Source organism: Serratia sp. EC4, assembly GCF_059652115.1.
Map to the genome: position 1 here is coordinate 114,796 of NZ_JBNIDE010000006.1, position 57,246 is coordinate 172,041.

Here is a 57,246-nt window from a genome sequence, read left to right on the forward strand (position 1 = left end):
GACGAGCTGCATCTCACCCCCAGCGCCGTCAGCAAGCACATCAAAACGCTGGAGCAGCACTTCGGCTGCCGGCTGTTCCAGCGCAACGGCCCGCGTATCGAGGTCACGCCGCAGGGGAAAATCTTCGCCGCCGAGCTGCAGCAAGGGTTTGGCCGCATCGAGCAAGCCTGCGAGCTGTTCAGAAGCCACCGCGATCTGCTGCGGCTGAAGGCGCCCTCCACCCTGACCCTGCGCTGGCTGCTGGACTGCCTGAGCCGGTTCCGGCAAACGGCGCAGGCGTTCGAGGTGCAGGCAGCCAGCGTCTGGATGGACATCGACAGCGTGGATTTTTTCAGCGAACCCTACGACTGCGCCATCCTGCTCGGCAACGGCCATTTTGGCGCCAACACCGCCGCCGCCAGGCTGTTCGACGAATGGCTGATCCCAATTTGCGCCCCCGCGCTGCTCGCCGACGGCCAGCGGGATCTCGCCGCCTGCCCGCTGATCCACCCGTCGCCCGATCGGCGCGACTGGCGGCGCTGGCTGCAAAAAAGCGGCATCGCGGCCCCGATCGATCTCACGCGCGGCCAGGTATTTGATTCGCTGGAACAGGGCAACGCGGCGGCCATCGCCGGGCACGGCGTCTCGATCGGCGATCTGGCGCTGAGCCTGCGGACGATTGAGGAGGGATTATTGGCGCTGCCTTGTGACGTCGCCGTGCGCACCGGCGACGGTTACTATCTGGTTTGGCCGGAAGAATCGGCAAAACGGCCGCTGATCGAACGTTTACAGGCGTTTCTCACCGCCCAGACGCCCGACGTCAGCCGGGCCGCCGTCAGATTTATCGGGTAGGGGAATTCGGCCTATCGCTCTTCGCGGGTATGCCAAATACGCAGAACATAAATCGTTGCCGGCTGCACCTGGTAACGTATCTCATAACGGCCGACCAGAATACGCCTCACTTCCTGCGGTAAAAACTCATCCAGTCTTTCACCCAGGCGAGGATTATCGAGCAACGCTTTAGGCGCGGCGACCAAGGCCTTCACCGAATTCGCTGCCGCAGTGCGGTTAGCCAAGGCAAGAAACTCAAACAAACGCGCCAAATCCGATAGCGCCTTACTCGTCCATTTTAATTCCATCAGCGCGGTACCGGCAGCGGCTCGTCACTGTCCAGGCTGGCAGCCCAGGCTTCTACCGACTCATGATCGATAACGTTTTGCTGTTCGACATCGGCCAGCGCCGCCAGCGTTAATCGACGGCGTTCTTCCTCTTGCTCAAGCCAGGCAGCGAGGGCTTGCTTCACTATCCATCCCCGTGAACGTTCAAGTTTGGCGGCCATTTCATCCACCTTTTCAGCCAAAGGCAGCGGCACATGAGCGGTGATGACTTTCGTATTCATCGTCTTGCTCCTCAGTACAATCAACATCAATCAAAGTGATTAAAGCTGATTATACCGCCATCAGAGAACAAAAAACACGCAATCAGTTGCCGAACAACCCGCCGTCGCGCAGCAGATGCTCGTTGCCCTTGCGACGGGTAAAGCCGCTGCGATCGAAGAACTCCAGCACCTGGATCGCCAGCTTGCGCCCGACGCCGAGCCGATCGCGGAAATCGGCGGCGTTGGCGCCGCCGCGCTCCGCATCCAGCTCGCGGATCAGCGCCGCGAACTGATCGATGCGTCGGCTGAGGTAGTAACGATCCACCACCACCGCCGTCACATGGCCCAACTGGGCCGCCTTGCGCAGCAGCGCGCGCACCCGGCTCTCTTCCTCTCCCAGTTCGCTCGCCAAATCGCGCACCCACCACGGCTCGTCGCCGAACAGCGGTTCGATGCGCGCCCACAGCGGCGCCTCTTCGGCGCTGAACGCCAGGCCGTGTTCCGGCAGGTGCAGCCAGCCGCGCGTATTGCGCAGCGCGCCGGCCTTCAGCAACCGATCGATCATCATAAACACCAACGCCTCCGGCTGCTGAGGCAGAGCCATGCGCCGCAGGCGGGCGCGCCCTAAGCCCAACTGATCGGCGTGCTGTTGGTGATAGTCCGTCAGCACCTGCAGCAGGCGGCTTTCCGCCTGTTGCACCTGATCCTGCGCCAGCGCCCGGTCACCGACGATCAGCAGATCGCCGTTCGCCAACAGCTCGTTCAGGCCATCGTCCGTCAATTGTCGCGCCCAGGCGAACGCCGCCAGCGACAGCGCGCCGTGCGGCAACTCAAGCGCCAGCGCCTGCGCATCGTCTTGCGCCTGCGCCAAGGCCTGCAGCCATGCCAGATAGTCCGGCTGACGCTTGCCGCGCTTGGGCGCATTGAGCTTGAGCACCCGAGCCGCGCCCAGCGTTTGCCGCGCGCCGATATCGCGCAGCACCAGCCGATCGTTCTGTGCCAACCACAGCGGGCGATCGAGGATCAGTTCCGCCAGCCCGTCGTTCAGCAACGAAATACGCCCGGTGATGTGGCTGGCGGCATGGTGCAGATGCAGCGGCTGCCAATGGCGGATCGGCCGATCCGTCTCCAGCGCCACCAGAATGCGTTCCGCCGCTTCGGGCGGGCGCTGCGCCAGCAGCCAATCGCCGCGCGCGATCCGCTCTTTATCGACATCGCCGCTGATGTTAAGCGCGATGCGCTGCCCGGCCTGCGCGTGTTCCACGGTCTGATTCTGGGCATGCAGGCCGCGCACCCGCACCGGTGCATCGGCGCCGGTCAGCCACAGCGTATCCCCCACCTTCACCCGGCCGCCGAGCGCGGTGCCGGTCACCACCAGCCCCGCCCCTTTGACGCTGAACGCGCGGTCTACCGCCAGGCGAAAACGGCGCGTCAGCGCATGCTCGCCGGGCGACAACGCCAGCAAATGCGCGCGCAGCGCCTCGATGCCCACTCCCGCCGCCGCTGCGGTCACGAACAGCGGCGCATCGGGCCAGCCCTGACGCGCCAGCTCATCGCGCACCTGGCGGCATACCTCATCGACACGAGCCGCCTCCACCCGGTCGGCCTTGGTCAGCGCCACCGTCAGCGCCGGGCGCCCGCTCAGACGCAGGATCGCCAGATGCTCGCGGGTCTGCGCCATCACGCCGTCGTCGCAGGCCACCACCAGCAGCGCATGGTCGATGCCGCCGACGCCCGCCAGCATATTGGCGAGGAATTTCTCGTGGCCGGGCACGTCGATAAAGCCCAGCACCCGGCCGTCCGGCTGCGGCCAGTAGGCGTAGCCCAGATCGATGGTCATGCCGCGGCGCTTTTCTTCCGGCAGGCGATCCGCGTTGATCCCGGAGATCGCCTGCAGCAGGGTGGTTTTGCCATGATCGACATGGCCGGCGGTGGCGATGATCATGATGCGCTCAGCGCGTCGATCAGCGCCCCTTCCTGTTCCAGACAGCGCAGATCCAGCCACAGCCGGCCGTCGCCGAGGCGGCCGATCACCGGCTGCGGCAGACGGCGCCAACGTTCAGCCAGCGCCTCCAGCGTGGCGCCGCGGCCGTCGCGCGGCGTGAAGGTCAGCGCAAAGCTGGACAGGCGATCCACCGGCAGCGAACCGCTGCCAATCTGCGACCAGCAAGGTTCGGCGCGCAGCTCGAAATCGGCGGTGAACCGCGGCGTCAGCGCCGCCAGCAGCAGCTCGGCCGCCTGTTGCATCTCCTGCTGCGGGCGGGTCAGCAACCGCAGCGTCGGCAGTTGCTCTGCCAGTTTTTCCGGCTGCAGATAGAGCCGCAGCGTGGCCTCCAGAGCCGCCAGCGTCAGCTTGCCGACGCGCAGCGCGCGTTTGAGCGGGTGCTGCTGCAAACGGGCGATCAGCGCCTTTTTGCCGACGATGATGCCGGCCTGCGGGCCGCCCAGCAGCTTATCGCCGGAGAATGTCACCAGATCGACGCCGGCGGCCAGCAGCCGCTGCGGCATCGGCTCGGCGGGCAGACCGTACTGCGCCATATCGATCAGCGAACCGCTGCCCAGATCGGTGGCGGTCGGCACGCCCTGTTCGGCCCCGAGCTGCGCCAGTTCGGCCTCGTCGACCGCCGCGGTAAAGCCCTGAATGCTGTAGTTGCTGGTGTGCACTTTCATTAACAGGCCAGTCTGCTCATTGATGGCCTGGCGGTAATCCTTCAGATGGGTGCGGTTGGTGGTGCCGACCTCCACCAATTGACAGCCGGCCTGGCGCATCACGTCGGGAATGCGGAACGCGCCGCCGATTTCCACCAGCTCGCCGCGCGACACCACCACCTCTTTGCCGGGGGCGATCGCCGCCAGCATCAGCAGCACCGCCGCCGCGTTGTTATTGACGATGCAGGCGTCCTCCGCGCCGGTCAGCCGGCACAGCAGATCCGCCACCGCCCGATCGCGATGGCCGCGCCCGGCGCCGTCCAGATCGTACTCCAGCGTCACCGCCTCCCCCATCACCGCGCTCACCGCATCCTTCACCGGCTGCGCCAGCAGGGCGCGCCCGAGATTGGTGTGCAGCACGGTGCCGCTGAGGTTGAACACCGGCAATAACGCCGGGCGTTGCTGCCGGGCCAGCTCGGCCCGCAGCGCCTGCGGCCAGTCGCCGCACCAGGCCGGCAAGCGTTGCTGTTGCTTGATCGCGTCGCGCGCCTGGGCCTGCAGCCGGCGCAACAGTTCACCGATCAGCGTCTGGCCATGCTGCGCCACCAGCGGTTCAATCGCGGGTTCACGCAGCAGACGGTCGATGGCGGGCAGTTGACTGTAAAGAAGGTGGGATTCAGTGCTCATGGTCGCTCGGTTTTCAATTTAGACGTATCGGCATAGCAAAACCCCGCCGCGGCGGGGAGAAAAAAACTCAAGGTGGCGCAGTGCGGGCGAAACTTTCGCGGGCGAACAGGCGTTCGGCCAGCTTGACCAGCGTCGGGCGCTCGACGCACCAGTTGGGCAGGATGCGGCGGAAATTGAGGTAGCCCAGCGCGCAGCCGGTGGCGATATCCGCCAGCGTCAGCCGCTCGGCATTGAGCCACGTTTTTTCCCGCGCCAGCGCCTCCAGTGCGTCCAGGCCCTGCGTCAGCTTGTCACGCTGGCGCAGCATCCAGTTTTCGTCCTGTTTTTCCGGCGCGCGCCGGCTTTCGCGAAACAGGGTCGCCGCCGCTTCGGTCACACCGTCCGCCAACGCCGCCACCTGCCGAACGCGCAACGCGGCGGCGCGTTCGGCCGGCAAAAACGCCGGCTCCACCGCCAGCAGCTCGAGGTATTCGGCCACCACCGGCGAGTCGTAAAACACCTCGCCGTCATCGGCGATCAGCACCGGCACCTTGGCGAGCGGGTTCAGCTCCTTCACCCGGCTGCCGGGCTCATACGGCGGATCGTTGACGAATTCGAACGCAATCCCCTTCTCCAGCAGCATCACGGAAATCTTGCGCACAAAGGGGCTGGTGTAACTGCCGATAAGCTTCATCCGGTCTCCTCCGCTTCGTCCTGGCCGCGGCGTCCTTACTTCACCGCCAGGGTATCGATAATCCGCTGCACCAGCGCCTGATGCACTTCCGGCGTTTTGGCCGGCGACAGCATTTGCAACGTTACCACCCGCTTGTTGAACACCGTCAACACCAGGGTGGAGACCACCTTTTGCCCGTTGACGGTCTGTTCGGTATCCACCCGGCGAAACTTCTGTTTGCCGACGCTGAAGTTCTCTTCTTTGGTGGTTTGGATATTCTGATAGCGCTCGGCCAGCACCGTGATGGCGCTCTGCGTCAGCTCTTTCAGCATTTTGTCGCTGGTATTGAGCTTCATGCCGTCCGGTGGGATCACTTCGGACGAAACCGCGCTCTGGCGCGACTTGCCGTCAAGAAAGCGCTGAATGGTGGAGGTGCTGTCGTTGATGATGCCGCTGTTCAGCGTTTGATCGCTAAAGCCCGGCGGCAGCTCGAAGGTGATCTTGCCCTTCTGCAGCGACACGTTCAGCCCCGGCGGCGCGGGCGGGGTTTCTACCGGCGCAGGCGGCGGCGGTGGCGCGGGCTGCGTCACAGTCGGTTTGGTGTCGGGTGGCGGCACCGCCGGTTTGGTGTCGTCCTTGTTGTCGCAGGCCGCCAGTCCGATCGCCAACACGGCGACCGCGGTCAGTTTTGCCAGGGTGTTTAACATCGTGGTTCCTTTCGCTTGGCGCGTTATGGCCTAAACGTAGCAACTCGCCCGGGCGATTGCCAGAAGCCCGTGCTGAAATTGCAGGTCCGGCCCCGCGCGAACGGGGCCGGGCGGTTATTCCGCCGGGAACAGGAACGGATTGATGCTGCTGCGGCCGAAGCCTTCTTCTTCCATGCGGGCGTCCAGCACCAGCGAAGCCAGATCGTCGGCCACCGCTTCGACCTGCGGGTCTTTTTCCTGATAGAGGATCTTCAGGTAAGTGCCGCAGTCGCCGCAGCTTTCCGCCTTCACCGCCGCCTGCTCGCTGTCCAGCGACCAGTAGTTGAGATCGCGGGTCTGCTCGCAGTTGCTGCACTTCACCCGCACCACGTGCCATTCGCTTTCGCACAGGTTGCAGTGCAGGTAGCGCAGGCCGTTGACGGTGCCGATATGCACCATGCTGGAAACCGGGATGCTGCCGCACACCGGGCAGAACTGGCGCTGCTCGCCGTATTCGGCGCGCGCCTTGCCGGGGATCAGGCTGGCCATCTGCGCCCAATAGAGCGACAGCGCGGCCCAGAGGAACGGCGCCTTTTCGCTGCCCACCTTGCCGAACTCGCGGTTGAGCAAGGCGTCGGCCATCAGCTCCAGCTCGTGCGCCGAGGCCTTCTCCAGGTTGTCCAGCACCACCAGGATATGCTCCGGCGCCTGCGGGCGCAGCTCGGCGATCAGCGACGTCAGCAGCTTGCGCCAGTGCTCGCTGCGCGGGAACACGCTCAGATCGAGCGGCGGTTTGCCGCTGGCGGCGCCCTGCGCCAGCGCTTCGCTCAGATCGAGCTGCAGCGGGTTATCGTGCAGCGCATGCTGCTGCGCCTGCGCCAGCTCGGCGGCGAAGTTCAGGTAGTCGCCCAGCGGATTGTCGACCGCCAGCTGACGCAGACGATCGGCGCGGCGGCTGTACAGGCTTTTCAGGTTGGCGAAAAGTAACGGCGGGATGTTCTCCGCCGTTGTGGACTTCTCACGCTGTGCCCCTAACTGCTCTTTAGGAACGATGCGGATACTCATCAGGGTTTATCTTCCTGTCGTTTCTCGCGGACCTCACGGTACCAGCGCGGATGATGTTTCTTGGCCCAGGCCGCCGGCACCCAGCCTTCCACCATCGCGGTAATGGTGCCTTTTACCCACAATGCGGCGTAAATGTGCACCATAATCACGATGATAAGGCCGACCGCGGCCAGCGAATGCACCAGCAGCGCGATGCGGATCAGCGGGATGGAGAACGACGGCGCAAAATACGGCCGCCAGATCACCACGCCGCTGGCCAGCAGCAGCACCAGGCTGATAATCGCCGCCCAGAACACGCACTTCTGGCCGAAATTATAGCGCCCGGTATCACCCACTTCCTCGTTCATGGCGATTTTGTGGATGTTCTTGGCCCAGACGATATCTTCCCGGTTGATCAGGTTATGCTTCCAGTAGCGCAGGAACATCAGCAGGAACGCGGCGAACATGATCACCCCGACAAACGGGTGCAGGATGCGCGCCAGCTGCGGCGTCCCGAAGATGTTCATCAGCCAGTTGAAGGAGGGGAAGAAGAACCCCAGCCCGCTGATGGCGGCGAACACGAAACAGAACGCCACGATCCAGTGGTTGATGCGCTCCGGCGCGCTGTAACGCTGAATGGGCTTTTCCTTTCTCATTTGCGCGTCTCCTCGTCGTGCGACTCGTCGTGCTCGTCCTCATCCTCGACGCGGTTAGGCCCGACGCCGACATAGTGGAACACGCTGGCCGCGAAGGTGGCGGCAAAACCGATGGCCGCCAGGGGTTTCCACACGCCCTTCCAGAAGGTCACCGCCGGGCTGATGCTCGGGTTGTCCGGCAAACCGTGGTACAGCTGCGGTTTGTCGGCGTGGTGCAACACGTACATCACGTGCGTGCCGCCCACCCCCGCCGGATCGTACAGACCGGCGTTCTGGTAGCCGCGGGTATTCAGCTCGCTGACGCGATCCGCCGCCACCTGCTTCATCGCTTCCTTGGTGCCGAAGTGAATGGCGCCGGTCGGGCAGGTTTTCACGCAGGCCGGTTCCTGGCCGACGTCCACGCGGTCGACGCACAGGGTGCACTTGTACACCCGGTTGTCGTCCTTGTTCATGCGCGGCACGTCGAACGGGCAGCCGGCGATGCAGTAGCCGCAGCCGATGCAGTGCTCGGACTGGAAGTCGACGATGCCGTTGGCGTACTGAATGATCGCGCCTTCCGACGGGCAGGCCTTCAGGCAGCCCGGATCGGCGCAGTGCATGCAGCCGTCCTTGCGGATCAGCCATTCCAGCTTGCCGTTTTCCTCCACCTCGGAGAAGCGCATCACCGTCCACGACTTGGCGGTCAGATCGGCGGGGTTATCGTACACCCCGACGTTGTGCCCCACTTCGTCGCGGATGTCGTTCCATTCGGAACAGGCCACCTGACAGGCCTTGCAGCCGATACAGGTGGTGACATCGATCAGTTTGGCCACTTCTTCCTGGTGGTCACGGGCGCGCGGCGCCGGCGTGAAACCATTGGTGGCGGATTTACGAATGATGTCTTGAGATTGCATGGCCATAATTCGTCTCCGTTACACCTTTTCCACGTTGACCAGGAACGCCTTGAACTCCGGCGTTTGCGTATTGGCGTCGCCGACGAACGGCGTCAGCGTGTTGGCGATAAAGCCTTTCTTCGCCACCCCTTCGTAACCCCAGTGGATCGGGATGCCGATGGTGTCGACTTCCTGGCCGTGCACCTGCAGCGTGCGAATACGCTTGGTCACCACCGCCTTGGCCTTGATGTAGCCGCGGTTGGAGCTGACTTTCACGGTGTCGCCCTGCTTGATGCCCTTCTTCTCCGCCAGCTTTTCGCCGATCTCCACGAACTGCTCCGGCTGCGCGATGGCGTTCAGCCGCGCGTGCTTGGTCCAGTAGTGGAAGTGCTCGGTCAGACGATAGGTGGTGCCGACGTAAGGGAACTTGTCGGATTTGCCCATCGCCGCCAGATCGTCCTTGAACACGCGCGCTGCCGGGTTGGACACCACGTTCGGGTGCAGCGGGTTGGTGCCGAGCGGCGTTTCGAACGGCTCGTAGTGCTCAGGGAACGGCCCTTCCGCCATCTTGTCGGTGGCGAACAGGCGGCCCATGCCTTCCGGCTGCATGATGAACGGCCCGACGTCGCTGCCCGGCGCAGCGGTGCTGTAATCCGGGATATCGGCCCCGACCCACTTGGCGCCGTCCCACTCCAGCAGTTGGCGTTTCGGATCCCACGGTTTGCCCTGCGGATCCGCCGAGGCGCGGTTGTACAGAATGCGGCGGTTGAGCGGCCATGCCCAGGCCCAGCCCAGCGTATTGCCGAGGCCGGACGGATCGGCGTTGTCGCGCCGCGCCATCTGGTTGCCGGCCGGCGTCCAGCTGCCGGCGAAGATCCAGCAACCGCTGGCGGTGGTGCCGTCGTCGCGCAACTGCGCGAACGAGCTGAGCAGCTCGCCTTTTTTCACCAGCACTTTGCCATCGGCATCCAGCAGATCCGCCAGCGCCTTGCCGTTGTTCTCCTGCGCCACCTCTTCCGGCGCCGGGTTGTCCGGCGTCAGGTAGTCCCAGGTCATGTTCAGCACCTGCTCAGGCACCGCGCCGCCGTCGCGCGCATACATCTCGCGCAGGCGGCTGAAGATGCCCGCCAGGATCTCGCCGTCGTTCAGCGCTTCGCCCGGGGCGTCCGCGCCTTTCCAGTGCCACTGCAGCCAGCGGCCGGAGTTGACGATCGAGCCGTTCTCTTCGGCGAAGCAGGTGGACGGCAGGCGGAACACTTCGGTCTGGATCTGCGAAGGATCCACCTCGTTGAACTCGCCGTGGTTCTGCCAGAAGTTGGAAGTCTCGGTGTTCAACGGATCGATGGTCACCAGGAACTTCAGCTTGGACAGCGAAGCCACCACCTTGTTTTTGTTCGGGAACGACGCCACCGGGTTAAAGCCCTGGCAGAAGTAGCCGTTGACCTTGCCCTGCGCCATCATCTCAAAGTACTGCAGCACGTCGTAGCCTTTGTCCCACTTCGGCAACCAGTCAAAGCCCCAGCTGTTGTCCTTCTGCGCCTTGTCGCCGTAGAAGGTCTTCATCATGCTGACGAAGAATTTCGGGTAGTTGCCCCAGTAGTTCACCTGGCCCGGCAGCAGCGCCTTCGGCGTGTTGGCCTTCAGGTAGGTGTCGAGATCGGTCTGTTTCTCCGAAGGCAGCGTCAAGTAGCCCGGCAGGCTCTGCGACAGCAGGCCGAGATCGGTCAGCCCCTGGATGTTGGAGTGGCCGCGCAGCGCGTTGACGCCGCCGCCCGCCATGCCCATGTTGCCGAGCAGCAGCTGGATCATCGCCATGGTGCGAATGTTCTGCGCGCCGACCGAGTGCTGAGTCCAGCCCAGGGCGTACAGGAACGAAGCGGTTTTATCCGCGACGCAGGTTTCGGCGATGTATTCGCACACCTTGAGGAAATCGTCCTTCGGCGTGCCGCAGATGTTGGTCACCACGTCAGGCGTGTAGCGGCTCACGTGCTGTTTCAGCAGGTTCCACACGCAGCGTGGATCCTGCAGCGTGACGTCGCGCTTGGCGAAGCCGTTCTCGTCGAACTGGTAGTTCCAGGTGGTTTTGTCGTACTTGCGGTTTTCCGCGTCGTAGCCGCTGAACAACCCGTCTTCGAAGGCAAAGTCTTCCCGCACCAGCAGGCTGGCGTTGGTGTAGGCCTCGACGTATTCGCGGTTGAACTTGTTGTTGGTCATCAGATACAGCAACACGCCCGACAGGAAAGCGATGTCGGTCCCGGAGCGGATCGGCGTGTAGAAGTCCGCCACCGACGCGGTTCGGGTAAAGCGCGGATCGATCACGATCAGCTTGGCATTGTTGTGTATTTTGGCTTCCATCGCCCAGCGGAACCCCACCGGATGCGCTTCCGCCGCATTACCGCCCATGACGATAATCAAATTCGCGTTCTTGATATCAACCCAGTGGTTGGTCATCGCACCGCGACCAAATGTTGGAGCAAGACTTGCTACCGTTGGTCCGTGTCAGACACGCGCCTGGTTGTCTACGGCAAGCATGCCGAGAGCGCGACTAAATTTTTGCGACAGAAAACCGGTTTCATTGCTGGCGGCCGAAGCGCACAGCATGCCGGTGGTCAGCCAACGGTTGACGGTAACGCCCTGATCGTTGGTTTTGATGAAGTTGGCGTCACGGTCTTCTTTCACCAGCTTGGCGATGCGGGTAAAGGCGTCGTCCCAGCTGATGCGCTGCCATTTGTCCGACCCCGGCGCCCGGTATTCCGGATACTTGAGGCGGCTTTCGCTGTGGATGAAGTCAACCAGGCCGGCGCCTTTCGGGCAAAGCGCGCCGCGGTTTACCGGGTGATCCGGATCCCCTTCGATATGGAAAATGCTTTCTTTGGCGTTTTTGGCGCCATCACCAAGGCTGTACATCAACAGCCCACAGCCGACGGAACAATACGTACAGGTATTACGGGTCTCGCGGGCGCGCAGCAGTTTGTACTGCCGGGTTTCCGCCAACGCCACTTCGGGGGCAAAGCCCAGCGCGGCCACCGTCGTTCCTGCCATACCGCCAGCGCAGATCTTAAAGAACTGCCTTCTGCTGACCTGCATGGGGGTCTCCTTTACTCTCGATTGTCACATTGTTCAAATGCGCCTGCCCGCTAGCGCGGCAAACGCGAATGTCACTGTTGTTATGCTTGCTACGAACGCCGGCCATATTACCACAGCGTGCTTGTGGTTGTTACACACTCGTGCTCATTCAGTGAACGCATTGGCACATTTCGATACATTTCGACGTTGGCGCTCCCTACAGTATAGAGAGTAACCAACGCGCCGGGGCGACGGTTTGAACCGGCCACCCTGCGCCCTCTTCTATCAACATGTTAACGCAACGATTTGTTCATTAACCACACAATTCACAGGGCATTGATAATCATTTTCAATATCATTTAATTAACTATAATGATCCGACTGCTTACGCGGTGCTCGCCCTTTGCGCCGCCCATACACCACTGGAGATGATGATTATGAGTTATTCACTGCCATCCCTGCCGTACGCTTACGACGCACTGGAACCGCATTTTGACAAGCAGACGATGGAAATCCATCACACCAAACACCACCAGACCTACGTCAACAACGCCAACACCGTGCTGGAAGCCTACCCTGAGCTGGCCAAATACAGCGTTGAAGAGCTGATCCAGGATCTGGACAAAGTGCCTGCCGACAAACGCACCTTCATGCGCAACAACGCCGGCGGTCACGCCAACCACAGCTTCTTCTGGAAAAACCTGAAAACCGGCACCACGCTGGGCGGCGATCTGAAAGCGGCCATCGAGCGCGATTTCGGCAGCGTTGAGAAATTCCAGGAAGAGTTCGAGAAAGCCGCAGCCACCCGCTTCGGTTCCGGTTGGGCCTGGCTGGTGCTGAAAGACGGCAAGCTGGCCGTAGTGTCTACCGCCAACCAGGACAGCCCGCTGATGGGCGAAGCCGTCGCCGGCGCTTCCGGTTTCCCAATCATCGGCCTGGACGTGTGGGAACACGCTTACTACCTGAAATATCAGAACAAACGCCCTGACTACATCAAGGCGTTCTGGAACGTGGTCAACTGGGATGAAGCCGCCGCACGCTTCGCCGCGAAGAAGTAATTCGCCCCCGTTGATAAAGATGCCCGCCACCGGCGGGTATTTTTTTGCCTGAAATCCGCTAAAGTTTGACCACTTCTTGCCGATGGTTTGTTCAATTGACGTTCGCCCGGAGAAGGAAAAACGCTATGGCGGCATTGCAAGCACTGGCAGGAAAGTTCACTCATCTCACCGTAGGTAAAAAGCTCGGTCTCGGCTTCGCGCTGTTGTTGCTGTTGGCGGTCGTCATCGCCGGCACCGGGGCGCAATATCTGCATATCATCGAATCCCGCGCCGATCGCATCGACTTCAGCAACCGGCTGAACGAGGAGATCAACCAGGCCAAATACAACCGCGCCATGTACGGCCAGACCTACCAGCCGGAGTATCTGCAGAACAACCGCGCCAATATTGAAAATGCCGTCAAGCTGATAGATCAGGGGCAGGCGCTGGACTGGGACGCCCAAAGCCGTAAGGATCTGCAGCGTCTGGTGACGCTGATCGGGGAATATCAACAGCAGCAAAAAGTCTTTGAGCAGGCGGTCACGGCAAAAGACGCGGTGCGCCAGAGCTGGAACATGTCGGAAGTGCAGGCCAGCCTGAGCCAGGTGGAGCGTCAGCTCACCAACGGCGATCTGCAGCTGGCCTTCATCCAGCTTAACCAGAAGCTGACCCAGGTGCGCTACGGCGCGCGCGGTCTGCTGCTGAGCCTGAACAAGGAAACCGAAGCGCCGCTGATGGCGGCCATCGACGACGCGCGCGACGCGGCCAACGCCCTGAGCCGCCGGGTCAGCGACGCGCAGCGCCCGCAGCTGCAACCGCTGCTGGCCGCGCTGGACGATTACAAAAACCGCATCGCGGCCTACCTGCCGGCCTATGAGCACGAACAGCAGATCAGCCGGCAGCTCGGCGAACGCGCGCAAGCGATCGGCACGCTGGTGAACGCCTTTATGCAGGACGAACTGGTGCAGACGCGCAACAACATCAATCTGGCGCAGCTGCAGATGGGCGTCACCACCCTGATCGCCATCATCGCCGGGGTGCTTATCGCCTGGCGCATCACGCTGCAGATCACCCGTCCGCTGCACAGCACGCTAGCCATGGCGGAACGCATCGCCGGCGGCGACCTGCGCCAGGCGCAGACCAGCACCCGCCGCGACGAGCTGGGGCAACTGCTGAACGCAGTGGCGGCGATGAGCCAAAACCTGCGCACCATGATTGAGAAGATCCAGATGGGGGTCAGCCAGGTCTCCACCGCCTCGGCGGAAATCGCCGCCGGCAACACCGATCTCTCCTCCCGCACCGAACAGCAGGCGGCGGCGGTCGAGGAAACCGCGGCCAGCATGGAACAGCTGACCGCCACGGTGAAACAAAACGCCGACAATGCTCATCACGCCAACCAACTGGCCACCGACGCCTCGCAGACCGCACAACAGGGCGGTAAGCTGGTGGAAAACGTGGTCAGCACCATGCGCGATATCTCCAGCAGTTCGCAGCGTATCGCCGAAATTACTACCCTGATTAACGGCATTGCCTTCCAGACCAACATCCTGGCGCTCAACGCCGCGGTGGAAGCGGCGCGCGCCGGCGAACAGGGCCGCGGCTTCTCGGTGGTCGCCAGTGAAGTGCGCAGCCTGGCGAGCCGCAGCGCCCAGGCGGCCAAGGAAATAGAAGGGCTGATCGCCGAATCGGTCAGCCGGGTGAAAACCGGCACTGAGTTGGTGGAAAGCACCGGCAATACCATGGAACAGATCGTCCGTTCGGTCACCCACGTGCGCGACATCATGGCCGAGATCGCCGCCGCCTCCGATGAACAGACGCGCGGCATCGCCCAGATTGGCCAGGCGATCGTCGAGATGGACCACACCACCCAGCAGAACGCCGCGCTGGTGGAAGAGTCCGCCGCCGCCGCCGATTCGCTGGAAGAGCAGGCCGATATGCTGCTGCAGAGCGTTTCGGTGTTCCGCTTGGCGGAACAGACCGAGCCCCTCGCCGCCAAAGCCGCCGCGCCGAAAGCGCCAGCCGTCAAACCCGCGGCCGCCAACGCCGCAGCGGAAGATAACTGGACCACCTTCTGACGCCCTCAGGCGAGGAATATCCGTTCCTCGCCCTATCTTTTTGGCAACAGGTGGGTCGCGACTCCCCAATTCAACAAATTAAAACCAGAGGCGGTCACATCAAACATTGCATAGCCGCAATTGCGATGACCGTATCTGCGAAGGTCCTCCTGCGGGTCGGCCCCTTTAAGCCACCAAATCAGTGCCTGCAGAGCATGGCCGTGCGTAACAACACCAAGCGTTTGATTTTGTCCATCGACAGCCAGATCGGACAGACAAGCCATCAGGCGCCAGGCAACCTCATAAGCATTCTCCCCTCCCGGCGCCGACGCCTCTGCCTTACCGGCAAAGAGGCACCGCGTCGCTTCAGGATAATCGCGCATGGCCTGCGCATAAGATAATCCTTCCAGTCGGCCAAAATCTTGCTCCTGCAAACGCTCATCCATTTGCACAGTGCAGCCACATCGCTCAGCCAACGTCTCCGCTGTCGTAAAAGCCCGACCAGTCGGTGAACTGATCAACGAAGTGACCGATAACATTTGCAAGCGAGCGCCAAGCCCAGCGATTTGACTTCGCCCCTCTTCTGTCAGCGGACTGTCACTTCGCCCCTGAATAATCCCCGAGCGGTTCCATTCTGACTCCGCATGCCTCAATACAATGAAACGCATGGTTTTTTCTCGACGATAAAAGCCTAAATATAGACAGGAAAAACACATCCTTCCGTACAGGTAAACGCCGGGTAGTGTACGAGAACAACTCAGGCTATGCTGAGCCCTCGACGCGAGACACGGAGGCGCACATGCATCACCCAGACGTTTACATCGGCAGCATTCAACCCTATGAGGGCGGGCGCCCCAGCGCCATCGCCAAACGCCAGGTGGATGGTGCCATCCGGCTCACGCCGCTCGGGCTGGAAGGCGACGAACAGGCGGAGAAAAGCTATCACGGCGGGCCGGATCGCGCGCTGTGCCACTACCCGCGCGAGCATTACGCCCACTGGCGCGAGCAGTTTCCGGCGCAGGCGGAGCAGTTTTGCGCCCCGGCCTTCGGCGAGAATATCTCCACCGAAGGGCTGACCGAACACAACGTGTTTATGGGCGACATCTTCCGCTGGGGCGAGGCGCTGATCCAGGTCACCCAGCCGCGCTCGCCGTGCTTCAAGCTCAATTATCACTTCGCCATCGAGGACATTTCGGTGCTGATGCAGCAAAGCGGCCGCTGCGGCTGGCTGTATCGGGTGGTGTCGCCGGGCGCGGTCAGCGGCGATCGTCCGCTGGCGCTGGCGGCGCGCAACAGCGACGTGTCGGTCGCCGAAGCCATCGCCATCGCCTGGCACATGCCGTTCGACGCGGAACAGTATCGCCGTCTGTTGGCGGTGGCCGGCCTCTCCGCCAGCTGGAGCAAGACCATGCTCACACGGCTTGCCGAAGGGCGCCTCGAAGATTTCAACCGCCGCCTGCTCGGCCGTTGAAAACGGCGGCGGAAAGATGAAAAACGTGCGCCGGGTGCCGCGTCAAACATTTTCTTCCGCCTATACTGTAGCCGCACGTTTTTTCAGCCAGGAGCCAGGTATATGACCACCCCGACCCATTCGATTCATCACGCCGCCGCCGAAGGCTATCAGGCCAATGCCGATCGCTATGTGAAAGGCCGGCCGGATTACCCGCCGGAAATCGCCGTCTGGCTGCGTGACGTCATCGGCCTGCACGCCGGCATGACGGTCATCGATCTCGGCGCCGGCACCGGCAAGTTCACCCCGCGCCTGCTGGAAACCGGCGCGCAGGTGATCGCCGTCGAACCGGTGCCGCAAATGCTGGAAAAACTGTCGGCGGCGCTGCCGCAGGTGAAAACGCAGGCGGGCACCGCCGACGCGATCCCGTTGCCGGACGAGTCGGTCGATGCCGTGGTCTGTGCCCAGTCCTTCCATTGGTTCGCCACGCCGCAGGCGCTGGCGGAAATCCAGCGCATTCTCAAGCCCGGCGGCAAACTCGGTCTGGTGTGGAACATGCGCGATGCGCGGGTCGGCTGGGTGCGCAAACTGAATCAGATCGTCGATAGCCACGAAGGCGATGCGCCGCGTTTCTATACCGGCGAATGGCGCAAGTTCTTCCCGTTCAAAGGCTTTGAACCGCTGCAGGAGCAGGTGTTTATGCTGGGCCATCGGGGTGCGGTGGAGGACGTGATCTACAACCGCGTGCGTTCAACCAGCTTTATCGCCGCGCTGCCGCAGCCGCAACAGGAGCAGGTTATCGATCGGTTGCGCCAACTGGTGGCGGAAGAAGAGGAGCTACGGGGCCAGGACACGGTCACCGTGCCCTATCAGACCAAGGCGTATTACACCACCAAGGTCTGACGCCCAGGGGTTCAGAACGCTTTCTTGGCGTAGCCGGTGACCGCTTTCAGGCCCATCTCGCGGCCCAGCGCGGTCATCGGGTGCACCACGATCAACCCGCGCGCGGTTTTCTTCAGCGCGCCCATATCGGCCTGCTCTTTCTTGGTGATCTCGCGGCTGAACGGCAGCTTGCTCAGCTTCTGCGCTTCGGCGCTCAGCTTCTCGCCGCGCACGTTTTTCAGGCGCTCGATCTCCGTCGCCAGTTTCTCTTTCTCTTTGGTGTGCTGCGCGATCAACTCAGGGTTGCCCTGTTGGATCACGGTGGCGTCTTTGTGGTTCAAGGCGTCCAGCAGGTCGCTCAGGCGCTTGATCTCTGCCTTTTCTTTCTCTTTCATGGTCTCTGGCCCGTTGTGCCCAAAATGGCACGCTAATCAATGATACCGGCATTGTAGCAAAAGGCGCGCGCCGTTACCCGTCCTGCGCAATGCCGGGCGGCAAGCCGCTCATCTCGCAGGCCCTGGCGCCGAGCCGGGCCAACGCCTGGGTGTAGCGCGCGTTGAACGGGTAGCAGCAGGAGAGCCGTAGCGCGTTGCGGTAACGCCCGCTGGGCGAATACAGGGTGCCCGGCGTTAAACAGATCTGCTCCTCCAGCAGCTGATGGAACAGCGCCACACTGTCCACGCCAGGGGGGAATTCGACCCAGAACACGAAGCCGCCCGCCGGCTGCGTGGCCAGCGTGCCGCGCGGGAAATGCCGGGCGATCAGCGCCCGCGCCTCGTCGACCTGCGCCGCATAGCGCTTGCGCAGGTTGCGCAAATGGTGATCGTAACCGCCGCTCTCCAGGAAGGTCGCCAGCGTTTCCGACAGCAGCTGCGACTCTGACATCGACGACACCGCCTTCAGCTTGCGCAACGCCTCGTGGAAGCGGCCGCCGCAGACCCAGCCGACGCGAAAATCCGGCGCCAACGTTTTGGTAAAGCTGGAGCAAAACAGCACCCAGCCGTCGCGATCGAACGCCTTCACCGCCGGCGACAGCGCGCCGCCGAACTGGATCTCGGCATACAGCCCATCTTCAATCAACGGCACCTGATGATCGTTCATCAGCCGCGCCAGCCGCTTTTTCGCCGCCAGCGGCATGGTGCAGCCCAGCGGGTTTTGCACCGTCGGCATGGCGATCACCGCGTTCAGCCGCTGCTCGTTCAATAGCAGCTCGAGCGCGTCCAGCGACAGTCCCAACTGCGGATCGGTGGGGATTTCCAGCGCTTTCAGCCCCAGGCTGGCCAGCAGCGGCAGCAGATAGAAGTAGGTTGGCGACTCCAGCCCGACGCAGTCACCCGGTTTGGTGGTGACGCGCAGCGCCAGCTGCAGCGCCTCCATGCAGCCATGGGTCAGCACCACGTCGCCCGGCTCCAGCAGCATGCCCAGCGTCATCGAGCGACGGGCGATCTGCTGACGCAGCCTCAGGCTGCCGGGCGGCAACGGATACTGCCCGATCAGATCCGGCTGGCGGCGCAGCTGAGAAGACAGCATGCGCCCCAACTTGCCACCGGGATAAAAGTCGCTGGTCTGCGGGCAAGCCAACGCAATGTTGGTGAAGGCCGGGTTTTGCTGGGCGGCAAACACGGTGTCGATCAGCGCCAGCACGTCGTCCGCCGGCGGTTCGATGCGCCCGCAGGGCGCCGAGGCCATCTTCAGCGCCGGCAGCGTGCTGCGGACATAAAACCCCGACTGCGGTCGCGCCTCGATCAACCCGCGATCCTCCAGCGTGCGGTAAGCCGACACCACGGTATTGATGCTGACGCGATGGGTTTGCGCACAGCGCCGCACCGAAGGCAAGCGGTCGCCGGGCTGCAGCGTGCCGCGGCGAATGGCTTCGGCCAACGTGTCCGCCAGCTGCAGGTAACGGGTATCCGGGGTTTCATCGAGCAGGGTCACAGTTTCTCTCCAGGCAATGGGTACAGTTTACATTTTGTACAACTGTAACCATGACAATATCCGATTTGTGGTTCTGTCACCATCCCATTGCAGCGATTATGCTGATCTCTCGTCATCACCGTCATTTTCAAGGAACCTGCCATGCTGGACTCCGCCTTTGTCAGCTACGTCACCGTCATGTCGATCACCCCCGGCCCCAACAACCTGCTGCTGGCCTCGTCGGGCGTCAACTTCGGCCTGCGCCGCACCCTGCCGATGCTGTTTGGCATCTGCATCGGTTGTGCGGTACAGCTGGCGATCATTATCCCGCTGCTGGCGCTGGCGCTGAGCTGGGCCGGCGTCATCCGCCTGCCGCTGGCGGTGATCGGCTGCGCTTATCTGCTGTGGCTGTCATGGAAACTGTTCCAGGCGGCCTCGCCGGACGCCAAAGAGCAGGCGCAGCCGATGAGCCTGCTCAACGGCGCGCTGTTTCAGGCGGTCAACCCCAAGGCCTGGCTGATGGTGATCAACGTGGCGATCCTGTTCACCCCGCGCGAAGGCGCCACCTTCGTCCATACGCTGTCGGTCATCGCCGGTTTCGCGCTGCTGAACTTGCCGTGCGTGCTGCTGTGGGCGGTGCTGGGCGACCGGTTGCGCAACGCGCTGCGAGTGACCTGGAAACTGCGCGCCTTCAACGGCGTGATGTCCGGGCTGATGGCCGCCACCGCGCTGTGGCTGTTGTTCGACGAGTGGCGCGCGGCCTTTGCCTAGCCGCGGCCGAGAGGAGAAAGCCGGGAGGGTTGCTTGGCGCCGATGCCGGCGATCAGATCGGTAATGGACAGCACCATGGTGGAGCGCACCATCTGCTGATAGCGCTGGCGCTGCATGGCGATCAGCGCTTCATCCGCCTCGCCCGGCTGCAGGAAAGTCGGCACCGGCGGCAGCGCGGCCACACAGTGCAGCTCGCCGAACGGCCCGAGTATTTCGTCGTCGACGAAGCGGTATTCCGACCCGTCGTGGTTCAGCTCTTCGCGCATCGCCATCAGCAGTTCGGCGTCTTCATATTCGTGGCGGGAAATCACCCCCAGGCCGTACATCAGCTTCAGGCGCACCGACAGCTCCCCCAGAGGGCCGCTGCCGGACAATAGCGGTTCGACGGCATATTTCACCGCGTAGTCATCCTTGCGGAATACCTGCACCACCAGCACGTTGAGCGCTTCCGCCAGCAGCTCTACCGCCGCGATCAGGAAGCTGCGCACCGTTTTGCCCGCGTTCAGCTTTTCCAGAACCTGGTTTTCAAATGCCTGTGCTTCTTCCATCGTCGCTTTTCGAAAGGCGTGGGGAGGGCCGTCGATGCCGAACTCGGGTTCCAGGAGCGCAGCAAGCTGCGCTCGGGTGTTCATCATCACGATTCTACTTGTGCATGGCGTTATACACAGCAACGGCCTCTTCTACAACCTCGCTTTCCGCCGGCAGGCCGGAAATTTGCGCCAGCGCGGCTTTCGGCCCGAGCGTATTCAGCAATTCCGCCAACTCCAACGCCTGCGGATCCTGTTCGCTGCGGTAACTCATGGCGGCGGCGATGCCCTGGATCAGGTTGGCATGCGGCAGGCCGTATTCCAGCGTGCCCAGCAGCGGTTTGATCAGGCGATCGCCGGCGCTCAGTTTGCGCAGCGGCTGGCGCCCCACGCGCTCGACGTCATCGTGCAGATGCGGGTTTTCGAAGCGGCCGAGAATTTTGTTGATGTAGGCGGCGTGCTTGTCGGCGTCGAAGCCGTAGCGTTTGATCAGCACCGCGCCGCTCTCTTCCATCGCCCCTTTCACCACCCGGCGGATCGCCGGATCGAGAATGGCGTCGCGAATGGTTTGCAGCCCGGCCCGTTGGCCGAGGTAGGCGGTGATCGCGTGGCCGGTGTTGAGGGTGAACAGCTTGCGCTCGACGAAGGCCATCAGGTTGTCGGTCAGCTCCATGCCGGCGATCGCCGGAGGCTGGCCTTTAAACTGCGTCTGATCGACGATCCATTCGCTGAAGGTTTCCACCGTCACTTCCAGCGGATCGCTGCTGTCCGCCGGCGGCACGATGCGATCGACCGCCGAATCGACGAAGCCGACATGCTGCTCAACCCATGCCTGCTCGTCCTGCGGCAGCGCGGCGAACACATGCTGCTTCAGCTGGCTGGTGCCGCGTACCATGTTCTCGCAGGCGATGATGTTCAGCGGCTGCACATTGCCCTGCTGATGGCGCAGCACCAGTCCTTTGGCGATCGTGCCGGCGATTTTGGCGAGAATTTGCGGACCCACGGCGGTGGTCACCAGATCCGCCTCGGCGATCAGCGCCACCGCGGCTTCGCCGCCGCTGTTGACGGCGCTGACGTTGGTGACGTTCTCCACGCGCTCTTGCTCGCCCACCACGTGCACCGAGTAGCTTTTTCGGCTGTTCAGCAGATCCAGCACCGTTTGATTGACGTCGGCGAAGGTCAGCTCAACGCCCGCGTCCGCCAGCAGCTTGCCGATAAAACCGCGGCCGATGTTCCCTGCGCCAAAATGTAATGCTTTCATAACTCTACCTTCTTAATGTCGAAGGGTGCAGCAAGCTGCACCCTTTAAAATGATTCTGTTATCCGGCTTTTTTGCCGCCGAGCAGGTCCAGCACTTCCTGAACGCTGGTGGTATTCGCCAGCCGCTCGATCACGCTCTCGTCATCCAGCGCGTTGGTCAGGCTGGTGATCACCTGAATATGCTCGTTGTTGCGCGCGGCGATGCCGATCACCAGGCGCGCCACTTCGTCCTCTTCATCGCCGAAGCGCACGCCCTGCGGGTACTGGCAGAACACCACGCCGGTGCGCAGCACCCGGTCTTTAGCCTCGATGGTGCCGTGCGGCACGGCGATCGACTCGCCCAGGTAGGTGGACGTGAGCTTTTCGCGCTCCAGCATCGCCGGCACGTATTCCGGCTCAACGTAGCCGCCCTTCACCAGTTGCTCGCCGGCGAAGCGGATCGCCTGCTCTTTGTCACTGGCCTGCAGATTGAGGAACACGTTGCTTTCGCTCAGCTTGAACAGATTCGGCTCACCGGCTTCGACGCTGTCATCCAGCGCCTTCTGCTGGTTGTCGCTGGTTTGGTTGGCCGCCAGCAAACGCTCGACCAGATCGCTGTACAGCTTGCTGTCGAGGAAGTTGGTCAGCGAGATGTGCTGGGCCTGCGGCGCGTGGCGCATCGCGCGCTCGGTCAGATCGCGGTGCGTGATGACCAGATCCACATCGTCCGGCAGGCTGTTGATGGCGCTGTTGGTCACCGAGATGTTCTTCAGCCCGGCGTCCGCCACTTTCTTGCGCAACACCCCGGCGCCCATGGCGCTGGAACCCATGCCCGCATCGCAGGCGACGATGATTTTGCGCACGGTGCTCAGATCGCCGTCGACCGACGCTGGCGCCGCTGCGCCGCCTTTGGACTGCGATTTCATCTCTTGCATGCGGCGGGTCGCGGCTTCCAGATCGTCATCCTCTTTCACTTTGGAGGTTTTCAGCAGGAAAGCAGACACCACGAAGGAGACGGCAAAGGCTGCGCACACCGCCGCAATGTTGGCGAAGTAGGCGCCTTTCGGAGTCATCGCCAGCACCGCCAGGATCGAACCCGGGGAAGCCGGAGAAACCAGGCCGCCGTTCAGCATCGTCAGGGTGAATACGCCGGTCATGCCGCCCAGGATCACCGCCAGCAGCAGACGTGGATTCATCAGCACGTAAGGGAAGTAGATTTCGTGGATGCCGCCCAGGAAGTGAATGATCGCCGCACCGCCGGCGGATTGCTTGGCGCTGCCGCGGCCGAAGAACATGTAGGCCATCAGCACGCCCATGCCCGGGCCTGGGTTGGCTTCAATCAGGAAGAACACCGACTTGCCGGCTTCCGTGGCCTGCTGGATACCCAGCGGCGAGAAGATGCCGTGGTTGATGGCGTTGTTCAGGAACAGGATTTTCGCCGGTTCAACGAAGATGGACGCCAGTGGCAACAGGTTGTTCTTCACCATCACGTGCACGCCCGCCGCCAGCAGCTTGGAGAGCACCTCCACCAGCGGCCCGATGCCCAGGAAAGCCAGGATTGCCAGCAGCATGCCGATGATGCCGGCGGAGAAGTTGTTCACCAGCATTTCAAAGCCGCTTTTGATCTTGCCGTCCACCCAGCGGTCGAAATGCTTGATAGCCCAGCCACCCAGCGGGCCGGCGATCATCGAGCCGAGGAACATCGGCATGTCGGCGCCGACGATGACGCCCATGGTGGTGATGGCGCCGACCACGCCGCCGCGCTCGCCACCCACCAGCCGCCCGCCGGTGTAGCCGATCAGCAGCGGCAGCAGATAGGTGATCATCGGGCCGACCAGCTTGGCTAAGGTTTCATTCGGCAGCCAGCCGGTTGGAATGAATAGCGCGGTGATAATCCCCCAGGCGATAAAGGCGCCGATGTTGGGCATCACCATGTTGCTCAGGAAGCGGCCAAAGTTTTGCACTTTAACCTTGATGTCTGGTGAAAACATAAAACACACCCCTATTGTTACGCGCTGACAATAGAGCGCGTGATTATTGTTGTGACGATCCAGCCGTGTTGCCGCTGTATGCGAAACGGACTCTATCACGCTGTTTTTGTCACGCGAACTTCACGAATTTTTTGTGATACAAGTCACACACAACACCCCAACAAACCCTCATTTATAGTGATAAAGATCACACTTATGACGTGTAAAAAAAGCACAGTGAGAAAAAAACCGCCCAAAAATCGACAATAAAGTGATAACAGTCACATTTTTAACTTGGTGATTTGTTTTTAAATTGTGATAAACATCACAATTTATTTTTGACTGCAGCGCCCGATCGCGACGCTCTGTTTGATCTTCCCTGTGAGCACTCATCCCGCCGGGAACTAGCGAAGTGATGAATGAAAGAAAACTACATTGCCGAATGAATGAGTTAATTGAAGTGTAGTACAGAAGCCTGCGCAATAAACCAGCAAGCTATTGGAAACGCTGAGGGGAAATAAAGCAGGCCGGCAATGCCGGCCTGTAGATCGTCGTAGGCGCGTTATTGCGTCACGCTTTGAATGGCTTTCTGCGCATTCACCAGGTTCTGCTGTTTGGCCACCAGATTCGACATCATGGTGTTGTACTGCGCCACCTGCTGCGCAGTACGGAACTGCACGCCGTTGTTGTTGAAGCTGACCTGATTGCCCTGGCTCTGCAGGAAATCGCCAACCTGCACCAGATCCTGCACAAAGCTGGCGGTGGTCGGGATCGCCGGCATCAGGGCGTTGGCCGGCGCGGTGACGATTTTGTCATAGGCCTGGTTGTACACCGCCTTCAGATCGTCGGGCTGTTTCAACGCCGCGCGGGCGGTATCCGCCTGCGACTTGGCGGACTGGATCTGCTGGCCCAGCAGGTTCAACGCCCCGACCGATTGCTGCAGCGCATCGCGTTTGTTCAGATAGTCCTGTGCGGTGCGGATCTGGTTAATCTGATCCAGCGCCGGGGTCAGGCTGGCGCCGACCGACTTGGACAACTGCTGTGAAAAGCCGACCAAAATCGCGTAATCGCCGGCATAGTTGCCGAACTTCTGCTTCTGGTCTTCGCTCAGCGTGGGGATATTCGCCCCGCTGCGCATCACGGTATTCTGTAAGTAATCGATAAATGCTTTGCGCTGTTCCGGCTCTTTATCGCCGCAGGCGGTCAATTGCATGACCACCAACAATGCCAATACCGGTGCCAACCAACGCGCGAAACCTCTGCTCTGGATCCCTACCGCCATGTGACATAACTCCTGTTATAAACCTGCTTTTTCATTGGACTCCGCCCCTTTTTCCGCACTCCGTGCGCCTATAAGAATAGATCAACTGGCGGCGTTCCGATACGCGATTCCGTTTGCGGTGAACATTGTCTCGGCCGGAGGCGGTTGAACATCGTGCGCAAAACGCACTGAGGTTCATTGCCGTCGGCGACCGGACGCTTCAATTTCCCCAAGTCGCCCCCCAAGTCGCCAGGCGACCTTGCCTTCGCACCCAGGAAACGGAAATAAAAAAGGCGCCCGCAGGCGCCTTTTCACAGCACACAGCCGTTTACTGCAGTACGGAGATATCCGCCACCTGCAGGAACAGTTCACGCAATTTGCTCAGCAGCGTCAGGCGATTCACGCGCACTTCCGCATCGTCCGCCATCACCATCACGTTGTCGAAGAACGCATCCACCGGCTCACGCAGCGCAGCCAGTTCCACCAGCGCTTCCTGGTAGTTGCCCGCCGCGAAGTACGGCTGCAGCTTGTCGCGCAGCACCACCAGGTGGGTCGCCAACTGGATCTCCGCCGCGTCCTTCAGCACCGAAGCGCGCACGCTGTCGTTCAGCGTTTCGGTAGACTTCGCCAGAATGTTGGAGACGCGTTTGTTGGCCGCAGCCAACGCCGCCGCTTCGTCCAGCGTGCGGAAGTGGGATACCGCCTTGACGCGCGCGTCGAAGTCGGCCGGTTTGGTCGGACGGCGCGCCAGCACCGCCTGAATGGTATCGACGGCGTGGCCTTCTTCCTGATACCAGGCGCGGAAGCGGCCCAGCATGAATTCCACCACCTCGTCGACCACCTTGGCGTTGGTCAGCTTGCTGCCGTACAGGCGCACGGCCTCTTCGGTCAGGGTCTGCAGATCCAGCGGCAGGTTTTTCTCGACGATGATGCGCAACACGCCCAGCGCGGCGCGGCGCAGCGCGAACGGGTCTTTATCGCCTTTCGGATGCTGCCCGATGCCGAAAATGCCGGCCAGGGTATCCATCTTGTCGGCGATCGCCAGCGAGCAGGCCACCAGCGACTGCGGCAGCGCATCGCCGGCGTAGCGCGGCTGATACTGCTCGTTCAGCGCAACGGCGACGTCTTCCGCCTCACCGTCGTGGCGCGCGTAGTGCATGCCCATCACGCCCTGGGTGTCGGTGAATTCGAACACCATGTTGGTCATCAGGTCGCACTTCGACAGCAGGCCCGCACGGGTGGCGTGGTTGACGTCGGCGCCGATCTGGCCGGCAACCCAGCCCGCCAGCGCCTGAATGCGATCGGTCTTGTCGCGCAGGGTGCCCAGCTGCTGTTGGAACAGCACGGTTTCCAGGCGCGGCAGATTGTCTTCCAGGCGTTTCTTGCGATCGGTGTTGAAGAAGAACTCGGCATCGGCCAGGCGCGGACGCACCACCTTCTCGTTGCCGGAAATGATCTGCTGCGGGTCTTTCGACTCGATGTTGGCCACAAAGATAAAGTTCGGCAGCAGTTTGCCCGCGGCGTCGTACACCGGGAAATACTTCTGGTCGCCCTTCATGGTGTACACCAGCGCTTCCGCCGGCACCGCCAGGAATTTTTCTTCGAATTTGGCGGTCAGCACCACCGGCCATTCCACCAGCGAGGCCACTTCTTCCAACAGGCTGTCGCTCAGATCGGCCTTGCCGCCAATCTTCTGCGCCGCCAGTTCGGCGTCGCGTTTGATGAGGGCTTTACGCGCTTCGTAGTCGGCGACCACTTTGCCGCGCTCCAGCAGGATCTGCGGGTATTGGTCGGCGTTATCGAGGGTGAACTCGGCTTCGCCCATGAAGCGGTGGCCGCGCACGGTGCGCGCAGAGTCGATGCCCAGCACGGTGCCCGGGATCAGATCGGCGCCCAGCAGCATCGTAACGGTGTGCACCGGACGCACGAACTGCACGTCGGAGTCGCCCCAACGCATCAGTTTCGGGATCGGCAGTTTAGCCAGCGCGGTGCTGACCATGCCGGCCAGCAGTTGTTGCGCCGACTGGCCTTTGACGTGGGCGCGGTACATCAACCACTCGCCCTTGTCGGTCACCAGGCGTTCAGCCTGATCGACGGTGATGCCGCAGCCGCGCGCCCAGCCTTCGGCCGCTTTGCTCGGTTTGCCTTCGGCGTCGAACGCCTGGGCGATCGCCGGGCCGCGTTTTTCAATTTCGCGATCGGCCTGCGCCGCGCTCAGGTTGGCCACTTTCAGCGCTAGGCGGCGCGGTGCGGCGAACCAGCTCACTTCACCGTGTTCCAGGCCGGCGTTGTCCAGTTCGGCGGTGAAGTTGGCGGCGAAAGATTCCGCCAGGGAACGAAGCGCCTTCGGCGGCAGCTCTTCCGTGCCGATTTCCACCAGGAAAGTCTGTTGAGTCATGGCTGCCTCTTAGTTCTCGTTCTTCTTGTTGCACATCGGGAAGCCCAGCGCTTCGCGGGAAGCGTAGTAGGCTTCGGCAACGGCTTTGGTCAGCGTGCGGATGCGCAGAATGTAGCGTTGACGCTCGGTCACCGAAATCGCCTTGCGCGCGTCCAGCAGGTTGAAGGTATGGCCCGCCTTCAGGATGCGTTCATAGGCCGGCAGCGGCAGCGGTTTTTCCAGCGCCAGCAGCGATTGGGCTTCTTTCTCGTACTGCTCGAAGCAGGAGAACAGGAAGTCGACGTCGGCGTATTCGAAGTTGTAGGTGGACTGCTCCACTTCATTCTGATGGAACACGTCGCCGTAGGTGGTGACGCCCAGCGGGCCGTTGCTCCACACCAGATCGTACACGCTGTCCACGCCCTGGATGTACATCGCCAGACGCTCCAGACCGTAGGTGATCTCGCCGGTCACCGGCTTGCACTCCAGGCCGCCGACCTGCTGGAAGTAAGTGAACTGCGTCACTTCCATGCCGTTCAGCCACACTTCCCAACCCAGGCCCCAGGCGCCGAGCGTCGGGTTTTCCCAGTTGTCTTCCACGAAGCGAATGTCGTGGATGGTCGGATCCAGACCCAGCTCTTTCAACGAGCCCAGGTAGAGTTCCTGAATGTTGTCCGGCGATGGCTTAATCACCACCTGGAACTGGTAGTAGTGCTGCAGACGGTTCGGGTTTTCACCGTAGCGGCCGTCGGTCGGGCGGCGAGATGGCTGCACATAGGCGGCGGCCATCGGCTCCGGCCCCAGTGCGCGCAGGCACGTCATCGGGTGTGAGGTTCCCGCGCCGACTTCCATGTCCAATGGTTGAACGATGGTGCAGCCCTGGCGCGCCCAATAATCCTGCAGTGTCAGGATCAGGCCCTGGAAGGTCTTGGTATCAAACTTTTGCATGTTGAATTCGCACGCGATACAAGTGGATTTAGATGGAATGCGCCAGTATACCCTTTGACCGTAAGATATACAGCCAGAATCCGGCAACAAGTGCGAATCGGGGTGAGAAACGCTGGATTTTCACGCATCGGGCACAGCGGGAAAGACAACGCGTCTGCCGGTCCCCTCGCCGTCCAGAAAAACACACCCGGCACACACATTAGAAACATTTAACAAAAACATCACTCACCGCCGTTTAAATAATCAATTAGCTGAACGCTATTTCCCCCTTCATCGATTAAATTTATGCTGATTTACGTGCGCATATCCTTATATTTCCCACGAGATAAAGTTGCGCCAATGTTATTTTTGTTAATTTTATCAACTAAAAAACTCCCCTCATCGAGAGATAATGTGATCAAGTGCCAGATTATTTCTTATTATCGTGAAAAATAAGGTGATATCGCGCGGCGTGCCGACGCGCAGGGCATGGGAGGAACGGCCAGGGATGAAATACGGCGCTAACGGGCCACAGAAACAAATTGACAGTTAATCTTTGGTTATACAATAATAAATAAAATTTTCCCTGGTGTTGGCCAAGTGGCTACCTGATCCTTTCATAGGATCAGTTTTTTTTTGTCTTTCCGCCAACCTCATTGCGGCCCGCATAATTTCCCCAGGCCGCCTTCCGCATAAATCCCTTATCAGACCTTATGGCTTATCTTGAGCGCGCCGATGGCCAATTCAAAAACGCGCGCTGACGCCGACGTTATACATAAACTGCTCGCCGCTGCTCAGCCCGCCGGTTTGCGAGACGGTGGCGAAGGCCGATACCTGGTCCGTCAACGGCATGTTGGCCCCCAACGTGACATCCACCCAATTTTTGTCCTGGCCCGCACTGTCGCGGGTGAACGAGGTTTGCGTCGATTTCAGGCCGCCGCCGGCGCGGTAGACGTCGTCACCGAACTGGTGCTGATAACTCACCTCCGCATAAGGGTTAAACACGCCGAATTGCGTATCCAGCCGCCAACCCAACGCACCGATCTGCGAGTGGTAGGTTTGATCGTTGAAGCGCATGGCGGTGCTGTCATCGCTGTCTTCGCTGTAGCCGGAAACGCGGCTGTAGTCCCAGGCGAACTGCGCCACCGGTCCGGTAGTCAGGTAAGAGGCGATCGGGAAGTCATAGCCGGCGGTCACGCGCGCGCCCCACTGCCTGCCGGTGGTCGAACCGGTTTCGGTGCGCGTCAGCGGCCCCAGCCGCATGCTGCGGCGGATGTCGTCATAATCCATCGTCGCATAGTGCAGATCGGCGTTGACCCAGCCGTGCTCGAAGATCGCCAGTGAACTGAAAGCCGACAGCAGCAGCCCGCGCGCCTTGTAATCAAAGCGGCTGGAAGGATGCTGATCGTCGTTGGAACCGGCGATCAACGCGCCGATCAACCAGCTGTCGGTCAGCTGATAGTCCACGCCGACGGTCAGGTTGTGGGTGGTGGCGTTGCCGTCCCCCGCGGCCCGGTTATCGGCATAGTCGTAGTGCTGGCCGGCGTAACCGCCGAACACCCCCAGCGAACCCTGCGGGTTGTCGCCGTTGCGCAGCTGCTGGAAGCGGCTGTCGAGCGTGGCGCGGCTGTCGCGCGCCATCGCCGCCGTCGCCTGATTCAGCGCCACCACCTGCGCCGGACCATCCAATACCGCCTGGATATAATCCGCAATCAGCAGGTGCGCCTGTGGGCTGGGGTGGAAATGGTCGGAGAACAGATAGGACTGGCCGGCGTCGAAGCCGGGCATGTCGGAACGGCAGACCGCCGAGGAAACGCCCGGCGGGCAAGCCATGCCGGCGGTGTTGGCGAAGCCGAACTGCGCCGGATTGGCGATCGCTTCGGCGAACAGCTTGTTGACGTCCACCCGCACGATATTGCCGCTCCCCTGCGCCAGCAAACGGTCTTCGCTTTGATTATAGAGATCGGTCAGTTGAGCGGCCTGCGTGCTCAGGCCGTCATACGCCGCGATAAGCTGCGCGGCGATCGCCTGCTGCACCTGAGGAATGGCGCTGCCCTGCTTCGCCGCAGCGGTCAACGCCGCGTGGATCGCCTGCGTGCGTGAAGCGTTGTCCGGCGTCGCCACCGAACTAAGCGTGGCATAGGCCGCCTGGATCGCCGCCCCCTGCACCGGTGACAGCGCCTGTTGAATGATCAATTCCATCAGCTGCGGCGTGGAGCCGATGTTCGGCACCGTCGGCACGATCACCGTGCCGGCGCCGGCGTTCAGCAGCGAATGCACTTGCGCCGCCGCCGCCGCGGCGCTGTTATAGGCCACGCCGGGCGCGGTAGCGGCATTCAGCGCTGCCGCCGCCAGGTCGTTGCCGCCGATCCAATGAATATACAAACCGTCGCCGTCGGCCTGGCCATTGACCCGGTTCAGGTAACGCTGCACCTGCTCCTGGGTGTTGTCGGCCAGGTTCAGGCCCGGCACCGCCACCGCGCCGCCGGCGGCGTAGTTCTCACCGCCATTGTCCGAAGCCACCAGCGCCGCCCCGATGCGTTGCGCCAATGCTTCGTCGTACAGCAGGTGCTGGCTGCCGTCATAGGTGAACCGGCCGTTGTTGCCGGTATCGCTCAGGCTGTCGCCAAAGACGTAGAGTTGATCGTACGCCTGAGCCGGAAGGGTCACACTGCAAAGCAACGCCACTGCAAGCGCCGCCGGGCGGGGCATGCACGTTATTTTTAAAGGCATGGATCGACTCCTGAGAGCCTGCAAATGAAGGCCATGTCGTTTTTATCGCTGGTCAGTTTTCCACCGGCCATGTAGTAACTATTGTCGGCTTTTTCGTCACGTCAAGCGGGCCGATGACAAAACAATCAGAGGCTTGCCAAGTTCGGCGCTTCGAGCGATGATTACTGTTCATAAACACAGCATAAGGACATTCAGGATGGCAGACGAACGTTGCGGTTGGGTGACGGCCGATCCGTTGTATCTCGAGTATCACGACAAGGAATGGGGCGCGCCCACCACCGACGCGCGCGAGCTGTTTGAAATGTTGTGCCTCGAGGGGCAGCAAGCCGGCCTTTCCTGGATCACCGTCCTGAAAAAGCGCGAGAACTACCGCCGCGCTTTCCACGATTTCGATCCGCGGCGTGTCGCCGCCATGACCGAACAAGACGTGGAAAACCTGCTGCAGGACAGCGGCATCATCCGCCACCGCGGCAAGATAGAAGCCATCATCACCAACGCCAAGGCCTATCTGGCGATGGAGGCGGCCGGGGAGAATTTCGTTACCTTCATTTGGGACTTCGTCGGCGGCCGGCCGCAGCTTAACCGCTGGCAAGCGCTGAACCAGGTGCCGGCCAAAACCGAGCAGTCCGACGCCATGTCCAAGGCGCTGAAAAAGCGCGGCTTCAAGTTTATCGGCTCCACCATCTGTTACGCCTTCATGCAGGCCAGCGGGCTGGTGAACGATCATCTCACGGGGTGCATGTGTTACCCAAAGCCACGGTGATCCGCCCCTGTGGCCCGGAGGATATCGAACGGCTGATGGCGCTGTGGCTGCCCAGCACCATCGCCGCCCATCCGTTCGTGGCGGAAAAATACTGGCGTGAGAGCGCCGCGTTGGTGCGGGAAAACTACCTGCCGCGCGCGCAAAGCTGGGCCTGCTGGCATGACGACGAAATCGTCGGCTTTATCAGCGTGCTGGACGAGCAGTTCATCGGCGCGCTGTTTGTCGATCGGGCGTTTCACGGCCGCGGCGTCGCCCAGGCGTTGATGACGCACGTACAGCAGCGCTATCGTCGGCTCAGCCTGGAGGTGTATCAGCAAAACCTGCGCGCCTGCGCGTTTTACCACAAGCACGGTTTTCAGGTAACGCAACGCCTGTTTAACGACGAAACCCAGGCCTATACGCTGATCATGAACTGGCCGGCAATCGAGAATTCAACCGGTTACGGTTAAAAAAGGCGCATTCGCGCCCTGGCGGCGCGCAATTAGGAATCCGCTGCATGGCGCCGCCCGGCGTTTTGTCGCATAACTCCCCCAGCACTTACCCGCGCTCATCATTTGTCACGTTTTTCTCCGGAACTGCCGGCGAGCCAACGCGTCATAGTAGCGCGGTGATGCGGGCCCCACCTGCGTCGCCTACTTTTTGCGCCCCCGTGTTGGGCCGGCGCGTACAGAATTGATGCCATTAAGGACAAGAACATGAAAAAACGCATTGCAATTATTGCCGGCGCAGTGAGCGTCGCGCTCACGCTGTCAGCCTGTACCACCAACCCTTACACCGGCGAATCCGAAGTCGGCAAATCCGGCATCGGCGCGGGCCTCGGCGCCGCACTGGGCGCCGGCGTCGGCGTGCTGTCCTCTTCCAAGAAAGATCGCGGCAAGGGCGCGCTGATCGGCGCAGCGGCCGGTGCAGCCCTCGGCGGCGGCGCAGGCTATTACATGGACGTGCAGGAAGCCAAGCTGCGAGACAAGATGAAAGGCACCGGCGTCAGCGTCACCCGTCAGGGCGACAACATCGTGCTGAACATGCCGAACAACGTGACCTTCGACAGCAGCAGCGCCACGCTGAAACCGGCGGGCGCCAACACCCTGACCGGCGTCGCCATGGTGCTGAAAGAGTATCCGAAAACCGCGGTCAACGTGGTCGGCTACACCGACAGCACCGGTTCCCGCTCGCTCAACATGAACCTGTCGCAGCAGCGCGCCGACGGCGTAGCCAGCGCGCTGATCACCCAGGGCGTGGCGGCGAACCGTATCCGCACCACCGGCGCCGGCCCGGACAACCCGATCGCCTCCAACAGCACCGCGGAAGGCAAGGCGCAAAACCGCCGCGTCGAGATCACCCTCAGCCCGCTGCAGTAATCCCGTGCGGGGCGCCACCTGCGCCCCGCCGCTTCCTCCCGACTTTCTCCTTATCCTTCAATATTCCCGCTCGCACATCGGGTATGGTAGTCTCCTTGGCAATTAACCGCAGGAGGGATCGGCTGTGAGCACAGGCAAGGCAACGCGCGCCTCAGGACGCGCCACCATCAGCGATGTGGCCAGCATCGCCAAAACCGGCAAGACCAGCGTGTCGCGCTATCTGAATGGTGAACAGCACCTGCTTTCCGACGATCTCAAACAGCGCATCGAACAGGCTATCCAGCAGCTCGACTACCGGCCAAGCCAGATGGCGCGCAGCCTGAAGGGCGGCCAGACCCGCCTGATCGGCCTGATCCTCGCCGATATCACCAACCCCTATTCAGTGGACGTGATGCGCGGCATCGAGGCCGCCTGCCGTCAACACGGTTTTACCCTGCTGGTGTGTAACACCAACAACGAAGTCAATCAGGAACAGCACTACCTGCAGCTGCTCAGCAGTTACCGGGTGGAAGGCATTGTGGTCAACGCGGTCGGCATGCGCGAGGAAGCGTTATCCACGCTGCAACAGTCGATGCTGCCGATGGTGCTGATCGACCGCAAAATCCCCGACTTCGCCTGCGATGTGGTGGGCCTGAACAACCGCGAAGCCGCCACCGTCGCCACCGAACACCTGTTGCAACAAGGTTTCGAAGCGATCCTGTTCCTCAGCGAGCCGCTCGGTACGGTCAATACCCGCCTGGAACGCCTGCACGCCTTCAGGCATACCATGGCGCAGCACCCCGCGCTGTTGGCGGAGCAGGCCGAAACGCCGCTCAACGATCGGCAGAAACTGGAGCAGGTGCTGAGCGATTTCAGCGGCCGCCACCGCGGCATGCGCAAGGCGGTGATCTCCGCCAACGGCGCCCTGACGCTGCAGGTGGCGCGCGCCATGCGTCGGCTCGGCATCCAGTGGGGCAACGACATCGGCCTGCTGGGCTTCGACGAGCTGGAGTGGGCGGAACTGGCGGGCGTCGGCATCACCACGCTGAAACAGCCCACCTACCAAATGGGGCACGCGGCGCTGGAGCGGCTGGTGCAGCGCATTCAGGGCCTGGCCGCCCCCAGCGGCGAGCAGATGTTCTCCGGCGAGCTGATCGTCCGAGGCTCCACCACCCGCTAACCCGCCTTTTCCGGGGCCGTTGACCGCCCCGCCCTCGCCGGCTGTTTTTTGCTCAGCTTCGTGATTGCGATCATATTTTTACACTCTGCCGCTTTTCGCTGGAACCGGTTCCATTTAACGTACCGGTAACAGCAGCGGCGGCGACAATGCCGCCTCAGGAGTCAAAATGAAAACAGAAATCATCGTGGTCACCGGCGCCTACGGCACCGATACCGTCAAACAACACGGCGGCCAGCGCGCGCTGTTGCCCCTCATCGCCGGCGCGGGCGCCGACGGAGTGGAGATCCGCCGCGAACTGTTCACCGCCGGCGAGCTGGACAGCCTGCCGGCGCTGGCGCAAGAGATCGATCGCCAGCAGCTTTTCGCCGTCTACTCCGCCCCTGAGGCGCTGTTCACCCCGCAACATACGCTGAACCCCAACCTGCCGGCGCTGCTGGCGGAAGCGCAGACGCTGAATGCGCGCCAGCTGAAGCTGTCCCTCGGCCATTTCCGCCCCGGCTTCGATTTTACCGAGCTGAAAGTGGCGCTGGAGCAACACCCGGTCAAGCTGGTGGTCGAGAACGACCAAACACCGGACTGCGGCATTTTGTCGATGCTGAACGCCTTTTTCCACGCCGCGGAAGATAGCCACCTGCCGGTCAGCATGACCTTCGATATGGCCAACTGGCTGTGGGTGGGGCAAGACGCCTTCGCCGCCGCCGAACGCCTGGCCCGCCACGTCGGTTACGTGCACGTCAAAGCCGCCACCCAAGGCCCGCGCGGCTGGCGCGCCATCGCGCTGGACGATACCGACGGCAGCTGGCGCGACCTGCTGGCCCGCCTGCCGCACGATGTGCCGCGCGGTATCGAATTCCCGTTGCAGGGCGATGACCTGGAAGCCGTCACCCGCCATTACGTCAATATCTTGCGTGCGGAGTAACTCCATGATGACAACGTTAACGGCAACGACGGCGCAGCAGGCGCCCCTGGATGTGGTCACGCTGGGTGAAGCCATGGCGATGTTCGTAGCGGCGCAAACCGGCGACTTGGCGGAGGTGGAAACCTTCACCAAACGCATCGCCGGCGCCGAACTGAACGTGGCGATCGGCCTGGCGCGTCTGGGCATGAACGTCGGCTGGGTCAGCCGCGTCGGCAACGATTCATTCGGGCGCTTCACCCTGCAGCAGTTGAAAAAGGAAGGCATCAATTACCGGCAGGTGACGGTCGACGGCCACTACCCCACCGGTTTTCAGGTGAAATCCAAAACCACCGATGGTACCGATCCCAGCGTGGAATACTTCCGCAAGGGCTCGGCGGCCAGCCACCTGTCGATTGCCGATTTTAACCGCGAGTATTTCGGTTCCGCGCGCCACCTGCACCTGAGCGGCGTGGCGGCGGCGCTGTCCAGCGAATCGCTGGCGCTGTGCCACCATGCGGCGCGCGAGATGCGCGCCATGGGCAAAACCATTTCGTTCGACCCCAATCTGCGCCCGGTGCTGTGGCCCAGCCGCGAGGTGATGATCGAGCAGCTGAACCAGCTGGCGTTCGCCGCCGACTGGGTGCTGCCGGGGCTGAAAGAAGGGCAGATCCTCACCGGCCAATCGACGCCGGAAGGCATCGCCGATTTCTATCTGGAACGCGGCGTGCAGGCGGTGATCATCAAAACCGGCCCGGACGGCGCCTGGTTTAAAACCGCCGCCGGCGATAAGGCGGCGGTAGCCGCGGTCAAGGTCGACAACGTAGTGGATACCGTCGGCGCCGGGGACGGCTTTGCCGTCGGCACCCTCAGCGCCCTGCTGGAAGGCAAAACGCTGATACAGGCGGTGCAGCGCGGCAACAAAATCGGCTCGCTGGCGATCCAGGCCATCGGCGACAGCGAAGGCCTGCCGACCCGTGCGGCGCTGGCCGAATAACAATAAAAAAAACGACTTCTCCGCATGACGTCAGCCTCTGGCCCTACAACCGGGACGCGTCGGGAGAGCATCTGCCCCTTTGTCTTTCACGCCCAGCGTGCCGTGCGAAGGGGATGCAACACCACTGAAGGATACTGAACATGAATAAAGCGACTGTCGCGGCCAAACGCTGGTGGTACATCATGCCCATCGTGTTTATCACCTACAGCCTGGCCTATCTCGATCGCGCCAACTTCAGCTTCGCCTCTGCCGCCGGCATCAATGAAGATCTCGGCATCACCAAGGGCATGGCCTCGCTGTTGGGCGCGCTGTTTTTCCTCGGTTATTTCTTCTTCCAAATTCCCGGCGCCATCTACGCCGAACGCCGCAGCGTCAAAAAATTGATCTTCTGGTGCCTGATCCTGTGGGGCGGTTGCGCCTCGCTGACCGGCGTGGTCAGCAATATCCCGATGCTGGCCGCCATCCGCTTTATTCTCGGCGTGGTGGAAGCGGCGGTGATGCCGGCGATGCTGATCTACATCAGCAACTGGTTCACCAAATCGGAACGGTCACGCGCCAATACCTTCCTGATCCTCGGCAACCCGGTGACGGTACTGTGGATGTCGGTGGTGTCAGGCTACCTGATCCACGCCTTCGGCTGGCGCGAAATGTTTATCATCGAGGGCATTCCGGCGGTTATCTGGGCGTTCTGCTGGTGGGTGCTGGCGAAAGACAAACCGGCGCAGGCCGGCTGGTTGAGCGCCGATGAGAAACAGGCGCTGCAACAGCAGCTGGACGAAGAGCAGAAAGGCATCAAGGCCGTGCGCAACTACGGCGAAGCCTTCCGCTCACGCAACGTGATCCTGTTGTGCGTGCAGTACTTCGCCTGGAGCATCGGCGTGTACGGCTTCGTGCTGTGGCTGCCTTCCATCCTGCGCAGCGGCATGCAGATGGGCATGGTGGAAGCCGGCTGGCTGTCGGCGGTGCCTTACCTGGCGGCAACCATCGCCATGATCGTCGTCTCCTGGGCGTCGGACAAAATGCAAAACCGCAAGCTGTTCGTCTGGCCGCTGCTGCTGATCGGCGCGCTGGCGTTCTTCGGATCTTACGCCGTCGGCGCCAACCACTTCTGGATCTCCTACGGCCTGCTGGTGGTCGCCGGCGCTGCGATGTATGCCCCTTATGGGCCGTTCTTCGCCATCATTCCGGAAATGCTGCCGAAAAACGTCGCCGGCGGCGCCATGGCGCTGATCAACAGCATGGGTGCGCTGGGTTCGTTCTTCGGTTCGTGGTTCGTCGGCTATCTGAATGGCGCCACCGGCAGCCCGGCGGCCTCTTACATGTTTATGGCCATCGCACTGGTGGTGGCGGTGGTGCTGACGCTGATCGTCAAGCCCGCCCGCAACGAGATCCAGCCGCAATTGGCTTGATCCGGTTATACTTTTTCTCTGTTAACCCAACCGGGGGGGCGCCATGCCCCCTTTGGCTCAGCTGGAGTTCGTGATGAAGCCTTCTATCGTATTGTACAAAAGCCTGCCCGCCGATCTACGTGAACGTCTGGAACAGCACTTCACCGTGCACGCCTTCAACGGCCTGCAGCCGGAGAACCGCGACGAACTGCGCCAGGCGCTGCAGCAGGCCGAAGGGATCATCGGTTCCGGCGGTAAAATTGACGAAGCCTTCCTGCAGCAGGCGCCCAAACTGCGCGCGGCCTCGACCGTTTCCGTCGGCTACGACAACTTCGACGTCGAGGCGCTCAACGCCCATAACGTGCTGCTGATGCATACCCCGACGGTGCTGACCGAAACCGTCGCCGACACCATCATGAGCCTGGTGCTGGCGACCGCGCGCCGGGTGGTGGAAGTGGCGGAGCGGGTGAAGGCCGGCGAATGGCACGGCAGCATCGGGCCGGACTGGTTCGGCGTCGACGTGCACCACAAAACCATCGGCATCCTCGGCATGGGGCGCATCGGCCTGGCGCTGGCGCAGCGCGCGCACTTCGGCTTCGGCATGCCGGTGCTCTACAACGCCCGCCGCACGCACGAAGAGGCGGAACAGCGCTTCAACGCGCGCCGCTGCGATCTGGATACCCTGCTGGCCGAATCGGATTTCGTTTGCATCACGCTGCCGCTGACCGAACAAACCTTCCACATGATCGGCCGCGAACAGCTGGCGAAGATGAAGCAAAGCGGCATTCTGATCAACGCCGGCCGCGGGCCGGTGGTGGATGAGCAGGCGCTGATCGAAGCGCTGCAAAACGGCGTGATCCACGCCGCCGGGTTGGACGTGTTCGAGAAAGAGCCGCTGCCGGCCAATTCGCCGCTGCTCAGCATGCCGAACGTGGTGGCGTTGCCGCACATCGGTTCCGCCACCCATGAAACGCGCTACGGCATGGCCGCCTGCGCGGTGGATAATTTGATCGCCGCGTTGACCGGCACGGTGAAAGAAAACTGCGTCAACCCGCAGCTGTTGCGGAAATAACTCAGCGCGGCCGGTGGTCTGCGGATAACCGGCCGTGTTGCTCTTCCTGCTGCGGCGCGAACAGCGCCTGCAGCTGATGTTCTTCGGCGAAGTGCTGCAATTCGGCATCCTGAATTGCCTGAACGATCTCTTCTCGCCAGTTTTTGTCCGTCATCGCTAACCTCCTTTGATGTTCATCGTTTAATCTGCCGCAGCGCGCGCGCAAAGCCAAGCCGAATCAATCCGAAAACGCTCCGCCCTTCTTCTCCTCCCCGAAAAACCCTCTCAGGGAGGAGGCCATTTTTCCGCCGTTTGCCACACTGGCGCTACCCAGCGGAAAAAACGCTTCCTGCCGCGCGTAAGGAGAGCCATGAAACTGTTACCCCTGCCCTTGTTGATGCTGCTGTCGCCTTCGGCGCTGGCCGGCTGGACGTTGCCGGGATTCCCGGCCTTCGACGAAACGGCCGCCGGGCTGTTCGCCAGCCAGGCCGCGCTGCCCAAGGGCCAGTTGCCGCTGCGCCTGTATCAGGATAACCACTGCTGGCAGCCGGCCGAGGCGGTAAAACTTAACCAGGCGCTGTCGCTGCAGCCCTGCGGCGCCAACCCGCCGGTCAGCTGGCGGCAGTTCCGCGCCGGTGACTATCAGGTACGCATCGACACGCGCAGCGGCACGCCGACGCTGCAGCTCAGCCTGAGCCGCGCGCCGGAAAACGCCGCCGTTGCCGTGCGCAGTTGCCCGCGCTGGGACGGCAAGCCGGTCACGGTCGACGTCGCCTCCACCTTCGCCGAAGGCGAAACGCTGCGCGATTTCTATTCCGGTCAAACGGCGCAGGTAAGCCAGGGGAAAATCACGCTGCAGCCCGCCGCCGCCAGCGGCGGCCTGTTGCTGCTGGAATCCGCCGCCACGGCGAAACCGGCGGCGTTCAGTTGGCATAACGCCACGGTCTACTTCGTGCTGACCGATCGCTTTGAGAACGGCAATCCGGCCAATGACCACAGCTACGGGCGCCGCAGCGACGGCCTGCAGGAAATAGGCACCTTTCACGGCGGCGATCTGGCCGGCCTGACGCTGAAGCTGGATTATCTGCAGCAGCTCGGCGTCAACGCCTTGTGGATCAGCTCGCCGCTGGAGCAGATCCACGGCTGGGTCGGCGGCGGCACCCAAGGCGATTTCCCGCATTACGCCTATCACGGCTATTACGCGCTGGACTGGACGCGCCTCGACGCCAACATGGGCACCGAACAGGAGCTGCGCACGCTGGTCGAGCAGGCGCATCGCCGCGGCATTCGCATTCTGTTCGACGTGGTGGTGAACCACGTCGGCTACGCCACGCTGGCGGATATGCAGACGTTCCACTTCGGCTCGCTGTATCTGCAAGGCGCGGAGGTGGAGAAAACCCTGGGGAAAAACTGGAGCGACTGGCGCCCCGGGCCAGGGCAAAACTGGCACAGCTTCAACGACTACATCAACTTCAGCGACAAGGCGGGCTGGCGCCCATGGTGGGGGAAAAATTGGATCCGCACCGACATCGGCGACTATGACGCGCCGGGCTATGACGATTTGACGATGTCGCTGGCCTTCCTGCCGGACATCAAAACCGAAGCGCCCGGCGCCAGCGGCCTGCCGCTGTTCTACCGCCACAAACCCGACACCGCCGCGCGCGACATGCCCGGCGCCGCCACCCGCGATTACCTGACCATCTGGCTCAGCCAGTGGGTGCGCGATTACGGCATCGACGGTTTCCGCGTCGATACCGCCAAGCACGTGGAAAAACCGACGCTGGCGCTGTTGAAACAGCGCGCCACGGCGGCATTGGCGGCGTGGAAAGCGGAGCATCCGCAGCAGGCGCTGGATGATGCGCCGTTTTGGATGACCGGCGAGGCCTGGGGCCACGGGGTGATGAAAAGCGATTATTACCAAAACGGTTTCGACGCGATGATCAACTTCGATTTCCAGGACCAGGCGTCGCAGGCGCTGGGCTGCTTCGCCGATATCGACGCCACCTACCGGCAGATGGCCGAACGGCTGCAGGACTTCAACGTGCTGAGCTACCTCTCTTCACACGACACCCGGCTGTTCTTCGCCAGCGACGCCAAAGGCTCGCAGGTGCACCAACAGCAGGCGGCGAACCTGCTGTTGCTGGCGCCGGGCGCGGTGCAGATTTACTACGGCGATGAAAGCGGCCGCCCGCTCGGCCCAACCGGCTCCGATCCGCTGCAGGGCACCCGCTCCGACATGAACTGGCCTGAGCTGCAGGGGGAAAAAGCCCCGCTGCTGGCCCACTGGCAACGGTTGGGGCAGTTCCGCGCTCGCCACCCGGCGATCGGCGGCGGCGTGCAAACCCCGTGGCCGCACGCCGCCTACTATGCTTTCAGCCGTCGGCTCGGCGACGATAAGGTGATGGTGGTATGGGCCGGCGAACGGTCACAATAATCCAGCGTAATATGCTACTAATCGGCCAATGAGCGAAGTTTGTGCCCATTGGCCGATTTGTCGGCCGCATTGCAGCGGGATTTGTCTGGCGGTATGGTGGGGGATTACCTGCTAAGAAACAGTACTGCTACACCTATGACTTTCTCACTTTTCGGCGAAAAATTTACCCGTTATGCGGGCATTACCCGTTTGATGGACGACCTGAACGAAGGCCTGCGCACCCCCGGTGCCATCATGCTCGGCGGCGGCAACCCGGCGCAGATCCCAGAGATGGAAGCCTACTTCAAACAGCTGTGCCAGGAGATGCTCGACCAGGGCAAACTGACCGAAGCGTTGTGCAACTACGACGGCCCGCAAGGCAAGGACGCGCTGCTGAAAGCGCTGGCCAATCTGCTGCGCGACGAGCTTGGCTGGGAGATTTCGCCACAGAATATTGCACTGACGAACGGCAGCCAAAGCGCGTTTTTCTACTTGTTCAACCTGTTCGCCGGCCGCTACGCCGACGGTTCGCGCCGCCGCGTGCTGTTCCCATTGGCGCCGGAATATATCGGCTATGCCGACGCCGGGCTGGACGAAGGGCTGTTCGTCTCCGCCAAACCGAACATCGAGCTGCTGCCGGACGGCCAGTTCAAATATCACGTTGATTTCGAACACCTCACCCTTGGCGACGACATCGGCATGATCTGCGTTTCACGGCCGACCAACCCGACCGGCAACGTGATCACCGACGAAGAGCTGATGAAGCTCGACCTGCTTGCGCAGCAACGCGATATTCCGCTGGTGATCGATAACGCCTACGGCGTGCCGTTCCCCGGTATTATCTTCAGCGACGCCACGCCGCTGTGGAACCCGAACACCATTCTGTGCATGAGCCTGTCCAAACTCGGCCTGCCGGGCTCGCGCTGCGGCATCGTGATCGCCGACGAGAAGGTGATCACCGCGTTGACCAACATGAACGGCATCATCAGCCTGTCGCCGGGCAGCATGGGGCCGGCGATGGCGACGGAAATGATCGCGCGCGGCGATCTGCTGCGCCTGTCGAACGAGGTGATTCGCCCGTTCTACAAACAGCGCGTCGAGCACACCATCGAGATTATTCGCCGCTACCTGTCGCCGGAGCGCTGCCTGATCCACAAACCGGAAGGGGCTATCTTCCTCTGGCTGTGGTTCAAGGATCTGCCGATCACCACCGAAGTGCTGTATCAGCGCCTGAAAAAGCGCGGCGTGCTGATGGTGCCGGGCCACTACTTCTTCCCGGGGCTGGAGCACGACTGGCCGCACACTCACCAATGCATGCGCATGAACTACGTGCCCGATCCGGAGAAAATCGAGCGCGGCGTGGCGATCCTGGCGGAAGAGATCGAGCGCGCGCATCAGGAAGTGAACTAAGCTCAACCCATCGGGGCGCCACCACGGCGCCCTGATGGATTACAGCGTCCAGAACAGCACCGCCAGCAGCTGCGGCGACATGATGCGCAGGAACATCGCCAACGGATACACGGTGGCGTAAGACAGCGCGGCGGCGCCGCTGGTGGGATGCAGACCGTTGGCGAAGGCCAGCGCCGGCGGATCGGTCATCGATCCCGCCAGCATGCCGGACAGCGTCAGATAGTTCATCTTGCCCACCGTGCGCGCCAGAATGCCGACGCTCAGCAGCGGAATAGCGGTGATCAAGGCGCCGTACCCGACCCACGTCAGCCCCTCGCCGTGCAGCAACGTATCGATGAAGTTGCCGCCCGACTTCAATCCGACCACCGCCAGAAACAGCACGATGCCCAGTTCGCGCAGCGCCAGGTTGGCGCTCGGCGGCATAAACCAGTACAGCTTGCCGATGCTGCCGATGCGCCCCAGGATCAGCGCCGCCACCAGCGGCCCGCCGGCCAGCCCCAGCCGCAATGCCGCCGGGAAGCCGGGCACGAACAGCGGAATGGAACCGAGCAATACCCCGAGACCAATACCGATAAAGACCGGCAGCATCTGCACCTGCTGCAGTTTTTGTTGGGCGTTGCCGACAATCGCCGTCACCGCATCGATGGCCTCCGGCCGGCCGACCAGGTTGAGAATGTCGCCAAACTGCAGCGTCACGTTGCTGCCGGCCACCAGCTCCACGCCGGCGCGGTTGAGGCGTGAAATCACCACGTCATACTTTTGCTTCAGATTCAGATCGCGGATTTTCTTGCCCAGCACCTGCTCGTTGGTCACCACCGCCCTCACCACCTGTAGCGCAGTGCCGCGCGTCGACAGCGAGGCATCCACCTCTTCGCCGATCACCAACCGGGCGTTCTCCAGATCTTCGCGTTTGCCCACCAGGTGCAGGTAGTCGCCAAGCTCCAGCCGCTCATGCGGCGCCGGTACCATCAGCAGCTCCCCGCGCTTGAGGCGCGAACAGACGATCGCTTCACCGTTGAGCAGCGGCACGCTTCTGATCGCCATGCCCTGCAGATTGGGGTTGCGCACCGCCACGTTGATGGCGTGCAGCAGCTCGCGCTGATTGCCCAGACGGCTTTCAAACGCCTGCGCCTCACGCTCGATGTTGATGCGGAAAAACAGCCGGATCAGCCACATCACCAGCAGGATGCCGCATATGCCGAACGGATAGGCCATGGCGTAGCCCATCCCCATGCCGTCCACCAGCGCCGGATCGGAACCGAGATCGGTCAGGATTTGTTGACCGGCGCCCAGCGCCGGGGTGTTGGTGACCGCGCCGGAGAACACGCCGAGGATGATCGGCAGCGGCACGTCGAACAGCTTGTGTACCGCCGCCGCCACTATGCCGCCGGTCACCACCAGCAGCACCGCGAAGGCGTTGAGCCGCAGACCGGAGACGCGCAGCGAAGAGAAGAAACCGGGGCCGACCTGGATGCCGATGGTGTAGACGAACAGGATCAGGCCAAACTCCTGGATAAAGTGCAGCATGTCCCCGTTCAGGCTGATTTGCCCGCTCTGGGCAAAGTGGCCAACCAGGATACCGCCGAACAGCACGCCGCCGATGCCCAGCCCGACGCCATACAGCTTCCAGTTCCCCATCCACAGCCCAATGACGGCCGCCAACGCCAACATGCTGACGGTCAGGGCGATATCGCTCATAGGTCACATCCTTGCCAAAAAAGTTGAACACGGGATTTGCGGCCAAAGACACACAATTAACAAGGATTATGGCATCGGGCAGAAGGGGGGACTGTGGCACGCGCCACATAACGCAGCGAGGGAGATCCGTTGGGATCTCCCTCGCATGATGATGACCGCTTTTCAGTCGGTTATTTCGCTTCCAGCTCCGGCGTCGCACCGATGGCGATACGCTGCGGCTGCAAGGCTTCCGGCACCTGACGCACCAGATCAATGTGCAGCAGACCGTTTTCAAATTTGGCTTCGGACACCTGCAGATGCTCCGCCAGGGTGAAAGTCAGCTGGAACTCTTTGCACACCAGACCTTGATGCAGGTATTCAACCTGTTTTTCCGGCGGCGTGGGTTTACCGCTGACGGTCAACCGCGGCCCTTCCACTTCGATATTCAGTTCGCTTTGCCTGAAACCGGCCAGCGCCAGAGAAATGCGGTAGTGATTGTCATCGCTTTTCTCGATGTTATACGGCGGGAACCCCTGAGGTTCCTGGCCGCCCATTGAACTGGCCAATTTATCAAAACCAATCCACTGACGCAGAAGCGGGGATAAATCGTAATTACGCATAGGAACAACTCCTTTCATTAAGCGAGATGTGTTTATTCAGCCCCCTGACGGCAGGCTAATCATGGCTTCATATTTACCGGCAGCGTACCTGCCGGCGAACCGGAAATTTATTTAATTTCGATGCGGCGCGGTTTTAATGTTTCCGGCACGATGCGTTGCATGTCGATATACAACAGGCCATTCTCCAATTTGGCGCCTTTAATTTGAATATGTTCGGCCAGCTGGAATTTACGCTCGAAATTACGCTCGGCGATGCCCTGGTATAAATAGGTTTTTTCTGCCGGTTCATTGTTGTGCGCCCCGCGCACGATCAGCAGATTATCCTGCGTGGTGATCTCCAGCTCCTGCTCGGCAAACCCGGCTACCGCGATGGCGATCCGATAATGATTTTCATCCACCAGTTCGACATTATAAGGGGGATAACCGCCGTTGCCCTGACTCTGGCCAGCCTCCAGCGCGTTGAACAGGCGATCGAAACCAATGGCGGAACGGTATAGCGGGGAAAGATCAAAATTACGCATAAAACAGCCTCCTAAGGCACTTCAGCGAGGTTGAAATAAATACGCCTTCCACTCTGGACAGGCTAATTAAGCCAGAATTCCCTTACGGCGAATTCTCAATTCGGCTCTGATGATAAAATGGGGGTTGCTTTCATCAATTCAACAGGCGAGGATCAAAAAAAATTTGCATCAATAAGGTAAAAGTTTTTTTTACCACTTACACTAAAGTGAGAGAGCCGCCACAGAGCGGGATTTTGCTTCTTTTAAAGCAGCAACAGGATGTTATAAATCAGCTTAATTTAGGGGAACAGCAACCCTGCAGGATGGATTAATGACGACGATGAAAGCGATAGCGACGGGCTGCATGTTGTTGGCGACCAGCGGTTGCTCCAGCGTAATGAGCCATACCGGCCCGAATCAGGGTTACTATCCCGGCACCCGCGCCAGCGTGGACATGCTGAAGGACGACAACACCAGCTGGGCGATGATGCCGCTGGTGGCGCTGGATCTGCCGTTCTCCGCGGTGATGGATACCGTGCTGCTGCCTTACGACTATCTGCGCTCCGGCAACGACGCCACCGCAGACTCGCCAAAAGCGCGTATCCTGCGCAGCGAGCAGCAGAATCTGGCGGCGACCGGCAATCCCGGCCAGGGCGACGACAGCACCGCCACGCACTAATCGCGCACGCAGCGGGTCATCAGGCCCGCCTTACGCCTCAACCACAAAGATCTGGTTGAACCCCGCTATCTCGCGCATAAACGCCACTTTCTTGCCATCCGGCGAAAACACCACGGCATCCCCCGACGGCGGCTGCACGCTGCGCGGCGTCAATCGCTGCAGGCGGCCGCTGGCCACCTCGCACAGCATCACGCTGTTGTCGCACACCAAGGCTATCGTCCCGCCCTGCGGGTGCCAGCTGAACGCCGACTGGATGTCATGCTCGCTGCGGCTCACCTGGCGCGGCTCGCCACCATTAGGCGACACCGTCCACAGCTGCACCACGCCGCCGTCGTCCTTCATCAGAAAAGCTATCTGGCTGCCGTCCGGCGAACTGCGCAGCCAGTGGCGCGGCGCACCAGCCACGCCAGGAAAACGGCGATCCCCGGTAAAGGTTACCCGCCGCTGCCTGACGCCAAGCGGCGGCGCCGGCAGCTCGCTTTCCGTCCCCTGCAGCGGCAGAGCGCCCGCCCGGGCGTAGTCGACGTCGTTCTCCGGCAGATCGACGATAAACACCTCAGACAGCTTCTCTCCGGCGGCGGACAACGTATCGCCGATAAATGCCAGCGCCCAGCGCTGCCGGCTGCCGTCGGCCTTACGGTAGCCTTCGCGGCCGATCCAGCCTTCTTCGTAAGCGCGATTAATCTGATCGCTGCCCGGCCGCGGCTGCGGCACCGTCTCGCTGACCAACACGCAATAGTGGCTGCCGTCGTACTCGCGCGGGTGCTGTTTTGGCGGGTTAACCCCGTGCAGCGGCACGGCCACGCCGACGTTGCGCAGATCGCGCGCCGGATCGCGTTCATGCATCACGTGATCGTTGTAGGTAAAGCTGAGGCGGCTGCCGTCCGGACTGAAAACGTGCACATGGCTGCCGCCGCGCAGCGCGCCGGGCGTATAGGGCGCGGTGATATCCAGCGCGTCGAGGGTGATGGCCAACTCGCGATCCGGTTCGCTGACGATCACCCCGCGGCGGTGGTGAAAATCATACTGCCAGGCGCTGTCCGGGTGCTCAGGTCCGTGAATAAAGGCATAGCGCGCCGGCGCATCGGGGCTGACCGTGACCACGCCGACGTGGGCGCCGTGCTGGGCGCGATAAATCACCTCCACCGCGCCGCTGGCGACGTTGACACGCTCGATGCTGAGGCCGGTGAAAGAGGCGCCGTGCGGACGCACGTCATAAGCCAGCCATTGGCTGTCCGGCGTCCAGACGTTGATATTGGTTAACTGATGCCCACGAGGGTCGAAAGTCAGTTGTTTTTCCCGATGGCTCATGGCGGCTCTCCTGCACATGCTGGCACTGAGCCGTCATCTTACCGGATCGCCCGCAGCGTTTCATATGGCCTGTGAGGGTGAGGCGGGAGGAATTTTTCGGCTCGAAATCACGCAATTATTTTTCAGCGTCTTATCATTTAAGCCGATCGACGGCTTCGGCAGGAAATAAGCGGCCGACTAGGCGATTGTATTCCTGCCGGCGAAACTCAACGGCGCCAATGTAATAGGGTGGGTGATGAAAACGCTATTTTTTCATTCTCATCTTCCTTATAAGAATAAGGCAGCGGCGGCGCCTTACTTAACGCAAATAAATAAAAAATCGTGCCGCTAGACGACCGGTTTATGATTATTTTCACCGAAAACGCAATGTTCCTTCCGACCGTTGCCGTTTTCTGATCGGTGTGCCCGAGGGTCGGGCTGCGGGGTTTACAATTAATACAAAAAAGTACAAACTGGATTTTTAGTCCAAACAAATCTTCTGGAGCCGGTATGAACACCCTCTTCGATGCCATTGTTTCCGCTCATCAGCAACTGCGCCCTCAGGTGCGGGTCACGCCGCTGGAGCGCAGCGTGATGCTTTCTCAGCAATTGGGCTGCGAGCTGTATCTGAAATGCGACCACCTGCAGCACACCGGTTCCTTTAAATTTCGCGGCGCCAGCAACAAGCTGCGGCTGTTGGATAACGAGCAACGCCGGCGCGGCGTGATCGCCGCCTCAACCGGCAACCACGGCCAGGCGGTCGCTCTGGCGGGGCAGCGTATGGGCGTTGGCGTCACGGTTTATGCGCCGGAGACGGCGGCGAGCATCAAGCTCGACTCCATCCGGGCGCTGGGCGGCATCGTGGAATTGGTGCCGGGCGATGCGCTGAACGCCGAACTGGCGGGGGAACTGGCCGCACGCGAACAGGGGAAAACCTATATCTCGCCGTATAACGACGAACAGGTGATCGCCGGCCAGGGCACCTGCGGCATGGAGCTGGTTGAACAACTCGCCGATCTGGACGCGGTATTCGTGGCGGTGGGCGGCGGTGGCTATATCGCCGGCATCGGCACCGTTCTGCGGCAACTGTCGCCAAACACGCAGCTTATCGCCTGCTGGCCGGAAAACGCCACCAGCCTGTACAGCGCGTTGGAAGCCGGCCATATCTTCCCGGTGGAAGAACAAGAAACCTTGTCCGACGGCACCGCCGGCGGCGTCGAGCCGGGCGCCGTGACCTTCCCGCTGTGCCAGCAGCTGATTGACCGTAAAGTGCTGGTCAGCGAGGCGGAGATCAAACTCGCGATGCGCCGGATCGCCGCCAGCGATCGCTGGATTATCGAAGGCGCAGCAGGCGTGGCGTTGGCGGCGGCGATCAAACTGGCGCCGGAATACCGAGGTAAAAAGGTGGCGGTGGTGCTGTGCGGTAAAAACATCGTGCTGGAGAAATACCTCAAGGCCATCGCCGATGCGCATCCTTAATCGGCAGCAAATTCTCGCTGCGTTCGACGCCGAGACCATAACGCCGCTGCTGAAGCAGGGTTTTATCGCCTACTCGCAACAGCGGGTACAACAGCCGCCGGCGCAGCATTTCCTGTTCGAACAGGCCGCCGGCGACTGCTGCATCAAATCCGCCTGGTTGGAAGGCGACGAACTGTTCGTGGTCAAGATCTCCACCGGTTTCTATCGCAATGCCGAACAAGGCCTGCCGAGCAATCAAGGGCTGATGATGGCGTTCTCCGCCCACACCGGCGAGCCCCGCGCACTGTTGCAGGATGAGGGTTGGCTGACCGCGCTGCGCACCTCACTGGCCGGCCGCATCGCCGCCGATCTGTGCGCGCCGCCGCATATTCAGGCGATAGGCATGGTCGGCACCGGCCTGCAGGCGCGGCTGCAGCTGCAATGTCTGAAACCGGTGACCGATTGCCGCGAGGTATGGGTGTGGGGCCGCAACGAACAGGCGCTGGCGGCGTATCGACGCGATGTCGAGGCCGAGGGTTTTCGGGTGCGGGTCACGCAGGATGCGGCGGAGCTGGCGGCGCACTGTCAGCTGATCGTCACCACCACGCCCAGCCGCGAACCGATTTTACAGGCGGCGGATATTCGGCCCGGCACGCACATTACCGCGGTGGGCGCCGACGCGCCCGGTAAGCAGGAGCTGGCGACCGAGCTGGTGGCCCGCGCAGACGCGCTGCTGGTTGATGCCCTGGCGCAGTGTGCGGACTATGGCGAGATCGCGACGGCTTATCGGCAGCACAAGCTGATTTCAACGCCGATCGTCGAAATGGGCGCCGTCTTGGCGCAGGGAGGGCGGGTACGACGCGAGCCGCAGCACATCACCATCGCCGATCTCACCGGCTTGGCGATTCAGGATCTGCAGATCGCCAAAGGGGTGTTGGCGAAAGTATAAAGGGGCGCCGCAGCGCCCCGCGTTATCAGGCGTTGAGCACGAACTTCTCGATAGCGCGCGCCACGCCGTCTTCGGTATTGGCGCTGGTGACAAACTGCGCCACCGCTTTCAGCTCGGGAATGGCGTTGCCCATCGCCACGCCGACGCCGGCATATTCGATCATCGCCGTATCGTTGGCCTGATCCCCCAGCGTCATGATGTTTTCCCGCGCCACGCCGAGATGCTCGGCCAGCATTCTCACCCCGGCGCCTTTATCGACGTTTTTGTGCAAGATCTCAAGGTAGTAAGGCGCGCTTTTCAGGATGGTGTAACGCACGCGCGTTTCTTCCGGGATGCGCGCGATAGCGCTGTCCAGCAGCTCCGGCTCGTCGATCATCATCACTTTAGGGAAACGCATCTGGCGATCCATCTCTTCCACGCTGCGGTATTTCAGCGGAATGCCGGTCATTTCCGCCTCGTGTATGGTGTACTTGCCGATGTCCTTGTTCGGGGTATACAGGGTATCGAAATCAAACGCCTGGAAGTGAACGCCGAACTCGCGCGCCATCTGCTCAAAGTGCAGATAATCCTCAAAGCCCAGCGTTTCTTGCAGAATGCAGGCGCCGTCAGCCGCACGCAGCACCAGCGCGCCGTTATAGGTGATACAGAAATCGCCGGGGCCCTGAATGTCCAACTGGCGCAGATAGTCCTGCACGCCGACATATGGCCGCCCGGTGGCCAGCACCACGTGCACCCCTTTGCGCCGCGCCGCCGCGATAGCCTGCTTTACCGCCGGCGTGATTTGGTGCTGCGGATCCAGCAACGTGCCGTCCATGTCGATCGCAATCAGTTCAATAGCCATTCAACGCTTCTCCCAGTGGTTTTTTCCCATGCTAACGCGTTTCAGCCACGGCTGTCAGCGCCAAAAAAGGCGCAAAAAAAATCCGCGCGGGTCGCCCGGCGCGGATTTTCACAGCCATTAACGCATCAGATATCGATGTTCGCCGCTTTCAGGGCGTTTTCTTCGATAAAGGCGCGACGCGGTTCAACCGCATCGCCCATCAGCGTGGTGAACAGCTGATCGGCAGCGATGGCGTCCTTGACGGTCACGCGCAGCATGCGGCGACTTTCCGGATCCATGGTGGTTTCCCACAGCTGCTCCGGGTTCATCTCGCCCAGACCTTTATAACGCTGCACCGACAGGCCGCGGCGCGACTCTTTCACCAGCCACTCCAGCGCCTGCTCGAAGCTGTCTACCGGCTGACGGCGTTCGCCGCGCTCGATGAACGCGCCCTCTTCGATCAGCCCGCGCAGCTGCTCGCCCAGCTGGCAGATCTTGCGGTATTCGCCGCCGTGGATGAAGTCGAAGTCCAGCTTGTAGTCGGTATCCACGCCGTGGGTGCGGATGCGCAGCGCCGGCTCGAACATCTGGCGCTCACGGTTCTCGAAGATCACGAAATCATAGCTGCTGCCGTGCTGCTCTTTGTCGTTCAGCGCCTGCACCAGCGACGCGATCCAGGTCTTCACCTTGGCTTCATCGCTGAGATCGCCTTCGTTCAGCGTCGGCTGATAGATCAGGCTGTTCAACAGCGCGCGCGGGTAGCGGCGCTCCATGCGGCCGATCAGCTTCTGCACGCCATAGTGCTCGGCCACCAGTTTTTCCAACTGCTCGCCGCCGAGCGCCGGTGCGCTGGCGTTGGTGTGCAGCGTGGCGCCGTCCATCGCGATGGCGATCTGGTACTGATCCATCGCCTCATCATCTTTGATGTACTGCTCCTGCTTGCCTTTCTTCACCTTGTACAGCGGCGGCTGTGCGATGAACACGTGGCCACGCTCGATGATTTCCGGCATTTGGCGGTAGAAGAAGGTCAACAGCAGCGTACGGATGTGCGAACCGTCGACGTCGGCATCGGTCATGATGATGATGCTGTGGTAACGCAGCTTGTCCGGGCTGTACTCGTCACGGCCGATGCCGCAGCCCAGCGCGGTGATCAGCGTCGCCACTTCCTGTGAAGAGAGCATTTTGTCGAAACGCGCCTTCTCGACGTTGAGGATTTTCCCCTTCAGCGGCAAGATAGCCTGGTTCTTGCGGTTGCGCCCCTGCTTGGCAGAGCCGCCCGCGGAGTCCCCTTCCACCAGGTACAGTTCGGACAGCGCCGGATCGCGTTCCTGGCAGTCCGCCAGCTTGCCCGGCAGGCCGGCCAGATCCAGCGCGCCTTTGCGGCGGGTCATCTCACGCGCTTTACGCGCCGCTTCGCGCGCGCGCGCCGCGTCGATGATTTTGCCGACCACGATTTTCGCGTCGCCCGGATTTTCCATCAGGTAATCCACCAGCTTCTCGTTCATCAGCGTTTCAACCGCGGTTTTCACCTCGGAAGAGACCAGCTTGTCCTTGGTCTGAGAGGAGAACTTGGGATCCGGCACCTTCACCGACACCACGGCGATCAGGCCTTCACGCGCGTCATCGCCGGTGGCGCTGACCTTGGCCTTCTTGCTGTAGCCTTCCTTCTCCATGTAGCTGTTCAGCGTACGAGTCATCGCGGTACGGAAACCGACCAGGTGCGTGCCGCCGTCGCGCTGCGGAATGTTGTTGGTGAAGCAGTAGATGTTTTCCTGGAAACCGTCGTTCCACTGCAGCGCCACTTCCACGCCGATGTCGTCTTTCACGGTGGAGAAGTAGAACACGTTCGGGTGGATCGGCGTTTTGTTCTTGTTCAGGTACTCGACAAACGCCTTGATGCCGCCTTCGTAATGGAAGTGGTCTTCACGGTCAGTGCGCTTGTCCTTCAGGCGGATAGACACGCCGGAGTTGAGGAAGGACAGCTCGCGCAGGCGCTTGGCCAGAATGTCGTACTCGAAATCGGTCACATTGGTAAAGGTCTGGTGGCTTGGCCAGAAGCGCACCATAGTGCCGGTCTGCTCGGTTTCGCCCACCACGGTCAGCGGCGCCTGCGGCTCGCCGTGGCTGTAAGTTTGTTCGTGCACTTTGCCTTCGCGGCGGATCACCAGCTCCAGTTTCTCCGACAGGGCGTTAACCACCGAGACGCCCACGCCGTGCAGGCCGCCGGAAACTTTATAGGAGTTGTCGTCGAATTTACCGCCGGCGTGCAGCACGGTCATGATGACCTCTGCGGCTGAAACCCCTTCTTCCGGGTGAATGCCGGTCGGAATGCCGCGGCCGTCATCCTGCACCGATACCGAGTTGTCGGCATGGATGGTGACCTGAATGTCGCTACAGTGGCCCGCGAGCGCTTCGTCGATAGCGTTGTCCACAACCTCGAATACCATGTGGTGCAGACCGGTGCCGTCATCGGTATCGCCGATATACATGCCCGGGCGCTTGCGCACCGCATCCAGCCCTTTTAATACCTTGATACTTGAGGAGTCATAAGAATTCGACATCAACGTTTCTCGCTCATTTTAGTCCTGTGGTTGAACCTCTATTTTACCCTGTTCCACGCGGAACATCTTGCCCTTTTCACCGGCCATGTCGGTCACTTGCTCAGCGCTGACCGCGCTGACAAAAACCTGGGCCTGGGTGGCTTTCAGGCGATCGGCCAGCAACCGGCGACGGCCGGTGTCCAGCTCGGAGGCAAAATCATCAATCAGATACAGGCAACGCCGCCCGCTCTGCCGGGTGAGAAACTCACCCTGCGCCAAGCGCAACGCGCACATCAGCAGCTTAAGCTGACCGCGCGATAACAAATCCTCTACCGGCGTGCCGTCGGCACGAATGCGAAAGTCCGCTTTATGCGGCCCCACCGCGGTATAGGTCAACGCCCTGTCGCGCTCAAACTGGCGCTCCAGCAGCTCGCCGTAGTCGCTCTCTTTGTCCCAGCCGCGCTGGAAGGAGAAGCTCAGGGCGAATTCAGGCAGAAACTGCGCGCAGGTCGCGGTGATATCCGCGGCGATCGCGTCGCTGTATTCCGCCCGCCATTCGCTGATGCGCTCCGCGAGCGGGATCAGTTCCTGATCCCAGGCGCGGATCTGCGCATAGCGACTCACCTGGCGCAGCGCGGCATTGCGCTGCTTCAGTAACCGTTTCAGGTTGCTCCAGGCGGTGAAAAAACCGGGTTCGTTATGAAAACAGCCCCAGTCCAGGAAAGCGCGCCGGAATTTCGGCCCGCCGTTCAGCAGGGTAAAACCTTCGGGGGTGATCAGTTGCATGGGCAGCAGCTGCGCCAGCTCGGCCACCTTGTGGCCGTCGCTGCCATCGATGCGTACTTTGCTGTCACCCTGACGGCTCTTGCTCAATCCTACCGACAGCTCGCGCTCCGCGCCGTCGATGCGGCCATGCAGCACGAACTCCGGTTGGTCGTGGCGGATCACCCGACCGGCCTGCAGGCTGCGAAAGGCGCGGCCATGGCCGAGCGTATACACCGCCTCCAGCACGCTGGTCTTGCCGCTGCCGTTGGCGCCGACCAGGAAGTTGAATCCCGGCGCCAGCGCCAAATCCGCCGCCTCGATATTGCGGAAGTCTTTAATCAATAAACGCGTCAGAGCCATGCAATCTCTTTACCGATGACGGTGCTGTAATTCAAGGTAACGAGACTACAACCGCATTGGCATGACAACGTAGGCCGCCGCCTGGCTGGCGCCGTCTTCGATCTGCACGCTGGAGACCGAGTCGGTCAACAGCAGGCGCACGTCTTCACACTTGAGCGCGTTCAACACGTCCAGCACGTAGCTGACGTTGAAACCGATCTCCATCTCCGCGCCGTCGTAGCTGACGTCGAGGATCTCTTCCGCCTCTTCCTGCTCCGGGTTGTTGGCGGTGATCTTCAGCTGGTTCTGGCTGACGTACAGCCGCACGCCGCGGAATTTCTCGTTCGAGAGAATGGCCGCGCGGGCGAACGCCTGCTTGAGCAGATCGCAGCCGGCCTCCAGCGTTTTGTCCGGGTTCTTCGGCAAAACACGGCGATAGTCCGGGAAACGGCCGTCAACCAGCTTGGACGTGAAGATGAAATCGCCGACGTGGGCGCGAATGTTGTTGCTGCCGATCTGCAGCTGCAACAGCGAATCGCCGCCGTCCAGCAAGCGCACCAGCTCCATCACCCCTTTACGCGGCACGATCACCGAATGCGACGGCAGCTGCTGGCCGATCGGCATCGAGCACACCGCCAGGCGGTGGCCGTCGGTCGCGACGGTGCGCAGCTCTTCGCCTTCGGTTTCAAACAGCATGCCGTTCAGGTAGTAACGCACGTCCTGGTGGGCCATCGAGAACTGGGTGGCTTCGATCAGGCGCTTCAGCGTCGCCTGCGGCAAGGTGAATTCCACCTCGCTCTGCCAGTCGTCCAGGTTCGGGAAGTCCGCCGCGGGCAGCGTGGACAGCGAGAAGCGGCTGCGGCCGGACCGCACCAGCATGCGCTCGCTCTCCAGCGTGACGGCAATCTCCGCCCCTTCCGGCAGGCCACGGCAGATATCAAAGAATTTGCGCGCGGGCACGGTGGTCGCGCCCGGCTCGTGCGGCTGGGACAGGGCGACGCGCGCCACCATCTCCATCTCCAGATCGGTGCCGGTCAGCAGCAGGGAGCCTTCCGTCACCTGCAGCAGCAGGTTGCCCAGGATCGGCAAGGTCGGGCGGCCGCCCAGCGGGCTGCTCACCTGTTGCAGCGGTTTTAGCAGATGCTCACGTTCAACGATAAATTTCATAGCGCTATGAAGATAATGTTCTGATTAAATTGGAGAAATCTTCTTTGATGTCGTGACTTTCCTCACGCAACTGCTCGATCTTCCGGCAGGCGTGCAACACCGTGGTATGGTCGCGGCCACCAAACGCATCGCCGATTTCCGGCAGGCTGTGGTTGGTGAGTTCCTTCGCCAGCGCCATCGCCATCTGGCGCGGGCGGGCAACGGATCGCGAACGCCGCTTGGACAGCAAATCCGCGACTTTAATCTTGTAATACTCCGCCACCGTCTTTTGGATATTGTCGATGGTGACCAGCTTTTCCTGCAGCGCCAGCAGATCGCGCAGCGCTTCGCGCACGAAATCGATGGTGATGGCCCGGCCGGTAAAGTTGGCGTTGGCGATCACGCGGTTCAGCGCCCCTTCGAGCTCACGCACGTTGGAACGCAGGCGCTTGGCGATGAAGAACGCCACTTCGCCCGGCAGACGAATGTCGTTTTCGTCGGCCTTTTTCATCAGGATCGCCACGCGGGTTTCCAGCTCCGGCGGCTCGATCGCCACCGTCAGCCCCCAGCCGAAGCGGGACTTCAGACGATCTTCCACTCCGTTGATCTCTTTAGGATAGCGATCCGAGGTCAGGATGATCTGCTGATTGCCTTCCAACAGGGCGTTAAAGGTATGGAAGAACTCTTCCTGCGAACGCTCCTTGTTGGCAAAGAATTGGATGTCATCGATCAGCAACGCGTCGACCGAACGGTAGTAGCGCTTAAACTCTTCGATGGCATTGTTCTGCAACGCTTTGACCATGTCCTGCACGAAGCGTTCCGAGTGCATGTAGACCACTTTGGCGTTGGCCTTGCGCGCCATGATGCCGTTGCCGACCGCGTGCAGCAGGTGAGTTTTACCCAGGCCGGTGCCGCCATACAGGAACAAAGGGTTGTAGGCGCCGCCCGGATTGTCCGCCACCTGGCGAGCCGCCGCGCGCGCCAGCTGGTTGGACTTACCCTCGACGAAGTTGTCGAAGGTGTGTTTGGGGTTGACGTTGGAGCGATAAGAGAGCTCGGGTTGCGCCGCCGCGTTGTCCCAGCTCGGGCGCGAAGGCGCGGCCGTGCGCGCCGCCGGAGCCGCAGGGACGCTGCTGACGCTGGCGGTCACGGTCTGGCTGATCACCTGCGTGATCGGCTTGCTACCGACTTCAAAACGCAGCAAAGGCGCGTCCGTGCCGCAGAAATCATTCAGCAGACCATTGATGTTGTTTAAGTACTTATCGCGAACCCAATCCAGCACAAAACGGTTAGGCGCGTACAGCGCCAGGGTGTTGTCACTCAGTTCCGCCTGCAATGGGCGAATCCACATACTAAATTCTGTGGCAGGTAACTCATCCTGCAATCGGGCAAGACACTGCTGCCAAAGCGAAAGTGACACGGCGGACTCCACTCGAACAAGATCAATAAAGAAAAGAAACGGGCAACTTTTTTATAACTCATGATTTTTGACACATACCCGGCATCGGCTGTTTGCCTGTGGGGGATGCGAACCGCCTTTCACGGTTTGTGTCCCTCACGATCCCGGCATGAGGGATCGCGATCGGAATGACGGATCATAGCGCAATCCGAGCAAGAGATCCTCCCCTTCCTCACAGATTAGATCCATTTTATCCACAGGCCGCGGCCGGCGGCGATCTTTTCACCGCCAGCGCCGAATGACCGCGCAGATCCCGGCCGCTGCGCCGCGTTTTTTACATTGTCAACCGGTTATACCCTGTTATCCACGCCGGATCCTGCGATCGCGCGCAAAGGATCTCACGGGGATCCTTGCGATTTCACCCCGAGTCCGTATAATCTTCGCCCTACGTGTGATACCTGGTTCCTTTATGGTGCGTCATTAGCCAGACAGGATTCTGCGGTGACCACGGGCCAAGACCGGATTTTGTTCCGTTATTGGCAGACAACCAGGTAGGCTGGCGCGATGCGAATTGACTCAGGACTGTACAATTATTACAATCCCGCTTCTTTATGTATTGCGATTGAGGCGTCGGTCATCTTCACGCCGAGTAGCCAAACGCGTTTACTGATCAGTAATTATTTTAAGTTTAGGTAGAAATCGCTATGAAACGCACTTTCCAACCGTCCGTATTGAAGCGCAACCGTAGCCACGGTTTCCGTGCTCGTATGGCCACCAAAAATGGTCGTCAAGTTCTGGCCCGCCGTCGTGCGAAAGGCC

General features: G+C 61.4%; 50 protein-coding genes (2 of these 50 cut by a window edge). 20 read left to right on the forward strand and 30 right to left on the reverse strand.

What is annotated here, in order from left to right; all coding sequences use genetic code 11:
• A protein-coding gene (locus ACP39K_RS17645; protein ID WP_033639075.1) for a LysR family transcriptional regulator crosses the window boundary here: on the forward strand, positions 1–831 show its 3' portion. It extends 81 nt beyond the left edge of the window; the window shows 831 of its 912 coding nt (coding positions 82–912); its start codon lies off the left edge, out of view; it ends in the stop codon at positions 829–831.
• Between the two features lie 11 nt (positions 832–842).
• Here the strand turns inward: ACP39K_RS17645 and ACP39K_RS17650 are convergent, their stop codons facing one another.
• The 10 genes from ACP39K_RS17650 to fdnG form a co-directional block, all read right to left on the reverse strand.
• Positions 843–1,118, reverse strand: a complete 276-nt coding sequence (locus ACP39K_RS17650; RefSeq protein ID WP_033636570.1) for a type II toxin-antitoxin system RelE/ParE family toxin — start codon at positions 1,116–1,118, stop codon at positions 843–845.
• Positions 1,118–1,378: a CopG family ribbon-helix-helix protein gene (locus ACP39K_RS17655; RefSeq protein ID WP_033639076.1), complete on the reverse strand. Its 261-nt coding sequence runs from the start codon at positions 1,376–1,378 to the stop codon at positions 1,118–1,120. The genes ACP39K_RS17650 and ACP39K_RS17655 overlap by 1 nt, the downstream gene beginning before the upstream one ends.
• Positions 1,379–1,460: 82 nt before the next feature.
• Positions 1,461–3,302: a selenocysteine-specific translation elongation factor gene (gene selB, locus ACP39K_RS17660; RefSeq protein WP_060444909.1), complete on the reverse strand. Its 1,842-nt coding sequence runs from the start codon at positions 3,300–3,302 to the stop codon at positions 1,461–1,463.
• Positions 3,299–4,693, reverse strand: a complete 1,395-nt coding sequence (gene selA / locus ACP39K_RS17665) for an L-seryl-tRNA(Sec) selenium transferase (RefSeq protein WP_089185152.1) — start codon at positions 4,691–4,693, stop codon at positions 3,299–3,301. Before selA ends, selB begins: the two co-directional genes overlap by 4 nt.
• Positions 4,694–4,760: 67 nt before the next feature.
• Positions 4,761–5,366, reverse strand: coding sequence for a glutathione S-transferase (locus tag ACP39K_RS17670; RefSeq protein ID WP_004934025.1), 606 nt, complete (start codon positions 5,364–5,366; stop codon positions 4,761–4,763).
• Positions 5,367–5,401: 35 nt separating this feature from the next.
• A complete protein-coding gene (locus ACP39K_RS17675; RefSeq protein ID WP_033639079.1) occupies positions 5,402–6,052 on the reverse strand; it encodes a DcrB/PsbP domain-containing protein in 651 nt (216 codons plus the stop codon).
• Between the two features lie 114 nt (positions 6,053–6,166).
• Entirely contained in the window at positions 6,167–7,096 is a 930-nt protein-coding gene (gene fdhE, locus ACP39K_RS17680; protein WP_089185151.1) for a formate dehydrogenase accessory protein FdhE, read from the reverse strand.
• Positions 7,096–7,731 (reverse strand): formate dehydrogenase cytochrome b556 subunit, encoded by a 636-nt coding sequence (fdoI, locus tag ACP39K_RS17685; protein ID WP_004934017.1) that lies wholly within the window; start codon positions 7,729–7,731, stop codon positions 7,096–7,098. Before fdoI ends, fdhE begins: the two co-directional genes overlap by 1 nt.
• Positions 7,728–8,630 (reverse strand): formate dehydrogenase subunit beta, encoded by a 903-nt coding sequence (gene fdxH, locus ACP39K_RS17690; RefSeq protein WP_004934014.1) that lies wholly within the window; start codon positions 8,628–8,630, stop codon positions 7,728–7,730. Before fdxH ends, fdoI begins: the two co-directional genes overlap by 4 nt.
• Positions 8,631–8,642: 12 nt before the next feature.
• Positions 8,643–11,690, reverse strand: a complete 3,048-nt coding sequence (gene fdnG, locus ACP39K_RS17695; RefSeq protein ID WP_086013585.1) for a formate dehydrogenase-N subunit alpha — start codon at positions 11,688–11,690, stop codon at positions 8,643–8,645.
• 416 nt (positions 11,691–12,106) lie between these two features.
• Here fdnG and sodA point away from each other — a divergent pair, with 416 nt between their 5' ends.
• Both sodA and ACP39K_RS17705 read left to right on the forward strand, forming a co-directional pair.
• A complete protein-coding gene (sodA, locus tag ACP39K_RS17700) occupies positions 12,107–12,727 on the forward strand; it encodes a superoxide dismutase [Mn] (RefSeq protein ID WP_004934003.1) in 621 nt (206 codons plus the stop codon).
• A 125-nt stretch (positions 12,728–12,852) separates the two neighbouring features.
• On the forward strand, positions 12,853–14,781 hold the full coding sequence (locus tag ACP39K_RS17705; protein WP_033639082.1) for a methyl-accepting chemotaxis protein: 1,929 nt from the start codon (positions 12,853–12,855) through the stop codon (positions 14,779–14,781).
• A gap of 32 nt (positions 14,782–14,813) precedes the next feature.
• On the opposite strand, the gene ACP39K_RS17710 is transcribed toward ACP39K_RS17705, so the two are convergent.
• Positions 14,814–15,428 carry a histidine phosphatase family protein gene (locus ACP39K_RS17710; protein ID WP_497008730.1) on the reverse strand — a complete coding sequence of 205 codons (615 nt, stop codon included), beginning with the start codon at positions 15,426–15,428 and terminating at the stop codon, positions 14,814–14,816.
• A 131-nt stretch (positions 15,429–15,559) separates the two neighbouring features.
• Between ACP39K_RS17710 and yiiM the strand changes: the two genes are divergently transcribed.
• Positions 15,560–16,231 (forward strand): 6-hydroxyaminopurine reductase, encoded by a 672-nt coding sequence (yiiM, locus tag ACP39K_RS17715; protein WP_015376169.1) that lies wholly within the window; start codon positions 15,560–15,562, stop codon positions 16,229–16,231.
• A gap of 102 nt (positions 16,232–16,333) precedes the next feature.
• Positions 16,334–17,113, forward strand: a complete 780-nt coding sequence (locus tag ACP39K_RS17720; protein WP_033639084.1) for a class I SAM-dependent methyltransferase — start codon at positions 16,334–16,336, stop codon at positions 17,111–17,113.
• 11 nt (positions 17,114–17,124) lie between these two features.
• Here ACP39K_RS17720 and ACP39K_RS17725 read toward each other — a convergent pair whose 3' ends face one another.
• Positions 17,125–17,487 carry a YibL family ribosome-associated protein gene (locus ACP39K_RS17725; RefSeq protein ID WP_147881513.1) on the reverse strand — a complete coding sequence of 121 codons (363 nt, stop codon included), beginning with the start codon at positions 17,485–17,487 and terminating at the stop codon, positions 17,125–17,127.
• 73 nt (positions 17,488–17,560) lie between these two features.
• Positions 17,561–19,027 carry an aminotransferase-like domain-containing protein gene (locus ACP39K_RS17730; protein ID WP_497008731.1) on the reverse strand — a complete coding sequence of 489 codons (1,467 nt, stop codon included), beginning with the start codon at positions 19,025–19,027 and terminating at the stop codon, positions 17,561–17,563.
• A gap of 141 nt (positions 19,028–19,168) precedes the next feature.
• Here ACP39K_RS17730 and ACP39K_RS17735 point away from each other — a divergent pair, with 141 nt between their 5' ends.
• A complete protein-coding gene (locus ACP39K_RS17735; RefSeq protein WP_497008732.1) occupies positions 19,169–19,777 on the forward strand; it encodes a LysE family translocator in 609 nt (202 codons plus the stop codon).
• Here the strand turns inward: ACP39K_RS17735 and ACP39K_RS17740 are convergent.
• From ACP39K_RS17740 to ACP39K_RS17770, 7 genes are all read right to left on the reverse strand, one after another.
• Positions 19,774–20,325, reverse strand: coding sequence for an MltR family transcriptional regulator (locus tag ACP39K_RS17740; RefSeq protein ID WP_016929575.1), 552 nt, complete (start codon positions 20,323–20,325; stop codon positions 19,774–19,776). The two genes, ACP39K_RS17735 and ACP39K_RS17740, sit on opposite strands and share 4 nt — an antisense overlap.
• Before the next feature lie 94 nt (positions 20,326–20,419).
• The gene (locus ACP39K_RS17745) at positions 20,420–21,565 is read right to left on the reverse strand and encodes a mannitol-1-phosphate 5-dehydrogenase (protein WP_497008733.1); all 1,146 of its coding nucleotides are present in this window, start codon (positions 21,563–21,565) and stop codon (positions 20,420–20,422) included.
• A 58-nt stretch (positions 21,566–21,623) separates the two neighbouring features.
• Entirely contained in the window at positions 21,624–23,534 is a 1,911-nt protein-coding gene (locus tag ACP39K_RS17750; RefSeq protein WP_497008734.1) for a PTS mannitol transporter subunit IICBA, read from the reverse strand.
• 541 nt (positions 23,535–24,075) lie between these two features.
• Positions 24,076–24,795: a DUF3053 domain-containing protein gene (locus ACP39K_RS17755; protein WP_016929578.1), complete on the reverse strand. Its 720-nt coding sequence runs from the start codon at positions 24,793–24,795 to the stop codon at positions 24,076–24,078.
• Between the two features lie 307 nt (positions 24,796–25,102).
• Entirely contained in the window at positions 25,103–27,172 is a 2,070-nt protein-coding gene (glyS, locus tag ACP39K_RS17760; protein ID WP_033639088.1) for a glycine--tRNA ligase subunit beta, read from the reverse strand.
• Between the two features lie 9 nt (positions 27,173–27,181).
• On the reverse strand, positions 27,182–28,099 hold the full coding sequence (glyQ, locus tag ACP39K_RS17765; RefSeq protein ID WP_004933966.1) for a glycine--tRNA ligase subunit alpha: 918 nt from the start codon (positions 28,097–28,099) through the stop codon (positions 27,182–27,184).
• Between the two features lie 723 nt (positions 28,100–28,822).
• Entirely contained in the window at positions 28,823–30,811 is a 1,989-nt protein-coding gene (locus ACP39K_RS17770) for an autotransporter outer membrane beta-barrel domain-containing protein (protein ID WP_497008735.1), read from the reverse strand.
• A 196-nt stretch (positions 30,812–31,007) separates the two neighbouring features.
• Between ACP39K_RS17770 and ACP39K_RS17775 the strand changes: the two genes are divergently transcribed.
• The 8 genes from ACP39K_RS17775 (at position 31,008) to ghrB (ending at position 38,443) form a co-directional block, all read left to right on the forward strand.
• Positions 31,008–31,574: a DNA-3-methyladenine glycosylase I gene (locus tag ACP39K_RS17775; protein WP_016929581.1), complete on the forward strand. Its 567-nt coding sequence runs from the start codon at positions 31,008–31,010 to the stop codon at positions 31,572–31,574.
• The gene (locus ACP39K_RS17780; protein WP_028128062.1) at positions 31,571–32,023 is read left to right on the forward strand and encodes an N-acetyltransferase; all 453 of its coding nucleotides are present in this window, start codon (positions 31,571–31,573) and stop codon (positions 32,021–32,023) included. Before ACP39K_RS17775 ends, ACP39K_RS17780 begins: the two co-directional genes overlap by 4 nt.
• A gap of 246 nt (positions 32,024–32,269) precedes the next feature.
• Entirely contained in the window at positions 32,270–32,932 is a 663-nt protein-coding gene (locus ACP39K_RS17785) for an OmpA family lipoprotein (RefSeq protein WP_016929583.1), read from the forward strand.
• Positions 32,933–33,056: 124 nt separating this feature from the next.
• Positions 33,057–34,091 (forward strand): LacI family DNA-binding transcriptional regulator, encoded by a 1,035-nt coding sequence (locus tag ACP39K_RS17790; RefSeq protein ID WP_016929584.1) that lies wholly within the window; start codon positions 33,057–33,059, stop codon positions 34,089–34,091.
• A 166-nt stretch (positions 34,092–34,257) separates the two neighbouring features.
• The gene (locus ACP39K_RS17795; protein ID WP_016929585.1) at positions 34,258–35,010 is read left to right on the forward strand and encodes a sugar phosphate isomerase/epimerase family protein; all 753 of its coding nucleotides are present in this window, start codon (positions 34,258–34,260) and stop codon (positions 35,008–35,010) included.
• 7 nt (positions 35,011–35,017) lie between these two features.
• A complete protein-coding gene (locus ACP39K_RS17800; RefSeq protein WP_025304772.1) occupies positions 35,018–35,983 on the forward strand; it encodes a sugar kinase in 966 nt (321 codons plus the stop codon).
• Positions 35,984–36,123: 140 nt separating this feature from the next.
• Positions 36,124–37,392 (forward strand): MFS transporter, encoded by a 1,269-nt coding sequence (locus ACP39K_RS17805; RefSeq protein ID WP_033639091.1) that lies wholly within the window; start codon positions 36,124–36,126, stop codon positions 37,390–37,392.
• Positions 37,393–37,465: 73 nt separating this feature from the next.
• Positions 37,466–38,443, forward strand: coding sequence for a glyoxylate/hydroxypyruvate reductase GhrB (gene ghrB, locus ACP39K_RS17810; protein ID WP_497008742.1), 978 nt, complete (start codon positions 37,466–37,468; stop codon positions 38,441–38,443).
• A gap of 1 nt (position 38,444) precedes the next feature.
• Here ghrB and ACP39K_RS17815 read toward each other — a convergent pair whose 3' ends face one another.
• Complete coding sequence (locus ACP39K_RS17815) at positions 38,445–38,597, reverse strand: hypothetical protein (RefSeq protein ID WP_019455508.1); 153 nt, start codon at positions 38,595–38,597, stop codon at positions 38,445–38,447.
• 195 nt (positions 38,598–38,792) lie between these two features.
• Here ACP39K_RS17815 and ACP39K_RS17820 point away from each other — a divergent pair, with 195 nt between their 5' ends.
• Both ACP39K_RS17820 and ACP39K_RS17825 read left to right on the forward strand, forming a co-directional pair.
• Positions 38,793–40,856: an alpha-amylase gene (locus tag ACP39K_RS17820; RefSeq protein ID WP_497008736.1), complete on the forward strand. Its 2,064-nt coding sequence runs from the start codon at positions 38,793–38,795 to the stop codon at positions 40,854–40,856.
• A gap of 135 nt (positions 40,857–40,991) precedes the next feature.
• Entirely contained in the window at positions 40,992–42,245 is a 1,254-nt protein-coding gene (locus tag ACP39K_RS17825; protein ID WP_033639093.1) for a valine--pyruvate transaminase, read from the forward strand.
• 39 nt (positions 42,246–42,284) lie between these two features.
• Here the strand turns inward: ACP39K_RS17825 and ACP39K_RS17830 are convergent, their stop codons facing one another.
• The 3 genes from ACP39K_RS17830 to ibpA form a co-directional block, all read right to left on the reverse strand.
• Positions 42,285–43,943 (reverse strand): putative transporter, encoded by a 1,659-nt coding sequence (locus ACP39K_RS17830; protein WP_497008737.1) that lies wholly within the window; start codon positions 43,941–43,943, stop codon positions 42,285–42,287.
• Positions 43,944–44,113: 170 nt separating this feature from the next.
• Positions 44,114–44,542, reverse strand: a complete 429-nt coding sequence (gene ibpB, locus ACP39K_RS17835) for a small heat shock chaperone IbpB (RefSeq protein ID WP_004933922.1) — start codon at positions 44,540–44,542, stop codon at positions 44,114–44,116.
• A gap of 107 nt (positions 44,543–44,649) precedes the next feature.
• Complete coding sequence (ibpA, locus tag ACP39K_RS17840; protein ID WP_004933919.1) at positions 44,650–45,063, reverse strand: small heat shock chaperone IbpA; 414 nt, start codon at positions 45,061–45,063, stop codon at positions 44,650–44,652.
• Positions 45,064–45,373: 310 nt separating this feature from the next.
• On the opposite strand from ibpA, the gene ACP39K_RS17845 reads away from it, so the two are divergent.
• Positions 45,374–45,721, forward strand: coding sequence for a YceK/YidQ family lipoprotein (locus ACP39K_RS17845; protein WP_033631396.1), 348 nt, complete (start codon positions 45,374–45,376; stop codon positions 45,719–45,721).
• A 30-nt stretch (positions 45,722–45,751) separates the two neighbouring features.
• On the opposite strand, the gene ACP39K_RS17850 is transcribed toward ACP39K_RS17845, so the two are convergent.
• On the reverse strand, positions 45,752–47,032 hold the full coding sequence (locus tag ACP39K_RS17850) for a YidR family protein (protein WP_033639094.1): 1,281 nt from the start codon (positions 47,030–47,032) through the stop codon (positions 45,752–45,754).
• Between the two features lie 489 nt (positions 47,033–47,521).
• Between ACP39K_RS17850 and ACP39K_RS17855 the strand changes: the two genes are divergently transcribed.
• Positions 47,522–48,490 (forward strand): threonine/serine dehydratase, encoded by a 969-nt coding sequence (locus ACP39K_RS17855; protein WP_197818470.1) that lies wholly within the window; start codon positions 47,522–47,524, stop codon positions 48,488–48,490.
• Positions 48,477–49,418: an ornithine cyclodeaminase family protein gene (locus tag ACP39K_RS17860; protein WP_161544279.1), complete on the forward strand. Its 942-nt coding sequence runs from the start codon at positions 48,477–48,479 to the stop codon at positions 49,416–49,418. The genes ACP39K_RS17855 and ACP39K_RS17860 overlap by 14 nt, the downstream gene beginning before the upstream one ends.
• 25 nt (positions 49,419–49,443) lie before the next feature.
• Here the strand turns inward: ACP39K_RS17860 and yidA are convergent, their stop codons facing one another.
• The 5 genes from yidA to dnaA all read right to left on the reverse strand — a co-directional run bounded on the left by yidA (position 49,444) and on the right by dnaA (position 56,448).
• Positions 49,444–50,259 (reverse strand): sugar-phosphatase, encoded by an 816-nt coding sequence (yidA, locus tag ACP39K_RS17865; RefSeq protein WP_497008738.1) that lies wholly within the window; start codon positions 50,257–50,259, stop codon positions 49,444–49,446.
• Positions 50,260–50,384: 125 nt separating this feature from the next.
• Entirely contained in the window at positions 50,385–52,799 is a 2,415-nt protein-coding gene (gene gyrB / locus ACP39K_RS17870; protein WP_016929599.1) for a DNA topoisomerase (ATP-hydrolyzing) subunit B, read from the reverse strand.
• Positions 52,800–52,817: 18 nt separating this feature from the next.
• Positions 52,818–53,903, reverse strand: coding sequence for a DNA replication/repair protein RecF (gene recF / locus ACP39K_RS17875; protein ID WP_042783382.1), 1,086 nt, complete (start codon positions 53,901–53,903; stop codon positions 52,818–52,820).
• Positions 53,904–53,948: 45 nt separating this feature from the next.
• The gene (dnaN, locus tag ACP39K_RS17880; protein WP_004933892.1) at positions 53,949–55,049 is read right to left on the reverse strand and encodes a DNA polymerase III subunit beta; all 1,101 of its coding nucleotides are present in this window, start codon (positions 55,047–55,049) and stop codon (positions 53,949–53,951) included.
• Between the two features lie 4 nt (positions 55,050–55,053).
• The gene (dnaA, locus tag ACP39K_RS17885; RefSeq protein ID WP_080286904.1) at positions 55,054–56,448 is read right to left on the reverse strand and encodes a chromosomal replication initiator protein DnaA; all 1,395 of its coding nucleotides are present in this window, start codon (positions 56,446–56,448) and stop codon (positions 55,054–55,056) included.
• A gap of 683 nt (positions 56,449–57,131) precedes the next feature.
• On the opposite strand from dnaA, the gene rpmH reads away from it, so the two are divergent.
• A protein-coding gene (gene rpmH, locus ACP39K_RS17890) for a 50S ribosomal protein L34 (protein WP_000831330.1) crosses the window boundary here: on the forward strand, positions 57,132–57,246 show its 5' portion. It continues 26 nt past the right edge of the window; the window shows 115 of its 141 coding nt (coding positions 1–115); it begins with the start codon at positions 57,132–57,134; its stop codon lies beyond the right edge, outside the window.

Excerpts from the sequence above, each read along its gene's own strand:
- ACP39K_RS17650 (WP_033636570.1), bottom strand. The coding sequence starts at position 1,118 with ATGGAATTAAAATGGACGAGTAAGGCGCTATCGGATTTGGCGCGTTTG.
- ACP39K_RS17655 (WP_033639076.1), bottom strand. The coding sequence starts at position 1,378 with ATGAATACGAAAGTCATCACCGCTCATGTGCCGCTGCCTTTGGCTGAA.
- selB (WP_060444909.1), bottom strand. The coding sequence starts at position 3,302 with ATGATCATCGCCACCGCCGGCCATGTCGATCATGGCAAAACCACCCTG.
- selA (WP_089185152.1), bottom strand. The coding sequence starts at position 4,693 with ATGAGCACTGAATCCCACCTTCTTTACAGTCAACTGCCCGCCATCGAC.
- ACP39K_RS17670 (WP_004934025.1), bottom strand. The coding sequence starts at position 5,366 with ATGAAGCTTATCGGCAGTTACACCAGCCCCTTTGTGCGCAAGATTTCC.
- ACP39K_RS17675 (WP_033639079.1), bottom strand. The coding sequence starts at position 6,052 with ATGTTAAACACCCTGGCAAAACTGACCGCGGTCGCCGTGTTGGCGATC.
- fdhE (WP_089185151.1), bottom strand. The coding sequence starts at position 7,096 with ATGAGTATCCGCATCGTTCCTAAAGAGCAGTTAGGGGCACAGCGTGAG.
- fdoI (WP_004934017.1), bottom strand. The coding sequence starts at position 7,731 with ATGAGAAAGGAAAAGCCCATTCAGCGTTACAGCGCGCCGGAGCGCATC.
- fdxH (WP_004934014.1), bottom strand. The coding sequence starts at position 8,630 with ATGGCCATGCAATCTCAAGACATCATTCGTAAATCCGCCACCAATGGT.
- sodA (WP_004934003.1), top strand. The coding sequence starts at position 12,107 with ATGAGTTATTCACTGCCATCCCTGCCGTACGCTTACGACGCACTGGAA.
- ACP39K_RS17705 (WP_033639082.1), top strand. The coding sequence starts at position 12,853 with ATGGCGGCATTGCAAGCACTGGCAGGAAAGTTCACTCATCTCACCGTA.
- ACP39K_RS17710 (WP_497008730.1), bottom strand. The coding sequence starts at position 15,428 with ATGCGTTTCATTGTATTGAGGCATGCGGAGTCAGAATGGAACCGCTCG.
- yiiM (WP_015376169.1), top strand. The coding sequence starts at position 15,560 with ATGCATCACCCAGACGTTTACATCGGCAGCATTCAACCCTATGAGGGC.
- ACP39K_RS17720 (WP_033639084.1), top strand. The coding sequence starts at position 16,334 with ATGACCACCCCGACCCATTCGATTCATCACGCCGCCGCCGAAGGCTAT.
- ACP39K_RS17725 (WP_147881513.1), bottom strand. The coding sequence starts at position 17,487 with ATGAAAGAGAAAGAAAAGGCAGAGATCAAGCGCCTGAGCGACCTGCTG.
- ACP39K_RS17735 (WP_497008732.1), top strand. The coding sequence starts at position 19,169 with ATGCTGGACTCCGCCTTTGTCAGCTACGTCACCGTCATGTCGATCACC.
- ACP39K_RS17740 (WP_016929575.1), bottom strand. The coding sequence starts at position 20,325 with ATGGAAGAAGCACAGGCATTTGAAAACCAGGTTCTGGAAAAGCTGAAC.
- ACP39K_RS17745 (WP_497008733.1), bottom strand. The coding sequence starts at position 21,565 with ATGAAAGCATTACATTTTGGCGCAGGGAACATCGGCCGCGGTTTTATC.
- ACP39K_RS17750 (WP_497008734.1), bottom strand. The coding sequence starts at position 23,534 with ATGTTTTCACCAGACATCAAGGTTAAAGTGCAAAACTTTGGCCGCTTC.
- ACP39K_RS17755 (WP_016929578.1), bottom strand. The coding sequence starts at position 24,795 with ATGGCGGTAGGGATCCAGAGCAGAGGTTTCGCGCGTTGGTTGGCACCG.
- glyS (WP_033639088.1), bottom strand. The coding sequence starts at position 27,172 with ATGACTCAACAGACTTTCCTGGTGGAAATCGGCACGGAAGAGCTGCCG.
- glyQ (WP_004933966.1), bottom strand. The coding sequence starts at position 28,099 with ATGCAAAAGTTTGATACCAAGACCTTCCAGGGCCTGATCCTGACACTG.
- ACP39K_RS17770 (WP_497008735.1), bottom strand. The coding sequence starts at position 30,811 with ATGCCTTTAAAAATAACGTGCATGCCCCGCCCGGCGGCGCTTGCAGTG.
- ACP39K_RS17775 (WP_016929581.1), top strand. The coding sequence starts at position 31,008 with ATGGCAGACGAACGTTGCGGTTGGGTGACGGCCGATCCGTTGTATCTC.
- ACP39K_RS17785 (WP_016929583.1), top strand. The coding sequence starts at position 32,270 with ATGAAAAAACGCATTGCAATTATTGCCGGCGCAGTGAGCGTCGCGCTC.
- ACP39K_RS17795 (WP_016929585.1), top strand. The coding sequence starts at position 34,258 with ATGAAAACAGAAATCATCGTGGTCACCGGCGCCTACGGCACCGATACC.
- ACP39K_RS17800 (WP_025304772.1), top strand. The coding sequence starts at position 35,018 with ATGACAACGTTAACGGCAACGACGGCGCAGCAGGCGCCCCTGGATGTG.
- ACP39K_RS17805 (WP_033639091.1), top strand. The coding sequence starts at position 36,124 with ATGAATAAAGCGACTGTCGCGGCCAAACGCTGGTGGTACATCATGCCC.
- ghrB (WP_497008742.1), top strand. The coding sequence starts at position 37,466 with ATGAAGCCTTCTATCGTATTGTACAAAAGCCTGCCCGCCGATCTACGT.
- ACP39K_RS17815 (WP_019455508.1), bottom strand. The coding sequence starts at position 38,597 with ATGACGGACAAAAACTGGCGAGAAGAGATCGTTCAGGCAATTCAGGAT.
- ACP39K_RS17820 (WP_497008736.1), top strand. The coding sequence starts at position 38,793 with ATGAAACTGTTACCCCTGCCCTTGTTGATGCTGCTGTCGCCTTCGGCG.
- ACP39K_RS17825 (WP_033639093.1), top strand. The coding sequence starts at position 40,992 with ATGACTTTCTCACTTTTCGGCGAAAAATTTACCCGTTATGCGGGCATT.
- ACP39K_RS17830 (WP_497008737.1), bottom strand. The coding sequence starts at position 43,943 with ATGAGCGATATCGCCCTGACCGTCAGCATGTTGGCGTTGGCGGCCGTC.
- ibpB (WP_004933922.1), bottom strand. The coding sequence starts at position 44,542 with ATGCGTAATTACGATTTATCCCCGCTTCTGCGTCAGTGGATTGGTTTT.
- ibpA (WP_004933919.1), bottom strand. The coding sequence starts at position 45,063 with ATGCGTAATTTTGATCTTTCCCCGCTATACCGTTCCGCCATTGGTTTC.
- ACP39K_RS17845 (WP_033631396.1), top strand. The coding sequence starts at position 45,374 with ATGACGACGATGAAAGCGATAGCGACGGGCTGCATGTTGTTGGCGACC.
- ACP39K_RS17850 (WP_033639094.1), bottom strand. The coding sequence starts at position 47,032 with ATGAGCCATCGGGAAAAACAACTGACTTTCGACCCTCGTGGGCATCAG.
- ACP39K_RS17855 (WP_197818470.1), top strand. The coding sequence starts at position 47,522 with ATGAACACCCTCTTCGATGCCATTGTTTCCGCTCATCAGCAACTGCGC.
- ACP39K_RS17860 (WP_161544279.1), top strand. The coding sequence starts at position 48,477 with ATGCGCATCCTTAATCGGCAGCAAATTCTCGCTGCGTTCGACGCCGAG.
- yidA (WP_497008738.1), bottom strand. The coding sequence starts at position 50,259 with ATGGCTATTGAACTGATTGCGATCGACATGGACGGCACGTTGCTGGAT.
- gyrB (WP_016929599.1), bottom strand. The coding sequence starts at position 52,799 with ATGTCGAATTCTTATGACTCCTCAAGTATCAAGGTATTAAAAGGGCTG.
- recF (WP_042783382.1), bottom strand. The coding sequence starts at position 53,903 with ATGGCTCTGACGCGTTTATTGATTAAAGACTTCCGCAATATCGAGGCG.
- dnaN (WP_004933892.1), bottom strand. The coding sequence starts at position 55,049 with ATGAAATTTATCGTTGAACGTGAGCATCTGCTAAAACCGCTGCAACAG.